The following is a 57671-nucleotide window of genomic DNA, read 5'->3' as shown; positions in this document are numbered from 1 at the left end:
TTTAATAAAGGTAAAAGAAGAAAAGTGAATACACTAAGTTACAAAACCATATCAGCAAACAAAGAGACTGCAAATAAAGAGTGGTTACTTATTGATGCAGATGGACAAAAATTAGGTCGTTTAGCTTCTAAAATAGCTAAAATTTTGCGAGGAAAACATAAAACAAATTTCACCCCACATGCAGACTGTGGAGATAATATTGTTGTTATCAATGCTGGAAAAGTTGTTTTATCAGGGGATAAAACAGAAAAAAAAGAATATGTAAGACATACAGGGTATCCCGGTGGGCAAAAATTTTCAAGTGTTGCCGAAATTAAGGTAAAAGATCCTAGAAGATTGTTAGAGTATGCAGTAAAAGGAATGCTTCCTAAAAATAAATTAGGAAGAAAAGTACTTAAAAATTTATACTTATATGAAGGGGCAGAGCATGAACAAGTAGCTCAACAACCTAAATCATTTGATATTAACGCTTTCATCTAAAAATAATGGCAGTTACACATAAAATAGGAAGAAGAAAAACATCTGTTGCAAGAGTATATCTTTCTGAAGGACAAGGAGAGTTTACTATAAATGGTAAAGATTATAAAGTTTACTTTCCGACAGAAGTATTACAATATAAAATAGCTCAACCTTTTCAATTAACTGAAACTTTAGGTCAATATGATATTAAAGTAAATGTATATGGAGGAGGAGTAACCGGACAGGCTGAAGCCATCAGATTAGCAATTTCAAGAGCTTTAGTATCATTAAATGAAGAAAACAGAGCAGTTTTAAAACCAGAAGGACTTTTAACTAGAGATCCTAGAATGGTAGAAAGAAAGAAATTCGGTCAGAAAAAAGCACGTAAGAGATTCCAATTCTCTAAACGTTAATCCGACTATTGAAGAAACTATCTAAAATATTTATAACCACTATTTTTTTCTAGTGGTTATTTTATATAAAAAAATAACAATTTAATAAATAATTTAAATTTGCCGTTTAGCTTAGCATCCAAACTAAATTTATTTTAAGTTGATTGCAAAAACTGCGGAACGTAAACTAAAAAAATTATGGCAAAAGTAGACGTAAAAGACCTTTTAAATGCAGGAGTGCATTTCGGTCATCTTACCCGAAAATGGAATCCACACATGGCTCCGTATATTTTTATGGAGAAGAATGGAATCCATATTATTGATTTACACAAAACATCTGTAAAATTAGATGAGGCATCAAATGCTTTAGGGAAAATTGCAACATCAGGAAGAAAAATTCTTTTTGTGGCAACAAAAAAACAAGCAAAAGATATTGTAGCAAAACATGCAGAATCTGTTAATATGCCTTATATAACAGAGAGATGGCCAGGAGGAATGCTAACGAACTTTGTTACAATCCGAAAAGCCGTTAAAAAAATGAATTCTATTGATAGAATGAAAAAAGATGGTACTTTTGAAACTCTATCTAAAAAAGAAAAACTACAAGTAGATCGTCAAAGAGCAAAACTAGAAAAAAACTTAGGATCTATCGCTGATATGACTCGTTTACCTTCAGCTCTTTTTGTAGTAGATATTTTAAGAGAACATATTGCAGTAACGGAAGCAAAAAAATTAGGTATACCTGTTTTCGCAATTGTCGATACCAATTCGGATCCTCAATTAGTAGATTTTCCTATTCCGGGTAACGACGATGCTTCAAAATCTATCGACCTAATATTAGAAACAGTTACCAATTCTATTAAAGAGGGATTAAGTGTAAGAAAAGCAGAAAAAGCTAAGGCTAAAGAAGAAGGCGTTGCTGAAGAAGAAGATGTTTTGGTACAAGATACTAATGATACAGAGGCTTCTGATAGTAAAGAAGAAAATAACGCATAATAAAGTTAAACTTAAATAAAAAATAAAGATGTCATATTCACCAAAAGCAGCAGATGTAGCAAAACTAAGAAATGCTACAGGAGCAGGAATGATGGACTCAAAAAAAGCTTTAGTTGAAGCCGAAGGAGATTTCGATAAAGCGGTTGATTTATTAAGAAAAAAAGGACAAAAAGTTGCAGCAAACAGAGCAGATAGAGAAAATCATGAAGGAGCTGTTATTGCAGCAGTAAATGGAGAAAATACTAAAGCAGTAATAATTAAATTAAACTGTGAAACCGATTTCGTAGCGAAAAATGAGGATTTTGTTAAATTAGCTAAGGAATTTGCCAATTTAGCATTAAATTTCAATACAAAAGAAGAGCTATTGGCTGCTGATTTCAATGGTATTTCTGTAAGCGAAAAACTTATTGAGCAAACAGGGGTAATAGGAGAAAAAATAGAAATATCCGGATTTAAAACATTAGATGCGCCATTTGTAGGTTCTTATATACATGCCGGGAATAAAATAGCTTCTGCTGTAGGTTTATCAAAATCTTTCGATAATGCCGCAGAAGTAGCTAAAAATATATCTATGCAAGTTGCAGCAATGAATCCAATTGCATTAGACGAATCTCAGGTAGATTCAAGTGTCGTTGAAAAAGAACTTGAAATAGCTAAAGATCAATTACGTCAAGAGGGTAAACCGGAGGCAATGTTAGAAAATATTGCTAAAGGAAAACTTAACAAGTTTTTTAAAGATAATACCTTGTTAAAGCAGGATTATATTATGGGTGAAAAAATCTCAGTTGAAGATTATGTAAAATCTGTTGATTCTGAAGTTAAAATAACTGGATTTATAAGATTATAATTCACAGAAATCTATAATAAAATAAAAAAGACTGTAATATATACAGTCTTTTTTATTTTTCATAAAACTTATTGAAAGAATAATTTATTTACAATATATATATGTATAAACTAATTAGCTAATTTTTTATCTGTATATAGTAAGATAATTTCTAAAAATAAAAATAAGAAAACAACCACACCTGTATTTAATAAAGCTTGTGTTAACCCAATTTTACTTGCGTCAAGAAAAGGATAAGGATATAAATCTGTAATATAACCTCTTATGAAAATATAGATAACATAAATAAGGGGAGGAATAATAGCAGTAATCATAATTTTCTTGTTTGGTATTTTTCTAGGACCAAATACTAGCCAATTTAGTACTGCTAAAAAAGGAATGATTACATGTAATGCTTCATTTGTAAACATTGCAATTCCCTTAAGATTATGATCATCATCACGCAGCATTACATTATATACTATACAGGTTATAACAATACAAATAATGCTATCTATTCGTAATAAGCGAAACCAATTACTAGAGTAAGTAGGATTAATAAGTAAAATTAAGGAACTTATTCCTACTGCCAAATTTGATTGTACAGTAAAATAGCTATAATAATATATATAACGAGTGATATGGGATTGTTCATTTAAAATAAATGGATGCATATCCACGTAAACAAAATTATAGGTTTCAAAACAAATACTAAATAGCACTAAAATTATAATAAGTAAGTTAAGAAAAGTTCTCATGAAATAATAAATATAAAATAATAGGAATCAAAAATATGTTAAATTATGGAACAAAAAAAGTAATTTTCAAAACGTTTAAAAGAAATAAAAATATTTATATTATTTAGCAAGTAAATATTATTTTATATTAAATTGTTTGTTAAATAAAGACTTAAAAAAAATATCTATAAGAAGTTTTGAAACTACGATAGAAGTGCCTTTTGATTATATAAATATAAGTATCTATTCAACCCGATAAAATAATGAGAATTGCTATTACATTGCCCTGAATTAAATACAGGTTGGTTATTAACTAGGAAAGGATAAATGTTGAAAAATAACAGAAAAGAAGAAGCTATTTTGGTTAATTCTAACATTATAGAAGTTCCTATTATTTTTCAATATGCTTATGTGGGTTATCTTGGCGGTTTTGATGATTCCAAATATATAGATTCTATCAACATAGCCAATATATTGATAGAGAATTAAAAGATCATTATGTTATGTTTAAAGTAAAAGGGAATAGACAGTATGAATAATTATAGCTAAGAAAGATTTTAAGAAGGAGACTTGTTACTAAGTAGAGAAGTCAAAAAAGAATATTAGAAATATAAATTACATATTAATAAATGGAACTATGTAATCGTTCATAAAACAGAAGGTATAATTGTTAAAAAGATTATAAAACATGATGTAGGAAAGGTAAAATTATATCAATTCATTCATTAAACATTATTATGAAGATAAAGAATTATTTCTAGAAGATATTGCTCAATTATTTAATGTAATTCAAATACAAAGAAATTTTAGAATTTGATACACACGCATCAATATTTTAAAAGTAAATACTTAATCATTAACAATCAATATTTTGCTTAATTTTCACTTATTTTGTTTGTAATAGGGATATGAGTTTATGTTTTTATTACAAAACTTATACTTATAAAGTTAACATATAAGTTTAATAAAATTCACATATTTTTTGTTACTCCAAATGTTAGTCCATAACAAAATATATATTTTTGGATTAGTTAAAAGGTTAGATAAAAAATAGATATTTTATTCCAGAGGTAAACTTGTTTTCTTAAATAAAAAGACGTTTGTAAAGCTATTTAATCGTGTTTTGTAGGTTTATAGGAGAAGGATAATCATTTAAAAGGTGTATTTATCAGGTGTAAAATTACCATTAGATACAAGCAAATACTAATTTTGTTTTATATTATAAAAAGCATTTTTTTTCTTACAATCTTTTATATATCATATTTCCAGTCTCTTTTTGCTTTTTTATTTGAGTACTATTAGCATTTAGAGGTAATATTATATCTATATGAATCAAAAAAATGCTAATACATTTTTAAAAATTTAGGAATATAAATGGCTTATATAAATTATATATAGTTAGAAAAAACGTAAAATATCATATAAATAAAGAAAAATTAAATTGTATTTAAACAATAAGAACTAAAATAAAAAAAATACTTTTTTAGAAAGTAAGCTATACAACCAAAATAGGAACATTAGTTTTGTTGCTCAATCTGTTTGTCATAACTCCAAAAGTAAAATCAGCAATTCCTTTATATTCATGTTTAGCCATTAATAAGACATCAATTTTATTTTCGGTAATTAATTGGGGAAGTGAAACTGCAGGATTTCCAAATCCCAATTTTGTCTCAACATTTGTATATCCTTCCTTTATAAGAAAATTTTTATATTCATCAAGCTTATTTTGATCGAATTTTACTTCAAAGTCATCCGCCATTTTTCCATTATAATTAGCTGAAGCACTTTCTGTAACATGAAACAATAAAATCAATGAATTTGTACCAGCAAAAATTGGTAAATAATCAAGAACCCGTTGGTCTCCTGTACTAAAATCTAAAGCTATTCCAATAACTTTGAAAGAATGTATTTGTTTAATACTTTTTTGAGGAGGTAAATGATGAATATTAAAATTTAATTTTTTAGTTTTTTTAATCCATGGATATAAGACAATGCTAATTAAAAATAATAATAAACTTAAGGATACTGTGCCTAAGAGTATTTTTACAGCCAAAGAGACATTTTCATTAGCATATACATTAATTTCTTCATCATAAATTAATTTTATATTTAATATTATTATGATGATACAAATGATCCAAGATATAATTTTAACAGGTAATTTAATGGCAAATGTACCCATCTTTTCTTTATCACTAACAAAATGAATAAGTGGGATTATTGCGAAGCCTAATTGCATACTTAAGAGAACTTGACTAAAAATGAGCATTTCATCAACAGAATTTTCTCCTAATATGCTTATTACAACAACGGCCGGTATTATTGCAAGCATTCGTGTTAATAACCTCCGTAATGCAGGATTCATTCTAAAATGAAGATAACCTTCCATTACAATTTGTCCGGCAAGTGTTCCGGTAACAGTTGAACTTTGTCCTGCGGCAATTAAAGCTACGGCAAAAAGAAATGGAGATAATGGTCCGAGCAAATCTGATAGCATTTTGTAGGCATCATGCAAGCCTGAAACATCATGCAAGCCCGCTTTATAAAAAGTTGATGCTGCTAGGACCAATATAGCGGCATTTACGAAAAATGCCATATTTAAAGCAATAAGGCTATCATAAAAATTATATTTGATAGCTCGTTTAATTGATGCATGATCTCGTTTAATTTTTCTGGTTTGAACTAAAGCAGAATGTAGATATAAGTTATGTGGCATTACCGTTGCTCCAATAATCCCAATAGCTATATATAAAGCTTCAGTATTGGGTAGAGTAGGTTTAAAGCCCTTTGAAACTTCAATTAAATCAGGCTTAGCTAAAAACATTTCCATAAGGAAACAACCTCCTATAATAGCAACTAATGAAATAATAAAGGCTTCCATTTTCCTCATGCCAAATCTTTGTAAAACCAGCAAAATTAACGTGTCTAATGCAGCAAGCCAAACTCCCCAAATAAGATCAAGACCGAATAGAAGCTGTAGTCCGATTGCCATTCCTAAAACCTCAGCCAAATCAGTAGCTGCAATAGCTATTTCTGCGAAGCTATATAAAATATAGTTCATCCATTTAGGATAATATTCCCTATTAGTTTGGGCTAAATCTAAACCTCTTACAATACCTAGTCGAGCACTCAGGGCTTGAAGAAGAAGAGCCATAATATTACTCATTAATAAAACCCATATTAATGCATATCCAAACTTGCTCCCACCCGCTATATCTGTAGCCCAATTTCCAGGATCAAGATAACCTACGGCAACGAGATATGCCGGACCAAAAAAAGAAAGAATTTTTTTCCATTTTTTAGGATTTTCGGTGCTTATAGTAGCATGAACTTCTTGTAGAGACTTCTTACTCAATTGTTAGGCTTTTCTAATATTTGCAAATTTAAATAAAATTTTTACATTGATAAAATAAAATATTAATCATTTTCAGGTATCCATAAATAATCTTTAAGATTAATAATCTTATCATTTTTGATTCGTATCCCTTCATTCTCTAATAATTCTTCCATCAATGTGGGAGTAGGAAAATGAAATTTTCCCGTTAATATACCTTTACGATTTACTACTCTGTGAGCAGGTAAATCAGCTAATGTATGCGATGAATTCATAGCGTATCCAACCATTCTAGATGAACTTTTTATACCTAAATGTGCTGCAATATGGCCATAGGTAGTTACCTTACCATAAGGAATCTTTCTCACAATTTGATATACTTTTTCATAAAAATTCAAATTTTTCATATATAAATAAAGTAAATAAAATTAATATTATTTATAAGAAAAGTATAAAGTTAAAAAATTTAATTAATGTTAACATCTTTAACAATAGATTAAAAAAATGTTTAGGTAAATCTGATATTATTAATATATAATGAGTTACAGGTTCTTTTTGCAATAAAAAATCAAATTATTTTTTTTAAATTATTTTATAAATAAGATATATTTTATTACATTAGCAAAAGAGGAAGTTTAGGCTTCAAACACATCATAAAAAATGAGAAATATTAATTTTTACTTTCTAGAAATAGTTTTTGTTTTTTATTAATTCGGAAGTAAAATAAAGAAATGATTCTAATTTATTAGAATCATTTCTTTTTGAGTTTTATGCTTAATTTAAAATTCAAAAAAGATATTATTCAATATATTTTTAAACATTTATCCTTAATTGAGTATAATTAAAATATCAAATAGTTAAATTTTAATCTATGGAATAGTCGACATGTTAATTATCATGTCGATCTTATTATTATCATTTATCATTTTTTTAATAGAAAGATATCTACATTATTTAGAATTTGATTACTAGGAATGCTTTGTAATTAATGAAGGTTAAGAAGCAGCATAATTAACAATTAAAAAATGTGAAAATATTAAATTTTCATTAGTTTTTTCAAGGTCTTTTTATGGCTTTCAAAAGCAATTTCATCAAAATCAATTTCTGATAATTTTTTCCAAACAACTCCCTTTAATTCATCAGGATCAAAATCTATAATAGATAAATTATCATCTTTATAGAAAAAGAATAAATCAATAGTATTATATAAAATGTCTTTATATAAATAGGTATTAGGATATGAATCAATATATTCAAGTTTAGACTTATCAATGGATATATTTAATTCTTCCTGCAATTCTCTAAAACTACCATACTCTGCAGTCTCATTAGCATCTATAAAACCACCTGGAAGATCCAAGTAGCCTTTTTGGGGTTCTTTATTCCTAATAGTAAATAAAATTTCATCTTTTTTTTGAATAATAACGGCTGTGGCTCCGGCTGTATTATGATAATATTCAAATTTACAATCTGGGCATACAATTTTAGATCCATGTGGATATTCAAGATGATCACCTTTACAATTTGGGCAGAATTTAAAAATTGGTTGCATTTTACACAAGTTTTATTATCCAAATTTAATCAAGTATTTTAAAAAAATAGCTACTTAATACATATTTTATATGAAATGCTATTTCAGCATATTTAAACAATAAATATAATCCTATATAGAAATAATTGATTAAATAATTATATAAATTAATATTTAAAAATAATCTGATAAATATTATTTCATACTTTAGTCTTATAAAAAATATACATAAAAGTAAATAAGATTAATACAATGGCGACAATTACATTAAGAGGTAATGAAGTGCATACTTTGGGAAATCTTCCTGAAGTAGGAAATAAAGCACCGGACTTTATATTAGTAGATTCGGATTTATCAGAAAAAAAATTATCAGACTATAAAGGAAAAAGAGTTATTTTAAATATATTTCCAAGCGTAGATACAGATACATGTGCTATGTCCGTAAGGGAATTTAATGAAAAAGTTTCAGAAATGAATAACACAGTAGTATTATGTATATCAAAAGATCTTCCATTTGCGCAAAAACGCTTTTGCGCAGCAGAAGGATTGGATAATGTGATTCCTTTATCAGCATTTCGATCAGATTTTGGGAAAGACTATAGATTAGAATTTGTAGATGGTCCTTTAAAAGGATTATTTAGTAGATCTGTTATAGTACTAAATGAATCAGGTGAAGTTATATATGATGAACAAGTTGCAGAAACTACTCATGAACCCAATTATGAAAATGTTACCGCAATTTTAAAATAAAAAATCTTCAGATTAAAAAATGCCTTATATTTTATATAAGGCATTTATTTTTTTATTAATCGCTTACATGTAGAAATCTTAAAATGCATTAAATTAAGCTAAGTTTATAGTTCCCAATCTTTCTATTTTAGAATAGGATAAGAATATTTTGTATAAAACTCAAAAATTAGTTATCAAAAGATACATTATCTCAAGTAATTTAGATTGCAAAAAAAATAGTATGATAATTGATTTAATTAACAAATGTTATTTAATATTATGTAAAGCTAATATTAAGAATAATTACAAAATCTAGAAGAGAAAGAGAATTGTTTGACAAATAAAATAATATATATAACTGTTAAATCTTAAATGGCTAATTAAAATTTAAAATAATGAGATAACTAAAGTCATAACTTTTTGTTAAAAAAAATAAAAACATGAGAAATTTCAATATAAAATAACGCTATGCGATATAAATTGTTTTTACATTTACAATTAAAAAGTATAACAAAAAAAATATAATATCATGAGTAGAAAATTTCCAGCAGGTGTGGCAACCGGATCTTTAGTTAAAGAGATATTCGATTATGCTAAAGAGAAACAGTTTGCATTACCGGCATGTAATGTTATAGGTTCAAGCAATATCAATGCGGCTTTAGAAACAGCGGTCAAAGTAAATGCACCTATAATTATTCAATTTTCAAACGGAGGATCACAATTCAATGCAGGTAAAGGATTTAAAAACCAATCTCTTAGAGCAGATGTTTTAGGGGCTATAGCTGGAGCAAAGCATGTCCATACATTAGCTGAAGCTTATGGTGCTACAGTTATTTTACACACAGACCATTGTGCTAAGAAACTATTGCCATGGGTTGATGGCTTATTGGATGCATGCGAGGAATTTCATAAAAAGGAAGGAAAAACTCTTTATTCTTCACATATGTTAGACCTATCAGAAGAACCGCTAGATGAAAATTTATCAATTTCTTCAAAATACTTTGAAAGAATGGCAAAATTAGGAATGACATTAGAAGTTGAAATTGGAATTACAGGAGGAGAAGAAGACGGAGTAGATAATTCAGACATAGAAAGTTCAAAACTATATACTCAACCGGAAGATGTTTATAAAACATATAAAGCACTAAGTGCAATAAGTCCAAATTTTACTATTGCTGCAGCATTTGGTAATGTACACGGAGTTTACAAACCAGGTAATGTGAAATTAGAACCGAAAATTTTACATAATTCTCAAGAATATGTTCAAAAACAAGTAGGAGGACCATCAAAACCTATTAATTTTGTTTTCCATGGAGGATCAGGATCTTCATTATTAGATATTAGAGAAGCAATAAGTTATGGGGTTGTTAAAATGAATATAGATACAGATTTACAATTTGCTTATACTGAAGGGGCTAGAGATTATATAGAAAAAAATATTGATTACTTAAGAACTCAAGTTGGAAATCCTACTGGAGATGAAGCTCCTAATAAGAAATTTTACGATCCAAGAGTATGGGTGAGAAAATGTGAAGAAGAATTTTCTAAAAGATTAGAAAAAGCTTTTGAGGATTTAAATAATATTAATACATTATAGTAAAAAATATAAATTTTAATATATAAAAGAGCACCTTATCTTGAGGTGCTTTTTTTGTATATTTGAAAAAAAATATTATGAAGAATTATATTGTCATTTCATCGCTAATTGCGTCCGTATCAATTGTTGTAGCTGCTTTTTTTATAGGAAGTTCATATAAAAAGAAATATCAATCTAACACCATATCTGTTAAGGGTTTAGGAACCAAAGATTTTGTTTCGGATTTTATAGTGTGGAAAGCTGACTTTTCAAAAAAGAGCTTAGATTTAAAACAAGCCTATGCAGAATTAGAATCAGATAGGCAAACGATAACAGAGTATCTTATCTCCAAAGGGTTTACTGAAAAAGAAATGGTTTTTTCAGCTGTTGATATTTCCAAACAATATGATTATAAATATACAGCAAATGAATCTCAAAAATTTTTTACCGGATACGAATTAAATCAAACCATTACCATTGAATCTAAAGATGTTCTAAAAGTTGAAGATCTCTCACGTCAGATTACAGAATTAATTAATAATGGAGTTGAGCTATATTCTAGATCCCCATTATATTACTATACAAAATTATCTGATTTAAAAATAAAAATGATATCAGATGCAACCAAGGATGCAAAAAGAAGAGCAGAAGAAATAGCTTTAAGTACCGGATGTAAATTGAAGAATGTGAAAAGTGCCAATCAGGGAGTCTTTCAAATTACTGCACAAAATTCTTCTGAAGATGATTATTCATGGGGAGGAGCTTTTAACGTAACCTCTAAGTACAAAACAGCAAATATTACCGTTCGCTTAGTATACGAAGTAGAATAAACCATGAAAATATATAAATTATTTGAGCCATTTAACTATAAAAATTTGTTCTTGAAAAATAGGATAGTGATGGCACCAATGACAAGGTCTTTTGCTTATAATGGAATTCCCACTAAAGAAATAGCGGAGTATTATGAAAGAAGAGCCCAATCGGAAGTCGGTCTCATTATAACAGAAGGGACAGTCGTTGATAGATCTTCCTCTTCTAATGATCTGAATATTCCGAAATTTTATGGCGATGAAGCTTTAGAAGGATGGAAAAGAGTAGTTGATGCAGTTCATGCTAAGGATGGAAAAATAGCCCCACAAATTTGGCATATGGGAATTATCCCGCCCAAAAGAAATTGGAGACCTCACAAGCCTTTTGAAGGTCCTTCCGGTCTGCTAAATCCAGATACCGAAGGAGGAAAACAAATGAGTGAAGATGACATAAAAGAAACGATAGATGCGTTTGCAGAAGCTGCCTATCAAGCAAAAAAAATAGGATTTGATTCACTCGAATTGCATGGGGCACATGGATATCTTATTGATCAATTCTTTTGGGATAAACTTAATAGGCGCAAAGATAAATGGGGAGGTTCAACGATTTCCCAACGAAGCCGTTTTGCTATTGAAATCGTCAAAGCCGTACGAAGTGCAGTAGGAGCAGAGTTTCCTATAATATTACGATTATCTCAATGGAAACAACAGGATTATTCAGCAAAGATTGCTAAGTCTCCGGAAGAAATGAAAGAATGGTTACTGCCATTATCAGAGGCAGGAGTAGATATTTTTCATTGTTCTCAAAGAAGGTTTTGGGAGCCTGAGTTTGAAAATTCAAATTTAAATTTTGCAGGATGGGCAAAAAAAATTACTGGTAAGCCATCAATAAGTGTGGGTTCAGTTGCACTAAACGGAGATTTTTTAGGAGCATTCAGAGGAGAGAGCTTTGATGTAAATAGTAGTTTTCTGGATGAACTAGACCGAAGAATGGATCAAGATGAGTTTAATTTAATAGCTGTGGGACGTGCATTATTAGAAGACCCTGAATGGGTGTTAAAAATTAAAAAAGGTAACTTATCAGAGCTTAAAGGTTTTTCCAAAGATCGATTAAAAAAATTGTTTTAAATAAAACATAAATTAGTTATAATTTAGAAATTGAATATAGGTTTAAAATTTTATTTATATAAATAAAGAAATAAAAGAAAAGGTTTTTATCTTTGTATAAATAAGTTCTTTACTTAATTTCTTTATCAACAAGGAATAAGGTGCTGTGTAATAACAGCTTAATAGGGAATCATGTGTAAATCGTGAGCTGACGCGCAACTGTAAATAACGTAAAATAGTTTTATCAAAATAAGCCATTGCCATGTAAAAGGTGAGAAGGCAGATAAAATGTTATAAGCCAGGAGACCTGCCTATTCTTAATTGACAATGCTTTCGCGAATAAGAGCAAGATCACAGAGTATAAAGAATGATAATAAAATTCTCCTTTCGTTATTTTTAGAGAAGAGGGCTTTTTAATATCATATTTTATTTTGTATTTCCAATTCATAACAAAAAGGCATTGTGAAGTTTAGCAATAAGAGCTTTTTATAATATAATCGTTTAAAAAGTTATACAAATGCAGACACACAATCTAGGCTATCCGCGTATTGGTAGTGACAGAGAACTTAAAAAAGCCTGTGAAAAATATTGGGCAGGTAAAGCATCAGTAGAAGAGCTGATGATAACAGGAAAAAATATTCGGCATCAAAACTGGATGACACAAAAAGAAATAGGAATAGACTTGATTCCGTCCAATGATTTCTCCTATTACGATCAGGTACTAGATATGTCCCTGATGGTAGGAGCAATTCCCAAAAGATATAATAAGGTAATACTGGATAAATCAAATACAGAATTGGATTTATACTTTGCTATGGCAAGGGGCTTTCAAAAAGAAGGTATTGATATAAAAGCTATGGAAATGACCAAATGGTTCGATACTAATTATCATTATATCGTACCGGAATTTGAAAGTAATCAGAAATTTTCATTATTTTCTACAAAAATCATAGATGAATATTTAGAGGCTAAAAAAGCAGGAATCAAAACAAAACCTGTAATTATAGGTCCGGTATCTTATTTATTGTTAGGAAAGGAGAAAGAAGAGAATTTCAATAAGTTGGACTTAATAAAAAATATACTTCCCGTATATGTGGAAATTTTAACAAGATTAAAAGAAGAAGGGGTTGAATGGGTACAGTTTGATGAACCTTTCTTAGCCTTGGATTTAGATACAAAGACAAAAGAAACATTCGAATACGCATATATAGAAATTCATAAGCAATTTCCTTATATAAACAAGTTGCTTACTACTTATTTTGACGGCATAAAAGATAATTTACAGCTAGCCTATAAACTTCCGATACAAGCTTTACATATTGATTTGGTTCGTTGTCCCCAGCAACTAGAAGAAATATTAGGCAATATTCCTGGAAATATTATTTTATCCCTAGGAATCGTTGACGGAAGAAATATCTGGAAAAACGATTTTGAAAATTCTTTGGAAATGATTCATAAAGCAGTTTCCAAAATAGGTGCAGACCGTGTCATGATAGCGCCTTCATGTTCACTACTTCACAGTCCCGTAGATTTAGATTTGGAAACAGATACAAAATCACTTTCTTTAGAAACTAAAAAATGGTTAGCATTTGCCAAGCAAAAAATCGATGAGGTAGTTACATTGAAACGTCTTGCAGAGAAAGAAAATGATTCGGAATTACAAAAAAAATTACAAGAAAATAAAAAAATTGTCGAAAGTAGAAGAACTTCTACCTTAATACATAATGAGAAGGTTAAAGAAAAAATAAAAAATATAGAAAGTGTAGTAGATAAAAGAGAATCTATTTTTTCAGAACGTAAGAAAAAACAAAAAGAAGCATTGCAATTACCTTCATTTGCTACAACAACAATAGGCTCTTTTCCTCAGACCTCAGAAGTTCGTAGTTGGAGATCAAAATTGAAAAAAGGATTAATAACATCTTTAGAATATGAAGAGTTGGTAAAAAAAGAAATTGAAAAAACAATTCGTTTCCAAGAAAAAATAGGCATTGATGTATTAGTTCATGGCGAATTTGAACGTAATGATATGGTTGAATATTTCGGAGAACAGTTAGACGGAGTCGCCTTTTCTAAAAACGGATGGGTACAAAGCTACGGAAGTCGTTGTGTAAAGCCACCTATCATATATGGAGATATTTTTAGACCACATCCTATGACAGTGAAATGGTCTTCTTATGCTCAGTCGTTAACAAATAAAAATGTAAAAGGAATGTTGACCGGTCCCGTTACTATATTGCAATGGAGTTTTGTAAGAGACGATCAACCAAGAAAAGATACATGTTTCCAGATTGCATTAGCAATAAGAGAAGAAGTGTTGGACCTTGAAAAAGCAGGTATAAAAATTATTCAAATCGATGAACCCGCAATCAGAGAAGGACTTCCCTTACGTAAAAATGAATGGAAAAACTATTTGGATTGGGCAATAAAAGCATTTAGAATTGCCTCCTGCGGAGTTGAGGATAGAACTCAAATTCATACTCATATGTGTTATTCTGAATTCAACGATATAATACAAAATATAGCTGATATGGACGCAGATGTAATTACTATTGAATGCTCTAAATCAGATATGAAGCTTTTAAGTATTTTTTCAGAATTTAAGTATCCAAATGATATAGGTCCTGGTGTTTATGATATACATTCTCCAAGAGTACCTTCTAAGCAGGAAATGATTTCCTTGCTACAAAAAGCAATAAAAAGCATACCGGTTGATCAGTTATGGATAAATCCTGATTGTGGACTTAAAACACGAGGGTGGGAGGAAACAGAAAAATCACTCATTGAAATGGTAGGAGCAGCTACGGAAATGCGTAAACAATACTAGATTTATGACCTTGAAAATAAATTGTGATTTTAGAAATAGCAGTAATTAATATTTAACAAAAGTTAATTACTAAATAAAGCGTTTAATGTTTTGAAATATTGTATGATATAAATTTAGAGAAAGCTAATTATATAATTTTTTTCAAATAAGATAACTGTGAATAAAAAAATCAAAAATCAGATTTAAAATTATTTAGATTCATATATTTTTATGTGTTATGATAGGCTGAAAGTATATACTTTCAGCTTTTTGATTTTTTTCTTTTTAGTATAATTTTATATTAATATATTTCTTTATACTTGAAACAAAAAAGAAGTAAATAAATATAAGTCAATATATTGAATTAATTTATACTTTTGTATATAACACTAAATTACAAAAAATACAATGGATTTAAAAAATGCATTTTTCGGAAGTTTTAATTTATATGATAATATCTTTATTTCAATAAAATTAGTTGTAGCATTTTTCGCAGTACTGGTTTATATAAAATTAGTGGGTAGGACTATTTTAAATCAGGTGTCAGGAATTGATTTAATACAAAATATAGTTTTAGGAGGACTAGTAGGTGGAATAATCTATAATCCGAATATTTCTATCATGGAATTTGCTCTCGTATTATTTATCTGGACATTTATTGTGTATTTAATAGCTTTTCTAACTAAGAAATACAGTCGCTTACGAGGTTTGATCGAAGGACCAATTATTCCTTTGGTATTAAAAGGGAAATTCAATATTGAAGGATTTAGAAAAGCAAAGATAGATATAATGACTTATGCCAGTGTATTAAAAAATAACGGCATATATGATATATCTAAAGTATATTTTGCACAAATGGAACAAGATGGTTCCATAACTGCATTTACAGATGATTACGATAAATATGCAGTATTATTAGTTATTGAGGGAAAAATTAATCACGTTTACTTAGACGGCATTAATAAAACAGAAGAATGGCTTAAAGATGAACTTAGAAAACAAGGATATGATGATGTATCTGAAATTTTTCTTGCTCAATGGTCTCCTAAAAAGTTTTTTATTGTTCCCAAAGATCAGGATTATAAATTAAAAGTTAACGAATAAAAGCTTATTTAATTCGTACTTCAAAAAACCTTTCATTTTCAATAAAACCTTCTAATAAATCATTTTCATTAAGTTTTGAAACTCCGGATGGGGTTCCCGTAAATATAATATCACCCATTTTTAAAGTAAAAAATTGCGAAATATAAGAGATAAGAAAATCGAATGAAAAAATCATTTCGGAAGTATTTCCCTTTTGTTGAATTTGATTATTCTTAACTAAAGAAAAATTTAAATTATCTAAATTAAATTTTTCTTTGCTAACAAAATTTCCAATTAATGCCGAGCGATCAAAAGCTTTTGATTTTTCCCAAGGAAGACCTTTCTCTTTCAATTCATCTTGAAGATCTCTGGCCGTAAAGTCAATACCAAGGCCTATTTCAGAATAATAATTACAGGCAAATTCAGGTTGGATGTACTTTCCAACTTTAGAAATTTTTATAAGAATTTCAACTTCATGCTGAAGGTTGTCGGTAAATTCAGGAATATAAAGATCATCACCGGATCTTATTATAGAGGTATCAGGTTTAATAAATAAAACCGGTTCTTTAGGAATTTCATTATTTAGCTCTTTCGCGTGATTTTTAAAATTTCTCCCTACACAAATAATTTTCATAAAACACTTTTTAATTTAGCTCTAGTAAAAATTTTTTTTGAATATAAAGGAAAATCTGCATTCATTAACCAAGAGTAGTACCCTAAATCACTTAAAAAAACATTTTTAAGCTTTTTTCCTTTATATTTTCCAAAGTTAAAAATTTCATCATCATCTTTATCTATACCTACAAATCCGGCTAAATCAGCATTTTTATTTTGAGTTGTAAATTCATGAAGGAATTTGACATCATTTTGAATTTCCTCATATTTTTCAAGTTGAGCTTTTAATATCTCGTAGGTAGCGAAGGTATCCGCAGATGCCGAGTGGGCATTTTCCAAATTTTTATCACAATAAAATTTATAAGCGGCGGATAGATTTCGCGGTTCCATTTTATGGAAAATTACCTGAATATCAATAGGTCTGTGCTTCTTTATGTCAAATTCTAACCCATTACGTAAAAGTTCTTCAGCAAGTAGCGGTATATCAAATCTATTGGAGTTATATCCAGAAAGATCAGAATCCTTTATCATTTCCAAAATTTGAGGAGCAATTTTCTTAAAAGTTGGAGCATCGGCAATATCTTCGTCATAAATTCCATGAATTAAAGATGATTCTTTAGGGATAGGAATTTCCGGATTAACTCTCCAAGTTTTACTCTCCTTAGATTGATCAGGATTTACTTTTAAAATGCTAATTTCAACTATACGATCTTTGCTTATGTTTATTCCGGTAGTTTCTAAATCAAAAAAGCAGATTGATTTATGTAGTTTTAGTTCCATCAGAAATAATTTTTTTTCTAAATATAATTGATAAAAGTATATAAATCAAAATTAGTATGGGAATAGCAGAAATTTTAAGAAAGATTAACAGAATTAAACAGATTATGAGAAAAGAAAAAATAAGTGAATTATCTTTCCATTTTAAATTTTTAAATTTTAAAGCTAGTAAAGGAATATTTGATACTAATAGATAACAGGACAATGCTGTAATAAATAGTAAAAACCAGATATTATTTAATAAAGAGAAAGAATGATTTTGGTGAATATAATATAATGAAAAAATAAATAATGTATTAGCAGGAGTTGGCAACCCTTTAAAATAGTAACTTTGATCTTCATCAAGATTAAATTTGGCTAATCTAATAGCCGAAAATAATGTTATTAACAAACCAAAAAAAGGAAACAGTCCAATAATATACCCATTATAGACAAATCCGGACGTTAAATTGTTCAAACGTGTATAAAAATCATCTCCACCTAACATAGTAAACATTAATAAGCCGGGAAGTACGCCAAAAGTAACCACATCGGCTAAACTATCAAGCTCTTTACCAAAAGGACCTGAAACTTTTGTAAGTCGTGCAGCAAAACCATCAAAAAAATCAAAAATAAGTGAACATAAAAGGAGAATTAAAATGTAATTTATAGGGGCTTTAATAATTGTTAAAATACACGCAACGCTTCCACATAATAAATTGGCAAGTGTAAGTGTATTAGGTATATGTTTCATTTTTTGTGATATAAATAATAATAAAAATACAAATCTAAGAATTTTGTATTATTCTTAGTTCCATTTTCGAATTTATTACTTACTATAATACATTTTTACAGAATTAATATCCTAATAAATAATAGAAATATCTTGGTTTAACCAAAATTTAAAATCATCACTCAATTTTTCAGATCCATATTTTTTAGGTATTGTTATTTTCTTGAAAAATAAGATGTTTCGATTACTTCTTAATTTTTCTGTTTTAATAATTGATGCATACTCATTAATTTCTGGATTAAGAATTTTCAATTTTTAACGTCTTTATGGTAATTGTTTGAGAGTGGAATAGATAGCATAAGTAAAAAGCCCTAGAAATATATTTAATTTTATTAATAATATTTGCATATAATATTCCTAGTACCGACAATTATCAATGTTAAGATTCCAAAAGTCGCTCTTGATGAAAAGGTTAGAGAAACAGCCATACATAACCAAGCTATTTGCCTCAATAAAAAGAATAATAAAGAGCCATTAATTTTCTTACGATTAATACTCCTAATTATATTTTTTATTTTACGAAAGAAGTAAAATATATATAAAAGGTAAGAAGGGAATTTTAATAATGTATTGTTTTTGAACGGTGTACAACTGGGGGCTTATCTAAAAATGTGTAGTTATATAACTTATTTAGATACTCCTGTCTTTCAATATTTCCGGTAGCTAATATCATAATCCCCCCAATTAGCAATCCAAAAAAAATAAAAACCATTTAAGTATTAGTCTATGTTCCTTTTAAACTATAACTAATATAAAAAGACATTGAGCAAAAAACATATTTTCGTTCATCCATCCTAAAATAATTCCGCTTGAGAGAAATAATAAACTTTTTATAATATTATCATCCGATTCTTTTATATTGTAATACTTGTAATATTGATATATAAATATCAAAATAATTAAAGTCTTCCATTAGTAGTTACTACTCACAGTTAACCATAATGTGCAGATTATAAAAGGGCTAATAAATAAATTATAAATAATAAAAACAGTAATTAAAGAAGATTGTTTTTTATTTAAGTTTGATATTTTATATATCATAATCTATACTATTTAAAATATTACTCATTTAGCTCCTATAAATAACAAAAATTGAACAATTAGATGAACAACAGTACGACTACCCCAACCGAAATAATGGTTGTATTGAGAAAAAAAATCTTTTATATTTTTAACATATGAGTGATTCGTTCCGTAAATAAAGCTGTATGGCGAATCATCAGTAAAGAGGGGGAAATAAAAGATATAAATTATAAATAAGAAAAAAATGATAAAAATTGTTATGCAGTAAGTTAGTTTTTAAATTTCATAGTTGGTTTACAAAAATTTATCAATGTAAAATTAAACTATCTATAATTATATTTTACTATAGAGTAATAAACTTATATTTTTATCGTTCACAATATTACTTATTTTTATTAAAGAAATATTATTTGAAAAAAAAATATCAACAAAATTATAAATTAGTCATAATAATATGGACTCTTCATTCCATAACCTTGCTTCATGCACAAGCTTTTAGAAAATATTCTAATGAATTTTTAAATATTGGTGCAGACGCTAGAGCCTTTGGAATGGGGAATACTGTGGTAGCTAATATATCAGATGTGAACGCCGGGTATTGGAATCCTGCAGGTTTAACGGAAGTCAAAGACGCATGGCAAGGAGCTTTAATGCATGCGGAATATTTTCAATCTATTGCAAAATACGAATATGCAGCTGCGGCTATACCTATTAATAGCTTTGATAACGGGACAGAAGGGACTATTGGATTTTCACTCTATCGATTTGCCGTAGATGATATTATGAATACAACTCAATTGATAGATAATCAGGGGAATATAGATTATAATAAAATAAGCCGTTTCTCTACAGCGGATTATGCATTTATGGCTTCTTATGCAGGTAATTTGTTTAATAATCCGGATCTTTCTATAGGTACGAGCGCAAAAATAGTATACAGACATGTAGGTGATTTTGCAAATGCATTTGGCTTTGGCTTGGATGCGGGATTACAGTACCGTACACAAGATAAATTTTATTTCGGATTGATGGCTAGAGATATCACTACAACCTTTAACGTATGGTCAGTTAATCAAAAAAAATTAAATAAATTAGAATTAGACGGTGAAACCTTAAATGAAGCTCCTAAAGATAAAATAGAGCTTACGATGCCTAAACTTAAAATAGGTGCCGCTAAAAAATTTGATTTTGATGGAAAAGTAGGTTTATTAGCTGAACTCGATTTAAATTTTGAATTCGATAGAAATAATGATTGGATTTCATCCGATGCAGTAAGTATGTCTCCCTCCTTAGGGGTAGAGTTTGATTATGATAATGTTGTATATGTACGTGCAGGATTAAATAATATGCAATATGAAACTAAATTTGATGATTCAAGAAAATTAACGATACAGCCTAATGCGGGTATAGGTTTTCGTTATAAAGGAGTAACAATAGACTATGCACTTACCAATATTGGAAACTCTTCGGTTGCTTTATATTCAAATATATTTTCAGTAAAAATCGATATGGCTAAATTTTCAAAATAACCTATTTAAAGTATAAACCATTAATTATCTTACAGATAGGCAGTATAATTTTATTATTTAGAAAATAAATGTTACCTTTGTAAGGTTTTTGGGATTTAAAAGATTATTAAAAGCCTATTTACGAGGGCTTTTTTTTGTACTTTATTCTTAGAAACTAGTTTTGTAGATAATTATAACTTAGTTATTTATTAGAAAATGTTGTTATGGCATTAGAAGAGAAAGTTAATTTATTATTAGAAGAATTTCTTAATACTAGAACAGACTTGTTTTTAATATCTTGTAAAGTTTCTCAAACTAACAAAATAGAGATTATAATAGATGGAGATGACGGAGTTTCAATACAAGATTGTTTGGATTGCAGCAGAGCTGTTGAAAATAATTTAGATAGAGAAGAAGAGGATTTTGAATTGTCAGTATACTCTTATGGTATATCTAATCCTTTATTAAATTCAAGGCAATATTTAAAAAATAGGGGAAGAGAATTAAATATCATTACTGCAGAAAATAGAGAGATAAACGGAACTATAGTGGGAGCCGATGAAGAAAAAGTAGTTCTTACATGGAAGGAAAGAAGACCAAAAGAAAAAGGCAAAGGTAAAGAAACTGTTGAAGTAAAAGAAGAACTATTATACAGTAATATAAAAAGAGCAACAATTAATATAAAATTTTAATTTAAATTAGAACGAACCGATGGACAGTATAGAGTTAATAGAATCATTTGCAGATTTTAAAGACGAAAAAAATATAGATAGAATTACTTTAATGGCAATCGTTGAAGAATCAATGAAAACCGTTTTAAGAAAGAGATATGGTTCAGATGATCATTTTGATGTAATTGTAAATCCCGATAAAGGTGATTTAGAAATATATTTGAATAGAAAAATTGTGGAAGATGAAATGTCGGAAGATGATTTATTAGAAATAGAAATCAGTGAAGTTAGGAAAATCGATCCAAGCTTTGAAATAGGAGAAGAATATACTCAAAAGATAGAATTAAACGAATTAGGAAGAAGAAATATTCTAGCGTTCAAACAAGTGTTGAATACAAAAATTGCAGAATATGACAATTCTAATTTATATGAAAAATTTAAATCTATAGAAGGAGAAATTGTTAGCGGAGAAGTACATTACATCCGTCACAAACAGGTTATCTTAATGGATGAAGATCAAAATGATATGATACTTCCCAAAGAAAACCAAATCCCTTCAGATTTTTTCCGAAAAGGAGAAACAGTAAAAGCTGTAGTAGAAGAAGTTGGATTTAAAGGAGGAAAACCATTAATAATTCTTTCCCGAACCTCACCAAAATTTTTAGAAAAATTGTTTGAATTTGAAATTCCGGAAATTTATGATGGCTTAATAACCATAAAAAAAACAGTTCGTATACCGGGAGAAAAGGCTAAAGTAGCAGTGGAATCGTATGATGATAGAATCGACCCTGTAGGAGCATGTGTAGGAATGAAAGGATCTAGAATTCACTCTATCGTAAGGGAATTAAGAAACGAAAATATAGATGTAATCAGTTATACCAATAATCAACAATTATTTATCCAAAGAGCTCTTAGTCCGGCTAAAGTGTCTACTATGGAAGTAGACGAAGAAAATAAGCATGCAGTTGTTTTCTTACGACCAGAAGAAGTATCTAAAGCTATAGGAAAAGGAGGCCAAAATATTAAGCTCGCAAGTTGGTTAACAGGATATGAGATCGATGTAAGAAGAGATGAACCGGAAGAAGAAGATATTGAATTGACAGAATTTTCCGATGAGATAGAAAGCTGGGTTATTGAAGAGTTGAAAAAAGTAGGATTGGATACAGCAAGATCTGTATTAGAAAAAGATGTGAATGATTTATTAGAACTTACGGATTTAGAGGAAGAAACCATTATTGATGTTATCCGTATTTTAAAAGAAGAATTTGAAGAATAATGTAAATTTCATTCAATAAATATTATCATATTTGTAAAAAAATAGAATAACAACAAAATATAGTATGTCGGGTATTCGATTAAGTAAAGTATTAAAAGACCTTAATATCTCTCTTGACAGAGCAGTAGAGTATTTACATTCTCAGAATGTCGGGATTGAGAAAAACCCTAACGTAAAGTTAGATCAAAAAGCGTATCAGCTCTTAATTACTGAATTTTCAGAAGATAAAATGAAAAAAGATGCGTCTTTAGATGTGGTCATTAACAAAATTCCGGAGAGAAGAAAGGAAGAGAAGGTAGAGCAACCGGAAATATTTAAGGTTAAAGCTGATGAAATAGCTGCACCTAAAACAATAGGAAAAATAGACCTTGATGCTCACAAAAAGACTAGAAAAGATTCTCGAAAAGAAAAAGACAAAGAAGAAGAAAAAATCATTCCTTCCCAGTCAAAGGAGCAAAAAGAAGAAAAATCCATAACAGAGGAAAAGAAATCAGGCATTAAAATAGTTGGAAAAATTTCTCCTGAAGAACTTCAGCGAGCTAAAGAACCTACATATCCTGTTAAAAAGACAAAAGATAAGAATGTTGTAGAAGAACCTAAGCAGGAAATAAAAAAAGAAGAAAAAAAACAAGAAGAGCCCAAAGCTGTTTCCTTACCTAAGGTAAGAGAAACTGAAAAAAAACCTCAGGATGATGAGCCGGAAAAATTAGAAACCCAATATCAAAAATTAGACGGGCCAAAAATTACAGGTCAAAAGATTGACTTAACACAGTTTCAAAAGCCAAAGAAAACCAATAAAGAAAATTCTAATTCCGAGAAAAAGAAAAGAAAAAGAATTGTAAAAGATTCTAAAGTAGATGTCAATGCAGTTGCCAAGTCCATTAATAATACCGGACATAAAAAAGAAGGTTTTGGACAAGGTCAAAATAAAAACTTAAAAAAAGGAGGAGGCAATAGGAGGCCTAATTCCGGTGGAAATAACAGGAACGTTCGTCCGACAGAATTGACGGATGAGCAAGTAAAAAATCAGATTAAAGAAACTTTGGAAAAATTAACGTCCAAAGGAGGGAAATCTAAAAGTTCCAAGTTCAGAAGAGATAAGAGAATTCAAAGAAGAGAGCAAGAGGCAGAGTTACATGAACAAGAAAGAAAAGACAATACCATAAAGGTTACTGAATTCATTACAGTAAATGAATTAGCAAGTTTAATGAACGTTTCAGCTACAGAAATTATTTCTGCTTGCTTTTCATTAGGCGTTATGGTAACCATGAATCAGAGATTAGATGCAGACACCATGGTATTGGTAGCCGATGAATTTGGTTATAAAATTGAATTTACAGATTCTGAAGTAGATGATTCTGCCATAGAAGAAGAGCAGGACAAAGAAGAAGATTTAGTCACCAGAGCTCCTATTGTAACTGTGATGGGACATGTGGATCATGGAAAAACATCTTTACTCGACTACATTAGAAATACTAACGTGATTGCCGGAGAATCCGGAGGGATTACACAGCACATAGGAGCTTACAATGTTGTGCTTTCAAATGGACAAAAAATAACCTTTTTAGATACTCCCGGTCACGAAGCCTTTACTGCGATGAGAGCGCGGGGTGCACAAGTTACGGATTTAGCTATTATCGTAGTTGCAGCGGATGATAATGTAATGCCTCAGACGAAAGAAGCAATTAGTCATGCTCAAGCAGCCGGAGTACCTATGATATTTGCAATCAATAAAATAGATAAACCCAACTCCAATCCAGATAAGATTAAGGAGGAACTGTCTCAAATGAACTTATTAGTGGAAGATTGGGGAGGTAATATTCAGTCCCAAGAAATTTCTGCTAAATTTGGAACAAATGTGGATATTTTATTAGAAAAAGTTTTATTGGAAGCTGAAATATTAGATTTAAAGGCAAATCCAAACAGGCTATCCAATGGAGTAGTGATTGAAGCAGCTCTTGATAAGGGTAGAGGATATGTTTCTACTATATTAATTCAAAATGGTACTTTACGTGTAGGAGATTATATTTTGGCAGGAAAAAATCATGGAAAAGTACGCGCCATGATGGATGAGAGAGGCAACCATATGAAAGAAGCCGGACCTTCAGTACCGGTTACGGTTTTAGGACTAGATGGGGCACCTACCGCTGGAGATAAATTTAGAGTTTTTGAAGATGAAAAAGAGGCGAAGCAAATTGCTAATAAGCGAGAGCAATTAATTAGAGAGCAATCTATAAGAACTCAGAAACATATAACCTTAGATGAAATTGGAAGAAGAATTGCATTAGGTGATTTTAAAGAATTAAATATTATCTTGAAAGGAGATGTAGACGGTTCAGTAGAAGCCTTAACAGATTCCTTACAAAAACTATCTAATGATCAGATCCAAATTAATATCATACACAAAGGAGTAGGACAAATTACGGAATCTGATATATTATTGGCAGCAGCTTCAGATGCTATTTTAATAGGATTTAATATCCGTCCTAATCTAAGTGCAAGAGATTTAGCAGAAAGAGAAGAAATTGAAATTAGAACATACTCCATTATATATGACGTAATAAACGATGTCAAAGAAGCTATGGAAGGCATGCTTTCTCCTGAGATAAAAGAACAAATTATCGGGAATGTAGAAATTCGCGAAACTTTTAAAATTTCCAAAGTAGGAACTATTGCCGGTTGTATGGTTTTAGATGGAACGATTCATAGAAATTCTAAAATTCGTATTATAAGAGAAGGAATAGTAGTTTATACAGGAGAACTTGAAAGTTTAAAGAGATTTAAAGATGATGTGAAAGAGGTTAGTAAAGGATATGAATGCGGATTAAATATTAAAAATTATAACGATATACAGATAGGAGATTTATTAGAGGTTTATGAAGAAGTAGAAGTTAAAAAGAAATTAAAAATTTAATTAAAAATTTATAAAAATAAAAAAGGCTGTATGAATTTCATGCAGCCTTTTTTATTTTACACAACCTTAACTTATAGTGTTTTTTCAATCAATTAGTAAATTTCTCAATAAAATTCGTCATATAATTAAAATAATTAGTTTTTGTATAGCAAAAAATTAATAATTCAAGATCATTTAATATTATTTTTGGATATATTAAAAAAATGTTAGAATTTTGCCGCTTAACTAAGTATTATATTATTGTATGAGGAAAGAACTTAAAATTTTAAGCGTGCTAGGTTTGTGCTTATCCGGGCAATTTGCATTTAGTCAAATTAAAGGGAGTGTGCAAGAGGTTGATGGTGAGCCTTCTATAGGTGCGAAGGTCGAAATTAAAGGGACGAATACTTTTACAAGAACCGATGATGAGGGTAATTTTGAATTATCTACAGGAAAAGTTGGGGATGTTTTAGTAATAACTAATTTAGAAGAGGAATCAGAAGAAGTAGTAGCAAAAGAAGAATTAGCTTTTAAATTTTCAAAAAAAGTTAAAAATAAGAAAGAGAAAGAACTTGATGAAGTAGTGGTACTAGGTTTTGGTAGGATAAGAGATGCTAAAGATGTCGTAGGATCGGCTTCTGTTGTTAAAGGATCAGATATATCTAATGCGCCCGTTGCCTCATTTGATAAAGCATTAGCAGGGAGAGTTTCCGGTTTAGCTGTAAGTTCTTCTACGGGGCAGCCCGGTGGATTAGCCCAAATAAGGTTGAGAGGTATAACTTCTGTAAATGGAAATAATAACCCCATTTATATAATTGATGGGGTAAGAATTTCTTCAGGAAATTTATCCACTGATCGTAATGAGTCAACCTCAGATCCGTCAACTAACGTTTTAGCAACTATAAATCCTAATGACATTGAATCTTATACTGTATTGAAAGATGCAGCAGCAACTTCATTATATGGAGCAGATGCAGGCGCAGGTGTTATAGTGATAACTACCAAAAAAGGAAAAAAAGGGAAGCCAAAATTCACAGTCGATTTAGAAAGAGGATTTGGTAGAAGAGCAGTTAAAGATCCTCAACCCATAACACCCGGGACATGGAATAAAGTATTTATAGAATCTGTTAAAAATAAGAGAAACGTAACCGAGCAAGAGGCAATCGATTATATTAACGGTTTAGCTAGTAATGGGACGACTTTAGCGCTATGGGACGGAAAAACTCCAGTAACCGATTGGACTAAGCTAGTGGAGAGAGATTATACTTCCCAAAATAGCCTTAATATTGGAGTAACAGGAGGTTCTGACAAAATAAGATATGCCTCTTCTCTTAATTATTTTTCACAAGAAGGTATCGTAAGAACTACAGATTTCGATAGAGTAGGTGGTAGGTTGGCTACAGATTATACGGCAACGGATAGATTGACAATACGGACTGATATCAATGCTTCCTATACCAAACAAAACAGTGTGTTAAACGGGGGATATTTTTCCAATCCGCTTTTAACCAAATATTTTATCCTACCTACTGATAATGCTAAAAATCCGGATGGAAGCTATAATTTAGGGAATGGAAGGATGTTTAATGGTATGTTTAATTCCGCTTACTTGTTGGAAAATAATTATAATACTACTAAAACAGCAAGAGTTTTTGCCAATATACAAGGTGAGTACAAAATTTTTAATAATCTAAAATATATTATAAATTTTGCTCCGGAATATATTAATATAGAGAGAGATAGGTATGATAATCCGATTCACGGAGACGGAGCCAATGTAAACGGAAGGATGATTAATCAAAGAATGCGATATTTTAATTGGAATGTACAAAATATCTTAAATTACTTTTTCAAAGTTGGAGAAAATCATCATTTCGATGCTAGAATTATACAAGAGGCCTATAAGAAAGATTATAAATATTTATATACTTCTAATACGACTGTAGGAAGATTAGGCTTATACTCCACAGATAATTTTGTAAAAAATGAAGGTACGAGCGGTAACGGATATGTTGCAACCAGAAATGCATATGCGGCAAACCTAAGCTATGATTACGGTAAAAAATACTTTGTTGACGGAACTATCAGAAGAGAAGCATTAAATAACTTTAACTCAGATAACAAATGGGGTACATTCTGGTCTGTAGGAGCAGCCTATGATATTTCTAACGAAAATTTTTTAGCAGGAACATTTGTTGATTTACTGAAAATTAAAGCTTCCTATGGAGAATTAGGAAATCAATTACTATATGACGATATAAATTCCTTTTCTCTGTATGCGTATGATATAAACTATAACGATTCAGCTGGGGGCTATATCTATCAGTTGGGCTACAATGATTTTACTTGGGAAAAAATTAGACAATTCGATGTAGGTTTTGAAACAGTATTCTTTAATAATAGAATGAATTTTGCAGCCTCTTATTTTCATAAAAAAACAAAAGACTTAGTATTTCCTAAAGCAATATCATTAACAACCGGTTTCGCGAGTGTTACAGCGAATGCCGGAGATATGGTAAACCAAGGAGTTGAATTAGACTTAGGAGGAACGATAATTAAATCGGATACACCGGATGGTTTCAACTGGTATTTATCAGGTAATTTTACCTATGTAAAAAATGAGGTAACAGATTTACCTTTAGGAGAATCAGTAAAAACAGTAAATATTACTCAAAAAGGCAAAGCGGTTAGTAGCTGGTATATGAGAAAATGGGCAGGTGTTAATCCAGCTACAGGTGAAGCCCAATGGTATATAAATGGCAAAGATGGAGAAGTGACAACCGAATACAATAAAGCGCAAAGAGCTATTCAAGGAGTTCCTTATCCAAAATACATGGCAGGGCTTTCTACAGATTTGTCATACAAAGGTATATCTTTATCTGCAACATTTAGTGGTAGCTTTGGACATAAAATCTATGACGGATGGAGAAATTATACTACCAGTGACGGACAATATATACATGTCTATGGAGGATATGAAGAGCAAGGTGATTTCTGGACGCCGGATAATCCTAATGCATCTAATCCGAAACCGGTATTTACAAATAGCTCACAATCTAATAATGATTCAACTAGATTTTTATACGATGGCGATTTCGTTAGATTAAGAGATTTAACCTTAGGATATACTTTTTCAAAATCGGTTTTAGACGATATTGGTTTAACCAATCTTAAAATATATTTAAGAGCTACTAATATATGGACCTATTGTTTTGATAGTCAAACAAGACATTTAAAAATAGAACCGGAACAAAATATGAATGGAGGAGGAAGTAATTTCGATCAACCAATATTAAAAACTTTTACGGTTGGAGTTAATGTCGGATTTTAAATAATAAGAAAAAAAGTATGAAAAAAATTATAATATTAGTAACTGTTTTATCATCATTAATTACAACCGTATCATGTTCAGATGATTTTACGGATCCACAATTACAACAAAATGAAATAATAGAAGATACGCCGATAACAACTTTAGAGCAGTTGCAAACATTTATGAATGGAACTTATGCTTTAATGAGGAATCAATATTATTACGGTTGTAGTTATATAGTTTATGGAGAAGTAAGAGGAAGTGATGAAATGTTTTCAAACGGTAAATCGGGAAGATATTTGAGTGTTTCTCAATTTACTATGAATGCTGATGATGGCCAAGCTACTCAAACTTGGAGAAGAATATATCGCGTTATAGCCAATGCAAATATTGTTATAAATGCAACGATTACTGATGGAAGTTCAGAAAAATCGATCAATGAAATTAAATCACAAGCGTATGCCGTAAGAGCTTGGGCTTATTTCGATCTAATTAAATTATATGGACAAAAATATACTCAGGATAAAAACTTAGGGGTTCCGATTATTTTAGATTATATAAAAGATCCAGTTTCATTTTCCATAGCTAGATCAACCTTAGATGAATGCTATGCCCAAATTGAATCCGATTTTCAACAAGCTTACGATAAATCGGAATATAGCTTAGGTACGAAACAGACCTTAACTAAAGGAGCTATAGCAGCTTTGATGTCAAGATATTATTTATATAAAGAAGATTATAAAAATGTATATAAATATGCAAGTGAAGTTACCAACCAATACGCTCCAATAGACAAAGGATTATATGTTACAAGTTGGAGAATTGAAGGGCTTAATTCTATATTCGAATTAGCATATGGAGTTTCCGGTTCATTAGGAACTGCCGGGATAGCCTATATTTTTTCTATGGACGGCTATGCCAATACAAGAGTGCTTCCTAGTTTAGTCAACGCATATGATCCGGAAGATATTAGAGCAACTATAAAAAAAGATGAAAAAGATAAGACCGGTATGTTACGTCAAAATTCTTCAAAAAGTTCTACTTATCTAGAAGGAAAATATCCAGTATTAACGGGCGAAGCCAACCAAAAATTAATAAGATATGAAGAAGTTGCTTTAAATCAGGTAGAAGCTATATTGATGGGAGGCGGAGGTTCTAATGACGAAGCACTAAATCTAATTAATGGTATTAGAGAACAAAGAGGTATCGCACCTTTAACTTCCGTAACTATGGATGATTTAAAAGAAGAAAGGAGAAAAGAATTAGTGGGGGAAGGATTCAGAGTATGGGACTTACTAAGATGGAACAAGTCATTAACTCGTTTGGGCTTAACGGGAGAAAAAGAAGATGTTTTATCCGAGGGTGATTATAGGTTAGCTTTTCCTATACCTCGATCTGAAGTTGATAATAATCCAGGATTATCTAAACAACAAAATAAAGGTTATTAATATATTGTAAACATAAAAAAAACCACCTTATTAAGGTGGTTTTTTTATATTATATTTGAATGAATAAATTCTAAATAAATTTTTCACTAATGCAAAATATTTTTAATGGAACTTTCATGAAATCTTATTCGATCATTTGAAAGGTTGATTATAATTTTTCCGTTTAAGGTACAAATAAGATAAGTTTAAAAGAAGAAATCTTAAAATTTTTATGCAAAAAGGTTTGTATTCGGCATCATTTTAACAATTATTATGAATAATATAACATATAGATTAAACAGGTGATTTTTTTGCCTTTTTTTTATTTTTATATTTGCATATTGTTTTATTACATGAGTAGAATTAGATTACTTTTAGTCTGTTTTTTTTTAAGCATAGTTTCAATATTTTCTTTTGCTCAGGTAACAGAAGAAAAAGCAGATCATGTGCCTATATCCAATACTACTAATAATATTAAGACAGTAAGTACTGACTCCATAAAATATTACAACCCTACCATACAGTCGTATAAATATTGGACAGAAGATAATACCAAACAAATTTTTGATACGGTTTTAACTATAGATAAATACTATAGAAATAAAATGTATAATCATAAAGATAGTTTTGGAGTCATGCCATTTTCCAATATAGGGCATACATTTAATCCCTTACTATATACAACCAAAATCAATTCTGCTATTGATTTAATTCCTATAGGGAAATCTTTCAATCTTATTGAAGCAGATGAGGTGAGATATTTTGATGTGCAAACACCCATGACAGAATTTCAATACAATAATGGGTATAAGCAAGGACATTCCCTATCAAGCTTATTTACGCATAATATAAATTCAAGACTCAATTATTCAGTACAGTATAGGGGATTAAGATCAGAAGGGAAATATCTTGAACAACTAGCTTCAAACAATACACTTTTATTTACTGTTAACTATCATACAAAAAATCAAAAATATAATTTGTGGAGCCATTACATTACAGCAAATGTTGATGATGAAGAAAATGGAGGAATACAATTTCCCAAAAATTTTGAAGATGGAGACAGTAAGTTTAAAGACAGAGACCGAATGGAGGTAAATTTAACAGGAGCTCAATCAAAATATGGAAGGCGAAGATTCTATGTAGGACAGCAATTGGGGATTATTAATTCAGGTCAATACAGATATCCCTTATCTATAAAAAATATATTTACAGCAGAATCTTCACATTATTCCTATGAAGAATTTAAAGCTCTTAATACATTTTTTGCAGATAGAGAAGGAATTTTTGAGGTAGATAATTTAAAAGGACATTATAATATCAAAAAACTGAGAAAAATTACCAACTTATCAACAGTTGTTTATGATTGGACCGATAGATTGCATGTAGAAGCAGGATTAAAGTATGAGCACTTAGAATTTAATTTTGACAGAATTGTTGATTCAAGTATAGCCTTCCCCAAAAATTTAAAGGACAACCGACTAGGTGTAGCAGGTAAACTTACTTTTAATTGGAAAAAAGAGATAGTCTTAAAATCTCAAGGAGAAGTTATGTCCGGAGATCAATTTAAAAATTCTTATTATATAGATAATCATTTAATAGTTAGTCCGATAAAAAATTATTATATAGAAGCGAATTTGGGGATAAAATCACAGATGCCTTCGCTTAACTTATTGTATAACCAAAGCTTCTACAAATCCATGAATTACTTTGTAGAAAATCCGGAAAATGAAAGAACCGTCCAAGCAGGAGGAGAATTACACTTAAAACCCTATAACACAAGAATTTTCACCCAATTTTACAATATAAAGAATTACACCTATTTAGATAGCGATAATTTACCTAAACAATCTTCCTCATCTGTAGATTTGGTGCAAGTAGGAATAAAGAATACCTTTCAATATAAAAAGTTTCATTTAGAAACCCATCTAGCCTATCAAAATGTTACCAGTAATAAACAGCTATTACCCCTTCCTGATTTTATAGGTAGAGCAACGGTATATTATCAATCAAAAGCATTTAAAAACAATGCCGAATTCCAACTTGGATTAAATGCATACTATTTTACTAAATTCCAATCTCGAATTTTTCTTCCTGTAACTAACGAATTTAGATTGCAATCAAAATCGGAAAATTATAATATAGGGGAATATCCTGTTTTAGATTTATTTCTCCATTTTAAAGTTAAAAGAATGTTGATTATCTTGGAAGGACAACATTTCAACTCCAGTTTTAGCGGCTATAAATTCTATAGTTCTCCTCTAAATCCTTATACCGATTTTCGCTTGAATGTAGGAATACTCTGGTATATATTTACTTAGATTTTATAAATATGAAATTAGCAATTTTTCTTTTTAAGAATTTAAATTTTTGTAAATTGTAATTTGCTATTATGAATAAAAAGTTAAATTATGAATACACCTCTTTTTGAAGTCGATTTGAAAGTACGCGATTATGAATGTGATGCTCAAGGGATCGTAAATAATGCAAATTACCAGCATTATTATGAAATAGGTCGTCATGAATTCTTAGAACATCACGGATTAGATTTTTACGACTTACATACCAAAGGAATTGATTTAGTATTAGTGAGCATATATGTACGCTATATGAAATCATTGAAAGGAGGGCAAAAATTTCTATGCACTATTGATTCCTTAGAAAAAAAAGGAATTAGGTATTTATTTAATCAAAAAATCATACGTAAATCTGATAATAAAATTTGTTCAGAAGCAAATGCGGAAGTAGTAAGTATCGTTAATGGTCGGGTAAGTAAACTGCCTATATTGGACGAAGCATTTGCTAAATACTTTCAAAAATAGATTACATAAATTGAAATAGATTTAGGAAAAGAAGCTTATAAAATATATTATTGCAATTCGAAAACCTATAGATCTAATGAGAATATAAAAATAAAATCTTTTTATTACGAAGTCCTGACTATATAAAAGGTAAATTATTTTGGCTTGCTAAGTTGCGAACTAATATAAAAAGAATATAATTTTTTAAATTCCTTGAACATTAAAATAAACAAACTCGCATAATTTGAGTATTTTTCAAAAATTTAAAAGTAACGGTAAATTACTGTTAACAGGAGAATATACAGTGCTTGATGGCGCATTAAGCTTGGCAATCCCTACACGATTAGGGCAATCTTTGCTTGTAAAAGAAGCTGATAAGCTCCATCATAAAATAGTATGGAAAGCCCATAAAAATGATGGAAAATTATGGTTTAAAACTATTTTGGATATACGTAGTAACAAAATAGAAGAAACCGATAATATTAATTTTTCAAAAAGATTACTTCATATATTTCAAGAAGCAAATAAATTAGGAAGTAAAAAATTCAAAAATAATTTTGGATATGAATGTACGACACAACTTGATTTCCCTGAAAATTGGGGATTTGGAACCAGTTCTACATTAATAAACAATATTGCCCATTGGGCAAAAGTAAATCCTTATAAGCTTCTTGAAAATACATTTGGAGGAAGTGGTTATGATATAGCTTGTGCGAATGCAATTACTCCTATAACTTACCAATTAAAAGAGAATAGCTCTTCAAGAGTGGAAAAGGTAATGTTATCCAAAGAAATAACAGATCATCTTTTATTTGTTTATTTAAACCAGAAGCAAGATTCAAGAGAAGGAATACAGCAGTATAAGCAAAGAACAAAATCGGAATTTTTATTAGATGCTATCTCAAAAATAACAAGAGAAATAAGTAATCCTAAAATTACTTTTACTCACTTTAGTAATCTTATTTTAGAACACGAACAAATGATTTCTCAATTTATAAATATACAACCTGTAAAAGAAAGATTATTTAGTGATTATCCCGGATTTATTAAGAGCTTGGGCGCTTGGGGAGGCGATTTTATCATGGTTGAAAAATTAGAAATTTCTGATGATTATTTCAAGAAAAAAGGTTATAATGTTATAAAAAGATATAACGAAATTATCTATTGAAAGGTTATTTTTTTCTTAATAAAATTTATTAATCGTAATAAAAAAACAATAATATATATTTGATTGGTTTTTAGTAATTTATTTAGGTTGATCGGATAATGGATTGTATTCGCTTTTTAAAAAATTGATACTTAGATATATTATGAATACCTTTACATAAAGAAAACTTTAAACCAAAAGTTTATGTTAAAGATAGGCGATAAAATTCCTGATTTTCAAGGGAAAGATCAAGATGGAAAAATTATTAAATATTCTGATTATAAAGGTAAAAAGCTTATCATATATTTTTATCCTAAAGCCAATACACCCGGCTGTACCGCTGAAGGGTGTAACCTCAGAAACAATTATCAAATACTTCAAAAAGAAGGATACGAAATTATAGGAATAAGTAAAGATACAATAGATAAGCAAAAAGCATTTCATGAAAAATATTCATTTCCATTTCCACTAATAGCTGATGTGGATAAGAAGATAATAGAATCATTTGGTGCTTGGGGAATGAAAAAATTTATGGGGAAAGAATTTGAAGGTATTTTAAGATATACATTCATAGTAGATGAAAATGGAATAATTACAAATATTATTACGAAAGTAAAGACCAAGAGTCATGCAGAGCAGATACTTGAAAAAAATGACCATTGAAAATAAAGGGAATATGATAGGAAATATAAAGAACGTATAGAAGAATCTAAAATCCATAAATTAACAGAAAAATTAAACATTTATATAAAAATTAAATAATGGCAGAAAAAGAAAGCAAAGACGCAAACAATTTGGAAGCAAAGAAGAAGGCGTTGAATCTAATTTTAGATAAATTAGATAAAACTTATGGAAAAGGATCAGTCATGCGAATGGGGGATAAACCTGTAGAAGAGGTGGATACAATTCCAACCGGTTCTTTCGGTTTAGATTTGGCATTGGGAGTAGGAGGCTATCCAAGAGGAAGAATTATTGAGATATTCGGTCCTGAATCATCTGGTAAGACTACACTTACATTACATGCGATAGCTGAAGCACAAAAAAAAGGTGGAATTGCAGCATTTATTGATGCTGAGCATGCCTTTGATCCTACTTATGCACAAAGACTAGGGATAAATTTGGATGATTTGATTATATCGCAACCTGATGACGGAGAACAAGCATTAGAAATAGCAGACAATTTGATTCGTTCAGGAGCTATAGATATTGTTGTCATTGATTCCGTAGCTGCACTAACACCTAGAGCTGAAATAGAAGGAGAGATGGGAGATTCCAAAATGGGACTACATGCAAGGTTGATGTCACAAGCCTTAAGAAAGCTTACCGCAACCATAAGTAAAACTAAATGTACGGTAATATTTATAAATCAGCTTAGAGAAAAAATAGGAGTAATGTTTGGAAACCCGGAAACAACAACCGGAGGAAATGCATTAAAATTCTATGCTTCTGTAAGAATTGATATACGTAAATCAGGCTCACCTATAAAAGATGGAGACAATGCGATAGGAAGTCGTGTAAAAGTTAAGGTAGTTAAGAATAAAGTAGCTCCTCCATTTCGTCAGACAGAATTCGATATTATGTATGGAGAAGGAATATCCAAAGTAGGAGAAGTATTGGATTTAGGCGTTGAAATGGGTATTGTCGGAAAATCAGGATCTTGGTTTAGTTATCAAGACACCAAGCTCGGACAAGGAAGAGATTCAGTGAAACAGTTATTGAAAGACAATCCTGAATTGTTGGAGGAAATTGAAACCCGTATCAAAGAAAAATTAGTGGAGCAATAAAGATTTAATCCTTTTATTATCAAAAAAAATGATGCATTTTATTTAAACAAAATGCATCATTTTTTTAACTCAATATATATTATTTATACTACTATGATGTAAATAATACATCATTAATTTATAGTTATTTTACTGAAATGGGCATAAAAAAATTTAGTCAGTTGTTTATTAAAATAAGAAATTATAATTTCTTTAATTTTAGATCCATTCATTTATATGCTCTCCGGTACCCATTTTAATGCTTTTAGCTGAAATAGTAAAAGTTTCTGTAAGAGGAGTTTTACCGTAAGAATCAAAATTTTCTTTATATTTTACCACATATCCATCAAAAAAATATAATTCTTTTAAAGTAGAATTACTATCTCTTTTAATAAAAACTATTTTACCATCTTTTCTTTCAAAGCTATTAGTCATCCACTCAAAGATATCAGTTTCACCGGTGGATTCAATAGACACTTCAATTCTTCCTCCTCTGGTTTGAGAAGAAGGGCGTCCTGTAGGATCAGTTTCCTGAGCTAAAGAGTAATTAATATTCAATACATTATATGTTTTTCCTTCTACTTCTAATTTTGCTCTAAATGACATAATAATTATTTTGCGATTATCTTAATAAAATTGTGTTAATTGAAATTATAATACAAATATAACACATGATAATTGTCTTTTTTTTAAATGTATGTTAAAATAATTGTAAAATATAAAAAAATATATACCGTATTTTTATCTAAGTACTCATTAAAATTTTTTAGGAATTGAAAATCATATTACAATCCCAAAGCGATATGCGTGTTTTAAGATATAAAATAATAATTAATTTATGTTTATAATCTATTAATTGTAAATATTATTGTGTTTAATGCAATAATTTATAATTATAATTATTACTTTTATAACTTAAAAATTTCTGAGTTAAAATTATGTGGAAAAGTGAATACTGTAAAAAAGGATTGTATGACCCAAACTATGAGCACGATGCGTGCGGTGTAGGAATGATAGTCCATACAAAGGGTGTTAGATCCCATTCAATTGTCGAGAACGGTCTCCAGGTTTTAGAAAATATGACCCATAGAGGGGCAGAAAGTGCAGACAATAAAACCGGGGATGGAGCGGGCATTATGGTTCAAATACCTCATGAATTTGTTCTTCTGCAAGGAATAGCAGTTCCGGAAAGAGGTAGGTATGGAAGTGGATTATTATTTTTTCCTAAAGAAAAAGATGAAGAAGAAAAAGCATTTAATTTATTATCCGAATTAATAAAGAAAGAAGGCTTAAATTTTTTAGCCTTACGAGATGTTCCTGTTAATAGTGACATATTAGGAGAAATATCTATGGCAAATGAGCCGGTTATAAAGCAGATATTCATAAAAGGAGAAGAGTATTCTCAGGAAGTTTTAGAATTAAAATTATATTTATTAAGAAAGAAATTTGAAAAAGCAATATTAAAATCAGATATAAAGAACAAACGCGGATGTTATCTGGTAAGTTTGTCAACCAAAACCATTGTATATAAAGGGATGTTGACATCGCTACAATTAAGACATTATTTCCCGGATTTATTACATCCAAACTTTACCAGTGCCATAGCTTTGGTACATTCACGTTTCAGTACCAATACTTTTCCTACTTGGGATTTGGCGCAGCCTTTCCGTTTAGTAGGACATAATGGAGAAATTAATACTATAAAAGGAAACAGATTGTGGATGGAAGCACGTGAAAGCGTACTAAAATCTGAAAAAATCGGAAACATAGAAGATATATGGCCGATTGTACAGAATGGAATGAGTGACAGCTCCTCCTTTGACAATGTGTTGGAATTTTTAGTAATGTCGGGCAAGTCCCTACCTCATGCGTTGGCAATGATGGTTCCGGAATCATGGAATGATAAAAATCCTATTTCATCCGAATTAAAAGCTTTTTATGAATATCATAGCATACTTATGGAGCCGTGGGACGGTCCGGCAACCATCTTATTTAGTGACGGTAGATATGCAGGAGGATTGTTGGACAGAAACGGCTTACGGCCTGCTCGTTATCTCATTACTCATAATGATATGATGGTGGTAGCTTCAGAAACCGGAGTAGTTACCTTTGATCCGTCGGAAATCAGAGAAAAAGGTAGGTTAAAACCCGGAAAAATGTTAATGATTGATACAGCTACCGGTATTATACAATATGACCAAGAATTAAAAGAAGAGTTAGCAAAAGCCTATCCATATAAGCAATGGTTGGATAAAAATAGAATATCTTTAGATAACATCACTTCGGGAAGAAGCGTAACATACGAAGTAGAGAATATGGAAATTATACTCTCCGCTTACGGCTATTACCGGGAAGATATAGAAAAACTATTAATCCCCATGGCTAAAGATGGAAAAGAACCGGTAGGGTCTATGGGCAATGATTCTCCATTAGCTATACTATCAAAAGAACCCAATCGTTTGTTTTCTTATTTTAGACAGCATTTTGCTCAGGTAACTAATCCTCCTATCGATCCCATAAGGGAAGAATTAGTCATGTCATTGGCAGGATATATCGGATCTCTTCATAAAAATATTTTAGAGCCCATGCCGGAACATTGTAAGATGGTGGGGCTGGCATATCCAATTATTACCAATAAGGAGTTAGATATACTCGAAAATCTGCATTATAAAGGATTTAAGTCAACTGTTATACCCATGACTTTTTCCCATAATCCTGACGAATATGCCTATGGATTGGAAGCAGGAATTAATAAGCTTTGTGAAGCAGCCGAATTAGCTGTAGATCAAGGAAGTAATTATATTATTTTAAGTGATAGGAAAGCAAACCTAGAGCAAATAGCAATACCTTCTCTCTTAGCAGTTTCCGCAGTTCATCATTATCTGATAAAAAAAAGGAAACGTATGCAAATAGATTTAGTAATTGAGTCAGCGGAACCGAGAGAAGTGATGCATTTTGCCTTATTATTCGGATATGGTGCTAATGCAGTAAATCCCTACCTATCATTTGCAATATTAAATGATTTAGTTAAAAAAGGTGAAATACAAATGGTATTCTCTACAGCCGAAAGGAATTATATGAAATCCATACATAAAGGATTATTGAAAGTGCTTTCCAAAATGGGAATATCTACCCTTAAAAGTTATATAGGAGCTCAGGTATTTGAAGCAATAGGAATTAGCTCTAAAGTATTATCTAATTATTTTGGTCATACCATTTCTAAAATTGAAGGAATAGAATTGGAAGATATAGCCTACGATACTATAACATCATTCAAAGAGGCTTTTGAAGGAATACATGACTCAACTATATATGATAATTTAGGAATATACGCATGGAGAAAAGGAAGAGAGGCTCATGCTTGGAATCCTGAAACTATTGCAAAGCTTCAAATAGCTACACGAACCGGAGATTACGATAAATTCAAAGAGTTTACACAAGAAGTTGATAATAAAAAAGATAAAATATTCATACGAGATTTTATCGATTATAATACAAATCCCATTAGTATAGATCAGGTAGAACCTGCATCCGAAATAATGAAGCGATTTGTTACCGGAGCCATGTCTTTTGGCTCAATCAGTAAAGAAGCCCATGAGGCCATAGCAGTAGCTATGAATACCATAGGAGGAAAGAGTAATACAGGGGAAGGAGGAGAACTTAAGGAACGTTTTTCTACAAAAGCGCGCTCGGCTATAAAGCAAGTAGCCTCAGGAAGATTTGGCGTTACAACGGAATATTTAGTAAATGCAGATGAAATACAAATTAAAGTAGCTCAAGGTGCAAAACCGGGAGAAGGAGGACAATTGCCGGGCTTTAAAGTAGATAATATCATAGCTAAAACCAGACACTCCATACCGGGAATTTCTTTAATATCTCCACCTCCACATCATGATATTTATTCAATTGAAGATTTGGCACAATTAATCTACGATTTGAAGAATGTAAATCCCGAAGCAATAATTAGTGTTAAATTGGTATCAGAAAGTGGGGTAGGAACAATTGCTGCCGGGGTAGCAAAAGCAAAAGCAGATTTAATTTTAATAAGCGGCTGTGACGGAGGAACCGGAGCCAGTCCGTTAAGCTCAATCAAGCATGCCGGATTGCCCCTAGAGATTGGATTGGCTGAAACACAACAGACATTGGTGCTTAATAATCTGAGAGGTAACATTCGCCTTCAAACAGATGGACAACTAAAAACCGGCAAGGATATAGTAATTGCTGCTATGTTAGGAGCAGAAGAATACGGTTTTGCAACGAGTGCTTTGATTATTTTAGGTTGTGTTATGATGAGGAAATGTCATTTAAATACTTGCCCGGTAGGAGTGGCAACTCAAAATGAGCAATTAAGAAAAAAATTTAGAGGCAAAAGCGATTATCTTATTAATTTCTTTACGTTTTTAGCAGAAGAAGTACGAGAGCACCTTGCTTTACTAGGTTATACAAAATTAGAGGATATTGTAGGAAGAACAGATCTATTAAAATCCAAAACATCTTTAGAGAATCCAAGACATGAAAAGTTAGATTTAAGTAGAATCTTGTTTTATCCGGAAAAAAATGAAAATTCCCTTAAACATAACAAGATCCAAGATCATAAAATTGATAAAGTATTGGATAGAGAATTGATTAATACTTGCCGAAATGCTATTGATAAGGCTATGCCAGTATCATTAAAACGGATACTTCAGAATACAGATAGGGCCGTAGGAGCTATGTTATCCGGTGAAGTAGCAAAAAAATATGGAAATGATGGATTGCCTGACAATACCATTCATTGTGAATTTAAAGGATCGGCAGGCCAAAGTTTCGCAGCTTTTTTATCTAAAGGAATAACCTTTACATTAAAGGGTGATGCCAATGACTATCTAGGAAAAGGTTTATCGGGAGGCAAAATAATTTTATTACCTCCAGATACCTCTAATTTTAAACCCGAGGATAATATTATTGCAGGAAATACACTTTTATATGGAGCAACAACTGGAGAAGTATATATTAACGGTCAGGTAGGTGAACGTTTTTGCGTAAGAAACAGTGGGGCTCTTGCTGTAGTAGAAGGAGCCGGTGATCATTGTTGCGAATATATGACCGGAGGACGAACCGTAGTATTAGGCAAAACGGGAAGAAATTTTGCCGCCGGAATGAGTGGGGGAATTGCCTACGTATATAACCCTGACGGAGATTTCGATTACTATTGCAATATGGAAATGGTAGAACTTTCCTTAATTGAAGATATTAGCGATATACGGGAAGTGCATGATATTATAAGCAATCACTATAAACATACTTCAAGTCCTTTGGCTAAAAGACTTTTAGATAATTGGATGAACGAAATTAATTCTTTTATTAAGATCACACCAATTGAGTACAAAAGAGTATTGCAAGAAGAAAAGATTCGTGCAATTAATGAGAAAATTTCAAAATTAGAATACGATTATTAAGATATTATAAGTATAAAATGGGAAATCCTAAAGCATTTTTAACAATAAATAGAAAAGAAGCAGGGTACCGCCCTAGACATGAAAGAATTTCGGACTATGGAGAAGTAGAACAGACATTAAATACAGAGGATAGACTTTTACAAGCATCTCGATGTATGGACTGTGGAGTTCCATTTTGCCAATATGGATGCCCTTTGGGAAATAAAATGCCCGAATGGCAAGATCTTATCTATAAAGGAAATTGGAAAGGAGCCGCTCATAGTTTACAATCAACCAATGATTTTCCTGAATTTACAGGGCGCGTATGTCCGGCTCCTTGTGAAAAAACCTGTGTTTTAGCAATAGATGATTCGCCGGTAACAATTAGAGAAAATGAGGCTGCCGTAATGGAACATGCCTATTCGGAAGGATATATGAAGCCTGAGTTACCAAACACACGTACAGGAAAAAAAGTTGCTGTTATCGGATCAGGTCCGGCAGGAATGGCTGTAGCGAATCAACTAAATAAAAAAGGACATTTAGTAACAGTGTATGAAAAAGATACCAGCATAGGCGGATTGCTTCGTTATGGTATTCCTGATTTTAAATTAAATAAAAATGTTGTTCAGCGAAGAGTTGACTTGATGAAAGAGGAGGGAATAGAATTTGTAGTAAATACCGAAATTGGAAAGGATATCAAAGGAAAGGACATAGTAAAAAACTATGACGCCGTTTGCATAGCCATAGGCTCTCAGGTGCCTAGAAATTTAGATATTGAAGGAAGAGAGCTGGAAGGAGTTCACTATGCAATGGAATATCTAAAAATGCAAAATAAAATAGTAGCTAAAGAATCAATTACCGATGACGAATTTATTAACGCAAAAGGTAAAAATGTCCTTGTCATTGGAGGAGGGGATACAGGATCCGATTGTATTGGAACTGCAAATCGGCAAGGTGCTGCAAATATTATGCAGATTGAAATTTTAACCAAGCCTAAAGAACTTAAAGATGTTGAAAATAGATGGCCGGTTCCTTTTCCTGTTTACTTAAAAACTTCATCGTCACATTTAGAAGGATGTGAACGAAAATGGTCTTTACACACAAAAAGATTTATCGGTGAAAACGGTAAGTTAACAGGGGTTGAAGTGGTAGAAATAGAATGGCAAAAAGATTCTTCTGGAAAATTTATTATGAATGAGGTGGGAGAGCCTAAAATTTTAAAAATTGATTTGGTTTTTTTAGCCTTGGGATTTGTAAATCCTATTCAAGAGGGATTTTTGGAAGAGATGGAAATCATTATGAATGAAAGGAAAAATATACATACTGATAATACCAGAAAAACAAACATTGATAAAATTTTTGCTGCAGGAGACTGTGTCAGCGGACAATCACTCGTTGTAACCAGTATAGCATCCGGAAGGGAAACCGCTCATCATATAGATGAGTTTTTAAGAAAATAGCGTTTTTCTATAAGAATAAAAGTTAAACTGATAGCTTAAAGAAGCTATCAGTTTTTCATACAAATACTGTAAAATGTAATCTAATAATTACTAATAAAAACACAGTAACATTATAAAAAGATTAAATATGACTACACCGCAAAAAAGTATTAAGAAAAAAATATGAGTTTTAAGATTGGTCTAACAATTAGGAAATGATTTAAAAGCCTGTAAGATTATAGGCTATAGCCAGGATAGTTTCTATTGTTTTATAGAACTATTATGAACAAGGTGGAAGGCTAACCTTATAGGAAAATCTCGGCGTAAATCTATTCTTAAAAATCGTATTGATACAGCTATCGAAGACCAGGCGATTACATTCCTTGATGAGCATGAATTAAGGTTACTTCATGTATTATTTGATAGAGAAACCGAGTACTGTGGACTAAGAGAGCAACATGAATATCAGTTATATCTTGTCAATGAAGATATTGATTTAAGAAAAGTCCACAAATAAAAGGAATCTGATAAAGATTCCACAGAACAATACAGAAAGGGCTTTGTACCGTAGCTTTTAGAAAGAAAATATGCAGGAGTGCAGATAGATACAAAAATTGATAGTAAGGAGGACATTGCTAAATAAAAACTTTTGGAAAAAATAATGAAGCAACAAAATATTCTTACCTCTTGATGCCAAAATACTCTTGATAAGAACCATAAATCATAGTAAACTCACAACTGTAAGATGGTCTTTGTTATTATAACTAACGAAAATTTCAGTCATAAGATAGATTCAAAATATCATATGTTAGCCTTATTTACAGTAATTATATGGGGAACGACTTTTATTTCAACTGAGATATTAATAAATAACGGACTTACTCCGACCGAGATTTTTTTATATCGATTTTTGTTGGCTTATGTATGTATTTGTTTTTTTTCTTCTAAGGTTATTTTTGCAAAAAATTATAAAGATGAATTATTATTCTTACTTTTGGGATTATTCAGCGCTTTATTTTATTTTATTACAGAAAATACAGCATTAAAGCTTACATTGGTATCAAATGTATCATTAATACTTTCTACTACACCTATAGTAACCGTTTTGATATATAAAAATGAAAAACTTACTGCAAACCTGGTAAAGGGATTGTTATTGGTGCTTTTGGGAGTATTTTTGGTAGTATATAATGGTAGATTTATACTTAAAATAAATTTCTTAGGGGATTTTTTAACCTTTATGGCCGTACTTTCTTGGTCCTTTTATAGTTTAATTTTAAATACGCTTAAAAAAAATACCCCATACTTTATATAACACGTAAAGTTTTCTTTTATGGAATTATTACTTTGATTCCCTTTATTTTTATAAATCCTTTTAAATTTCAGAAAGATATACTAATCACCTCAATTATTATGACAAATTTGGTATTTTTAGGGATTGTTGCGTTCATGATATGTTTTTTACTTGGAATATGTCAATTAAGAAGCTGGGAATTATAAGGACAACTAATTATATATATGTTGTCCCACTAGTTACAATACTCACTTCCTTAATTATTTTAAAAGAGAATATTACTATCATATCAATTATTGGAGCTATATTTATATTATTTGGAGTTTATGTCTCGGAGAATGACATAAAAATAAAGAGAAATAGAAATTAAATTAAAACAATTGACGAAATAAAATGGTTTCAGCTAAAATCGAAAAAATTTTTAGAGTTATCTGGTATTTAGTTGCTTTTATGTTAACTATATATTTGGGATATACTATGTGGAAGGGAAACGAAGAATTACCTTATAATATTATAATTTTTATAATTACAGCTTTATTAGGATATACTTGCGTAAATATATTAGTTTATCGTTCACCCGTAGTGTCCAATCTATTAGGAATGTCGGCAAATATAGGGGAAATATATACCCATTTATTATATGGTAATGTAGGTTTGGCTTGTAGTAATCTATATTATTTTATTACTCATGTAATAGGACTTTTCTTATGGACAAAGAAAGAAAATCAAGATGAGAAAGGTAAAATTAAAGTATCAAAAACAAATTATATGGCTCTTGCATTCACCATTTTGTTTTGTATACTTGGAATCATTTTGATGTTTTATTTCGGAGATTATATCTTTAAAGAAGGAGCAACCACTTCTCTGCTTTTACTAAATTGCATAGCTTTTACGATAGGGGTATCTGCTCAATTTACAATGATTATGAGACAACCCTTTTCTTGGATTTTATGGAGTATAAGTAATTTAGTATGGCTTTCTTTAAATATTATTTCGCACAATTATATTTTTGCCGTCCAATCTGTTTTATATGAGATAAATGCAGTAATTGGTATCTATAAATGGTATTCTGATTCTAAAAAATAAATTTGCTTATGGATTTTGTAGAATTCTATCGAATAAAGTGATTTTTATTAATTATGATCTAAATCTATAATTATATAAAAATTATATTTTAATGTTTATTGGCGAGTTGACCACAGGCAGCATCAATATCGTCTCCTCTACTTTTTCTAATTTTTACAATAATATTCTCTTTTTCTAAGGTAGATACATAATTTTGAATTATCTCCGAGCTTGCTTGAGAATATTTGCCACTATCAATAGAGTTGTATTGTATTAAATTAACCTTGGAGGGTATTGTTTTACAGAATTTTACTAGAGCATTTATATCTTCCTTGCTGTCATTGATTCCTTTCCAAACAATATATTCCAAAGTAATTCTGCTTTTGGTCTTCTGATACCAATAATTTAGAGATTCCTTAATGTTGGTAAGAGGAAATTTTACACTGAAAGGCATCAATTGATTCCGTTTTTCTTCTATAGCTGAATGTAAAGATAACGCTAATTTAACCTTTACATTTTCATCGGCTAATTTCTCAATTAATTTGGGAATACCGGATGTAGAAACGGTAATTCGCCTTGGAGACATACCTAAACCTTTATCTTCGGTAATCTTCCGAATCGCATCAAGTACTGAAGAATAGTTTAGAAGCGGCTCTCCCATTCCCATAAAAACAATATTGGAAAGAGGTTTCTGATGGTATTCTCTACTCTGTTTATCTATAAGTGTTACCTGATCTACAATTTCAGCAGTGGTTAAATTTCTCATTCGAATAAGTTGAGAAGTTGCGCAAAATGTGCAATCCAAACTGCATCCCACTTGAGATGATACACAGGCTGTGGTTCTTTTTGCAGTAGGTATTAGAACAGATTCCACAACATTTCCGTCGTGAAGTCTCACCGCATTTTTTATAGTTCCGTCTTTAGACCTTTGCATTACATGAATTTCTGCCGGTCTAATTATAAAATGATTTTCCAGTTTTTCACGAAGAGGTTTGGATAGATTCGTCATACCTGCAAGGGAATGCGCATTTTTATTCCAGAGCCAATCATATACCTGTCTTGCACGAAAAGCTTTTTCTCCTATTGAGGAAAAATAAGCCTCAAGTTCTTGTAAACTTAAGGCTCTTATATCTTTTTTATTTTGATTCAAACTAGTTATAAAGCTAAATTAAATGATTAACATTGCATCTCCGTAAGAGTAGAATTTATAATTTTCTTTAATTGCTTCTTTATAGGCTTTCATGATTAAATCATATCCTGCAAAAGCAGAAACCATCATCATTAATGTTGATTTTGGTGTATGGAAATTAGTAATCATGGAATCGGCGATACCAAAATCATAAGATGGGAAAATAAATTTATTGGTCCATCCTTCATAAGGATTTAGTCGTTTATTTGCAGAAACTGAGGTTTCAATAGCTCTCATTGAAGTAGTACCCACTGCACAAACGCGATGTTTAGTCTCAATAGCATGATTTACAATTTTACAAGTTTTCTCTGAGATAGAGATTTGCTCACTTTCCATTTTATGTTTAGAAAGATCTTCAACTTCTACGGAAGCAAATGTTCCTAAACCAACATGCAAAGTAATTTCTGCAAATTCAATTCCTTTAATTTCCAAACGTTTTAATAGATGTTTAGAAAAATGCAATCCTGCAGTTGGTGCGGCAACAGCTCCCTCTTCTTTGGCATAAATTGTTTGATACCTTTCTGCATCATCCGCATCTGGTTTTCTTTTAATATATTTAGGTAGAGGAGTTTCTCCTAACTCCTTTAATTTTCTTCTAAATTCTTCATAAGAGCCGTCAAATAAAAAACGTAAGGTTCTACCTCGGGATGTAGTATTATCAACTACTTCGGCAACTAAACTATCGTCCTCTGTAAAAAATAATTTATTTCCGATTCTTATTTTTCTTGCAGGATCAACCAATACATCCCATATTCTAGATTCAGCATCCAGCTCTCTTAATAAAAAAACTTCTATTTGAGCTCCGGTTTTTTCTTTATTACCATATAAACGGGCCGGAAATACTTTAGTATTATTTAAAATAAAGACATCCCCTTCATCAAAATAATCAATGACATCTTTAAATAATTTATGTTCTATTTCTCCTGTGTTTTTATGTACCACCATTAACCTTGCCTCATCTCTGTTTTTGGAAGGTCTATCTGCAAGAAGTTCAGGGGGTAACTTAAAATCAAAATCTGAAGTTTTCATTATTAAATTTATGTTTATAATACAAATATACAATAAGCGTACCCCTAAAGTCAAGTATTTATTTTTAAGACACCTTTATCGCAAAGAATTTTTGGCAAGTTTTTTGAAATTTCACTAGTAAGAAGTTATTGTTGTTATATTTAAAATATAATTTTTAAGCCATGGGGAAATGATTTAAAATTTCTGAAAAATTATTTATAACACATAATTTAAAAGTAAATTAAATTTTTTTAAAGTAAAATTTCTTTCAAATAAATTTATACTTAGTTAGAGCAATAAGGGTAGAAAATTTTTCTATCCTTATTGTTTTTTATAGGGTTAGCTTTTTTAAATCTTCAATGCTTCCATTAAAAACATTGATATCTACATAATTTTCTGTAATACCTTTTACTATTCCTTTTTCAGTAAACTGCCAAAAGGACCATTTTTGATGTAAAGGACTTTCAATAGGATTGTAATTTGCCGTCCATATCATATAATCGGTTAAATCCATATCAGATATGTGATGAATGAAATAGGCATCGTTGGAATAAATAATTGGTTTAACCTTATAATTTTTTTCAATGATAGTTAACCAGTTTATAAGTCCGGTTTTTAATAATTCCAATGATTGATCTTTCGGTAATTCTTCTACATCAAGCACAGGTGGTAAATCACCTTTTTCTAAGGTAACAGTCTTAATAAAATTTTCAGCTTGTATGGTAGAATTTCTGTTAACATCATAATAATGATAAGCGCCTTTTATAATATTTTTTTTAGCGAGATTTCTCCAATTTTTTTTAAATGAAGCATCTTGAGTAAAAGCGCCCCGTGTTGCTCTTACAAATACAAAAGATATTGGAATTTCTTTATCGATAAATTGAATACTATCCCATATAATTTTACCCTGATGCTGACTAATATCAAGCCCAAAAACATTATTTTTATATTTAGTGAAAACAGCTTGGATCTTTTGAATTTCAGATATTTTAATATTTTTTTCTAAATTTTCATTTTCAAAGTTCGCTCCGGCCCACTTATTTTTAATAAGGTAATAATACGTGATCAGCGAAGTACGAAAAAAAAAGAGTAAGGATAGGATTACAATGACACCTGTTAGCCAATAGTAAAGTACTCTATAAGTATTTTTTTTGTTAGTTTTTCTTTTCATAAGTAAATGAAAAATATTCGTTGAATATGGTTCTGAATTTTCGATGACATCTTTAAATAAGATTGATTCAAAGATAATAAACTATTGGATAAGAAAAATAGTAATTATGTGTTTTATCCTAATAAAATTCCACCATAAATATGATATGTATTTATTAAAAAGATTGATAATGTTATGCAAAGAAATGGTAGGCAACCTTAAAATATTGTGTTAAATTTTTGAACTAAAAAAGAATTCTAAATATAATTTGATAATATTTTTATTATTCCAAAAATGCCTTTGCATTTATAATAGTAGTTAAGATTGCTATAACGTATAATAATTTATCTATTTGAAATGCTATAATTTGAGAATAGTGATTGATAAAGATTACAAAGGCGCAGAATAGATTTTCGATGAGAGAAAATATAATTAGCTTATTTATTTATTTCTAGAAAATTTTTTACCAATGTTTTGGCTTTATTTTGAGCTTTTTCCAAATTATCATTAATTATTACTACATCAAAATCTTTAGCAAATGAAATTTCTTCATCAGCTTTTTGAATTCTGGCAAGTAGTGAATCCGAATTTTCAGTATTTCTATTTTTTAATCTTTCCTCAAGGTCTTTTAAAGAGGGGGGAGCAATAAAAATAGCCAAAGCTCTCTCTTTAAATTGTTTTTTAAGATTTAGTCCTCCTTTTACATCAATATCAAAAATTACATGTTTCCCTTGATTCCAAAGTCTTTCTATTTCAGAATGAAGTGTTCCATAAAATCGACCTTCGTATACTTCTTCATATTCTATAAATTCGTTGTTTTTGATTTTTTCTTTAAATTCTTTTTCTGTTAGAAAATAATAATCTTTTCCGTTAACTTCAAATTCTCTTTTAGGGCGTGTAGTACAAGAAATTGAAAATGCAATTTCTGGAAATATGGTTAAAAGATATTTCACAATAGTCGTTTTTCCAGCACCTGAGGGTGCTGAAAAAATGATTAATTTACCTTCTAAATTTTTTCCCGGAAGCAATTCTTTAAGTTGAAAAGTATCATTTCCCGGCTTCTGATATATTAATCCCATAAATTATAAAACGTTATTAGTTTGTTCTTTTATTTTTTCAAGTTCATCTTTCATTAATACAACTAATTTCTGAATTTCAGAATGATTGGCTTTGGATCCTATTGTATTTATTTCTCTACCCATTTCTTGAGCTATAAAGCCTAATTTTTTTCCGGCTTGTTCATCGTTATCAATTACTTTAAAGAAATATTCACCATGTTGTTTTAATCGCACTTTTTCTTCATTTATATCTAATTTTTCTATATAGTAAACCAATTCTTGATGAAAGCGCTGTTCATCAAATTGGATTTTTAATTCGGATAATTGTTTTTCCAATTTTTGTCTTACGGAAATTATTCTTTCCTGCTCATATCTTTCTATCTCATCTAATGAAGTAAGTATATTTTTTGCGTATTTCTTTAATGCAGCTTCTAATGCTCTCCCTTCTTCAGATCTAAAATCGTTCACTTTTTCAAGGGAAGAATTAAGGCATTCTAAAACGAGTTTCCACTCCTCTTCACTAATTTCTACTTCTTGATTAGTAAATACCTCAGGCATTCTTATTGCCATCTTAAGAAAATCCAATTGAGTACCTTCTATTTGCAATTCTTCAAGATCTGATATATAATTTTTAACTGCATTTGCATTAATACGAGAATTATTCTCAGCTCCTAAATTTTCAATAATTATGGAGAAATCTATTTTTCCTCTGACTAATTGACTTCCTATAATTTTTCTTAGTTCCAATTCTTTATTTCTATACCTGGGTGATATTCTTACAAATAAATCTAATGATTTACTGTTAAGAGTTTTGATCTCAATTGAAATTTTTAAATTTTCTGTATTGACTTCTGACTTCCCATAGCCAGTCATTGATTGTAACATATGTATAAAATATTGTTATAACTAAGCGTAAGCTTAAGCTAATTTAAATGTAGTTTGTAAATAAAGGAATTACAAAATTAACCTTTTTTTAATTCAATTATAGTTATTTCGGGCCAAATACCTACTCTTCCGGAAAATCCTAAAAAGCCGAATCCACGGTTTACATAAAGGTATTTATCATTTTCTTGATATAAATCCGCCCATTTAGGATACCTGTATTTGATGGGAGACCATTTAATAACTCCGGGAATTTCAATTCCAAATTGCATTCCGTGAGTATGTCCTGATAAGGTTAGATGCATTTTCTTCGTAAAGTTTTTTACAATTGCATCAAAGTGAGAGGGATCATGCGATAATAAAATATTAAATTCTCCATCGTTAATATTTTTTGTAGCCAGATCTAAATCTCCATCTTTAGGAAAATGTCCAATACCCCAATTTTTAACTCCGATAATATTAATAAATTGATTCCCTTTATGTAGTCTTATTGATTCATTTCTTAATAAATTCCAATGGATTGATTCATGATATTGATTTAGCTTATCAATATTTTTTTGTTGAGCTATTTTATCTTCTCCAAAAACGTAAACTCCATAATCATGATTCCCTAAAATAGAATATTTGCCATCTTTAGCTTTTATTGTTTTCAAAAGAGAAAGCCAAGGTTTCATCTCTTCGGAAAGATTATTTACAGAATCACCAGTAAAAACAAATAAGTCGGGGTTTTGATTATTAAGCATTGTAATGCCTCTGGCTACCTTATCATAATCTTTACTATCAAAGCTTCCCAAATGCATGTCAGAAAGTTGGGCTATTTTATAACCGTCAAATTCATTGGGTAAATCGGGAAATTTAATTGAAACTTTTCTAACCCGAAAATCAAATTTGCCCCAAACAATCCCTTCTATTATAGATAAAAATGGAATGCTAGCAAGTCCTAATCCCATCGCACTAATAGCTTTTCTCCGTTCAGGTAAATACGTCTGATTTTGAACGGGTTTAGAAGAAATTTTCCTAAATAAAAAATTGAAAACTCTTATAAAATCTTCAATAATTAGGATTAAAGCTAAGACTAGTTTAGGTATAAAAACAATCATGAAAAAACCCATTAAAAAATGGACTTGCCCTTTATTGTTTCTATCAATTAATATAGACCAGATAAGAATAATGGATAGAGCACTGATAGATACTCCAAGCCACCAATGTCTTATTAATTTATTGTTTGTCAATACTTTAATAGCTTGATAACAATAATATTCAATAATAAGTGAAATAACAAATAATATAGCTATTAATGAGGTCAATGCGCTTTTGATTATCAGTAATTATAGTTATGGCATTCTATATAAAATAGCATTTATATTCATTCCGGCACCTACAGAAGCAAACACTACCAAATCATTGGAGTTTAATGTTTGATTTAGAAAATTTCCTTTTACCATCATATCATACATGGTTGGAATGGTTGCTACCGAAGAGTTTCCAAATTTTTGGATAGTCATGGGAGCAATTCCTTCAGGAATATCATTTAAATTATAAAGTTTGAAAACTCTCTCTAATATAGCATGGTCCATTTTTGCATTAGCTTGATGAATTAGAACTTTATTAATATCTGAGATTGTATATCCAGCATCATCAATAACTTTTTTAACTGCTTGTGGAACATAAGTTAATGCATATTCATATACTTTTCTTCCTTTCATTCTGATATTGGCCTTTGAGCCGACATAATTCGGATTTAAAGACGAATCCGTAGCTATATAATATACCTCTTCTCCGTTATCACTTCTTGTATAATGGTTAAGGATACCTATTTTATGATCAGTTTCTCTGGATTCAAGAACCACACCGGCTGCTCCGTCAGAAAAAATCATACAATTCCTATCGAAAGGGTCAACCGTTCTGGAAAGAGTTTCAGAACCAATTACTAAGATTTTTTTAGCAATTCTTGCTTTTAATAATTGATCGGCTAAAATTATGCCTTCATTCCAGCCTGGACATCCGAAATTCATATCATAGGGTTTACACAAAATATTTTTAATACCTATTTTTTTCTTTGTAAGAGCAGATATGGATGGCATTATTCGAACCTGTCTCTCATTAGCATCTATATCACCAAAATTGTGAGCTACGATAACATAATCTAACTCTTCTTTATCAATTCCGGCATTTTCAATTGCTAATCTACCTACTTCTGCGGCCAGATCGGAATTCATGATATTGTTATCATCAACATAACGTCTTTCAGTTATTTCTGTGATATCTGCAAATTTTTTAATAATTTCCGGAGTAGGTTTGGTTATAGGTTCTCTGTTTTCGTCATAAAAAGTAATTCCTTCAAAATTGCTATTTGGAACCACTTTCTTAGGTAAGTACGATCCAGATCCAGTTATAATACTTTGCAACATATTAAAATTGTAATATTATTCGTGATAATAATTTGACAAATTTATGTAATAATTACTAATAAAGCTATTATATTATTATCTTTGTGTATAAAAGTAAGGTTATATGTTGAGTAAAAGCCCCTTACAAGGTTTATTAGTAGCAATATTTATAGTTTTAGTTTCAATTTTGATATATAATTTATATATAAAAAAAAATGATGAATTTTTATTGGACAATTCCAGTGATAAGCAAATAAAGGTTGTTTTAAATGGAAAGGATTATTTTCTTGCAGCGGGTCAATCCCTTACAGTTCCTATTTTAGCAGGCAAAAATACTATATCAAGTCAGGATATAAATGGAAACAGTATCTTAAAAGATACATTCTTTGTTATTAATGGGAATAAAAGAGGATTAATTAATCCCTCGTTTGCCACTTATATTACTTTTAGAAGATACTACGGGCATATAAAAAATATAGATTCTTTATATAAAATTTATCGAAAAAGAATTGATGGAAAAGAATTTATAGGTGAAGTAAATGAATATAATCAATTATTAATACAAGATTTTTATTATAATATTAATCAAAATTTTCCTAAGATTATAACTAAGGTAGATTCGATTGAGTCAAGAATTAAATTATTTAGAAAAAGCCAATTTTTAGAATTTTATCGCTCAACATTTGAGTAAAAACATTTAATTTTGTAAGGTAAGAACAGCAAATAATTATTATGCCGGATATTGTAAAGCCCTATAATGAAACAGAGAGTAAGAAAAAACAAGTTGAACAGATGTTTGATAATATCTCTGAAAATTATGATTTCTTAAATAGATTGTTATCATTTAATATTGATATTTATTGGAGAAATCAACTAGAAAAAAGAGTGGTGGCGCATAATCCAGAAAAGATATTAGATGTGGCTACAGGGACAGCTGATTTAGCCATTGAGCATGCAAAGAAAACCAAGGCGGCAATTACCGGTTTAGATTTGTCTCAAAAAATGCTAGATTATGGGCAGGTTAAAATAGATAGGAAAGGACTGAAAGATAGAATAAAACTAATCAAAGGTGATGCTGAAAATTTACCTTTTCCGGATGAAGGATTTGATATTGTTACCGTTTCATTTGGGGTGAGAAATTTTGAGAATTTAGAAAAAGGTATATCTGAAATGGGAAGGGTTTTAAAAAAAGGAGGGAAGCTGCTAATTTTAGAATTTTCAAAACCCAGTGGCTTTTTTGCTCCATTCTTTATGTTTTATTTTAAGAAGATTCTTCCGAATATTGGAAAATTAATTTCCGGCGATTCTAGTGCATATACTTATTTGCCAAATTCAGTAGAGGTAATGCCTTATGGAGATAATATGAAAAATCTAATACTCAAAAACGGTTTTAAAGAAGCAAGCTTTAGAAAGTTGACTTTCGGGGTTGCTACCGTCTATGAGGGAATAAAATAAATAAATAAATAAATCGTTTTCTCTACTATGAAGAGATTAATCATAGTTTTAATATTATTTATACATTGTGGAGTAAATGCGCAATTCCGAACAAGAGAAGTGATGGAAAGATATGATGATTTTGATGATCAGAAGTTTTCTTGGGGGTATTATCTTGGCATGAATTATTTTGACTTAAAGATTCATCCCAATGATGAAGGATTAGAACATTCAGGCAGATACTTAGTGGATGTTGATTCTAAAGGAGGATTTACCGTAGGATTAATAGGAAAAATGAAAGTTCATGATTATATTGATTTAAGGTTAGAACCGGCTATGCATTTTACTCAACGAGATTTGATTTTTAACAATGTTCAAAAAATTATTGATGAAGAAATAGCAAATGGTCTTGAAACCACTTATACCGAACAAGATGTAAAGCGAAATGTCAAATCTACGTATTTAGATTTCCCACTCTTTTTAAAATTTCACGGAGAAAGATGGTATAATTCTAGGCCTTATTTACAAGCCGGGTTAAGTTGGCTGATCAATTTACAAAGTAATGAGAAAAAGGAAAAGGATAATAGTAATCAGACTTTTCGGATGAAAACAAATAATTTTTCCTATCAATTAGAAGCAGGTGTTGAACTTTATTTTAAGAGATTCAAAATGACCCCATCGGTTAGAGGAATTTTCTTTTTTAATAATGAATTAGTTGCAGATAATCCCGGAACACCGCCATATTGGGCAGGGGCATTAAAATCTATACATACAAGGGCTGTAGTTTTTTCATTAAAATTTGAGTAATCATTATTTTCTTTATTCTTATTATACCTATGGCATTTTAATCTTTTAATAAACTACTGCTGATAATTTATCTTAGTTATAAGTATAAATATTTCCTTTTTTGTATAAACTCATTTACTAAAATGTTACTCAAGCATTTTTTAATAATTTACGGTTATTCTTTTTTGAACTGTAAATTTGTTTTTTATAAAATTATATAGTTTTTTTAATATCTATTTAATTTCGGAAAAAAATTAAGAGAATTTACCTGTTGATTTATTAAATATTATGATAACGTCTAATGGTAAACGTCCATCTGGACCAATAAATCTAATCGGATTCTGGTAGGTATACTGATACGGAGTCATCGTTTTTTCAAAGAGTGGCTCTACGGATATAAAGATCGATTCCCTTGGGTTGTAATACCTAGCACCGTAATAATATAGTCACGCCTCTGCATAAATTCTTCCTCGCCCGAGATTTTCCTTTTACTCTCTACTGTTTTAAATATAAAAACACCCTTATGTCAATTAACTTTATCTAATTGCAAAGATATACTTTTTATTTCAATTGAAATAAAAAATAGGTTTTGTTATTTATTCTATTTTTCAACTGTAAATAATGATAGAAATTAGTAAAAACCCTATCACAAAGACATCGATGTTTTTGACACGCTTGAGTTAATTAAACTCCTTATCCCGCATAATGAACTGTAAATGCTAGATATGCTGCATTTGGTATGAATACCCCCCTCACTTTCAAGTGAGGGGGGTATTTAAATTGTTTTCTAACTACTTACCATATTACTAACCAATAAATTATAATTTCTTCTTTTTCGTTAAACGCTATTCCTTTAGAATAACCATGTTTTACGACAGAAGGCATATATGATTTATATGGATTAATTTTTGAGGAATATACTGTTTCTCCATGCTTTAAATCTATAATAATATATTTAAAATCTTGATTTAATTTACTCTGTCCCTTACTTAATGTATTACTCCAAAAATTAGGTATTACAATTGGGGATTCTTTACAATTAGGTGATAGTTTACTTTTGTGTATTCCATTATTTAAATCCATTAATAAACTACTTTTATTTATAAAGTCATTAACTATTACTATACAATTATCCTCAATAGCATAAATCTTCTTATGTTTATATTTTAATTTTTCTTCCTTTATTAATTTTTTTGTTCCAATTAAAGTTAAACTAAAATCTTCAGTATTAGAATAAGCTACTGTATCTATACTATATGAATACTTATCAAAATCATCAGTATTTAAAGGAAAATGAGAAGTTAAGCTATCTCCAAAGTAAGATAAATAATTAGTATAATCTTTGTCTTTACTTAGATCTACGCATGAATGTAAAATCATTAAAATAGAAATACAGATTATTAATAGTATATTAGTCTTAATAAACAGAATCTTATTATACATGAAATTTAACATTTAAATTATCTTTTCTTTATTAATGATTGTAGAAATTCTACTAATTTTTCTGCTCCAAATTTAATCATATCATTTTTAGCATCATTAGTTGTAGGGGTAGTAGAATTATTAAAAGATGATCCATAATCTCTTGTTTCTATGTAAGTTTTTGTTTTTACAGTTATCCCAGAAATAATATCCGATTTACTACGAGGCTCTATTTGTGAATTACGTAATATCTTAACATTCTTTTCTCCTTTCTCTCTTGCAAACACTTCAGAACGTATTTGATTTCTAGAGCTATATTCTAAGGTTATAGTTCTTCCTACATCTTCACGAGATACATCTGTATAATTACGTTCCTCAACAATATCTTTTATAGCTAATTCCCCTTCTTTACCATCTTGTAGTATCATGGAATAATCTCCTACTGGTTTTTTTGACTCATCTACTGAATACATTCCTTCATAATATGAATAACCATCTTGTCCTGAACTGTAATGTTCATAAGCATCTTGATTCTTGTTCCAAAAATATTCTCCGGTATTATCTCTAAAATAACGTATTTCTTTTATAGGTGGTTCTTTCACTTCTTCCCCTTCCATCCCCGTAGGATCGGTAAATCTAATCGGATTCTGGTAGGTATATTGATACGGTGTTCCTGTTTTTTCAAAGAGTGGGTCTACGGATATAAAGATCGATTCCCTAGGGTTGTAATACCTAGCACCGTAATAATATAGTCACGCTTCTGCATAAA

The 57671-nt window shown here is 30.1% G+C and carries 48 protein-coding genes, 2 pseudogenes and 1 riboswitch; of the genes and pseudogenes, 30 read left to right on the top strand and 20 right to left on the bottom strand.

Annotated elements, in window-relative coordinates; all coding sequences use genetic code 11:
• The first annotated feature begins 24 nt into the window (after window positions 1-24).
• The 4 genes from rplM (at window position 25) to tsf (ending at window position 2694) form a co-directional block, all read left to right on the top strand.
• Window positions 25-480: a 50S ribosomal protein L13 gene (gene rplM, locus Q0T35_RS05815; RefSeq protein ID WP_295809432.1), complete on the top strand. Its 456-nt coding sequence runs from the start codon at window positions 25-27 to the stop codon at window positions 478-480.
• Window positions 481-485: 5 nt separating this feature from the next.
• Complete coding sequence (gene rpsI / locus Q0T35_RS05810; RefSeq protein ID WP_293916372.1) at window positions 486-872, top strand: 30S ribosomal protein S9; 387 nt, start codon at window positions 486-488, stop codon at window positions 870-872.
• A 177-nt stretch (window positions 873-1049) separates the two neighbouring features.
• Window positions 1050-1847, top strand: a complete 798-nt coding sequence (gene rpsB / locus Q0T35_RS05805) for a 30S ribosomal protein S2 (protein WP_295809435.1) — start codon at window positions 1050-1052, stop codon at window positions 1845-1847.
• 28 nt (window positions 1848-1875) lie between these two features.
• Window positions 1876-2694: a translation elongation factor Ts gene (gene tsf / locus Q0T35_RS05800; RefSeq protein ID WP_295841317.1), complete on the top strand. Its 819-nt coding sequence runs from the start codon at window positions 1876-1878 to the stop codon at window positions 2692-2694.
• 110 nt (window positions 2695-2804) lie between these two features.
• Here the strand turns inward: tsf and Q0T35_RS05795 are convergent, their stop codons facing one another.
• Window positions 2805-3347 carry a Pr6Pr family membrane protein gene (locus tag Q0T35_RS05795; RefSeq protein ID WP_295841316.1) on the bottom strand — a complete coding sequence of 181 codons (543 nt, stop codon included), beginning with the start codon at window positions 3345-3347 and terminating at the stop codon, window positions 2805-2807.
• A 390-nt stretch (window positions 3348-3737) separates the two neighbouring features.
• On the opposite strand from Q0T35_RS05795, the gene Q0T35_RS05790 reads away from it, so the two are divergent.
• Window positions 3738-3899: a hypothetical protein gene (locus Q0T35_RS05790; RefSeq protein ID WP_293916378.1), complete on the top strand. Its 162-nt coding sequence runs from the start codon at window positions 3738-3740 to the stop codon at window positions 3897-3899.
• Window positions 3900-4905: 1006 nt separating this feature from the next.
• Here the strand turns inward: Q0T35_RS05790 and Q0T35_RS05785 are convergent.
• The 3 genes from Q0T35_RS05785 to Q0T35_RS05775 form a co-directional block, all read right to left on the bottom strand.
• On the bottom strand, window positions 4906-6765 hold the full coding sequence (locus tag Q0T35_RS05785) for an Nramp family divalent metal transporter (RefSeq protein ID WP_293916380.1): 1860 nt from the start codon (window positions 6763-6765) through the stop codon (window positions 4906-4908).
• Between the two features lie 62 nt (window positions 6766-6827).
• Window positions 6828-7151: an MGMT family protein gene (locus tag Q0T35_RS05780; protein ID WP_293916382.1), complete on the bottom strand. Its 324-nt coding sequence runs from the start codon at window positions 7149-7151 to the stop codon at window positions 6828-6830.
• Between the two features lie 629 nt (window positions 7152-7780).
• Window positions 7781-8296: an NUDIX domain-containing protein gene (locus Q0T35_RS05775; RefSeq protein ID WP_295841315.1), complete on the bottom strand. Its 516-nt coding sequence runs from the start codon at window positions 8294-8296 to the stop codon at window positions 7781-7783.
• Between the two features lie 231 nt (window positions 8297-8527).
• Between Q0T35_RS05775 and tpx the strand changes: the two genes are divergently transcribed.
• The 6 genes from tpx (at window position 8528) to Q0T35_RS05745 (ending at window position 16403) form a co-directional block, all read left to right on the top strand.
• Window positions 8528-9025: a thiol peroxidase gene (gene tpx, locus Q0T35_RS05770; protein ID WP_295841313.1), complete on the top strand. Its 498-nt coding sequence runs from the start codon at window positions 8528-8530 to the stop codon at window positions 9023-9025.
• Between the two features lie 508 nt (window positions 9026-9533).
• Window positions 9534-10601, top strand: coding sequence for a class II fructose-bisphosphate aldolase (gene fbaA, locus Q0T35_RS05765; protein WP_295841311.1), 1068 nt, complete (start codon window positions 9534-9536; stop codon window positions 10599-10601).
• Window positions 10602-10678: 77 nt separating this feature from the next.
• Complete coding sequence (locus Q0T35_RS05760) at window positions 10679-11410, top strand: SIMPL domain-containing protein (RefSeq protein WP_295841310.1); 732 nt, start codon at window positions 10679-10681, stop codon at window positions 11408-11410.
• 3 nt (window positions 11411-11413) lie between these two features.
• Window positions 11414-12517: an NADH:flavin oxidoreductase gene (locus tag Q0T35_RS05755; RefSeq protein WP_295809454.1), complete on the top strand. Its 1104-nt coding sequence runs from the start codon at window positions 11414-11416 to the stop codon at window positions 12515-12517.
• 121 nt (window positions 12518-12638) lie between these two features.
• Window positions 12639-12826: riboswitch (cobalamin riboswitch) on the top strand.
• Between the two features lie 187 nt (window positions 12827-13013).
• On the top strand, window positions 13014-15320 hold the full coding sequence (gene metE / locus Q0T35_RS05750) for a 5-methyltetrahydropteroyltriglutamate--homocysteine S-methyltransferase (protein ID WP_295841309.1): 2307 nt from the start codon (window positions 13014-13016) through the stop codon (window positions 15318-15320).
• Window positions 15321-15707: 387 nt separating this feature from the next.
• Window positions 15708-16403 carry a DUF421 domain-containing protein gene (locus Q0T35_RS05745; protein ID WP_293916396.1) on the top strand — a complete coding sequence of 232 codons (696 nt, stop codon included), beginning with the start codon at window positions 15708-15710 and terminating at the stop codon, window positions 16401-16403.
• 4 nt (window positions 16404-16407) lie between these two features.
• Here Q0T35_RS05745 and Q0T35_RS05740 read toward each other — a convergent pair whose 3' ends face one another.
• The 5 genes from Q0T35_RS05740 to Q0T35_RS11125 form a co-directional block, all read right to left on the bottom strand.
• Complete coding sequence (locus Q0T35_RS05740; protein WP_293916398.1) at window positions 16408-17016, bottom strand: fumarylacetoacetate hydrolase family protein; 609 nt, start codon at window positions 17014-17016, stop codon at window positions 16408-16410.
• Window positions 17013-17777 (bottom strand): 3'-5' exonuclease, encoded by a 765-nt coding sequence (locus Q0T35_RS05735; protein ID WP_295841306.1) that lies wholly within the window; start codon window positions 17775-17777, stop codon window positions 17013-17015. The genes Q0T35_RS05740 and Q0T35_RS05735 overlap by 4 nt, the downstream gene beginning before the upstream one ends.
• Entirely contained in the window at window positions 17758-18507 is a 750-nt protein-coding gene (locus Q0T35_RS05730) for a CDP-alcohol phosphatidyltransferase family protein (protein WP_293916402.1), read from the bottom strand. The genes Q0T35_RS05735 and Q0T35_RS05730 overlap by 20 nt, the downstream gene beginning before the upstream one ends.
• 774 nt (window positions 18508-19281) lie before the next feature.
• Entirely contained in the window at window positions 19282-19446 is a 165-nt protein-coding gene (locus Q0T35_RS11130; RefSeq protein WP_366937728.1) for a DUF6056 family protein, read from the bottom strand.
• A 165-nt stretch (window positions 19447-19611) separates the two neighbouring features.
• Complete coding sequence (locus Q0T35_RS11125) at window positions 19612-19830, bottom strand: DUF6056 family protein (protein WP_366937727.1); 219 nt, start codon at window positions 19828-19830, stop codon at window positions 19612-19614.
• Between the two features lie 149 nt (window positions 19831-19979).
• On the opposite strand from Q0T35_RS11125, the gene Q0T35_RS05725 reads away from it, so the two are divergent.
• From Q0T35_RS05725 to recA, 11 genes are all read left to right on the top strand, one after another.
• Window positions 19980-21098, top strand: a complete 1119-nt coding sequence (locus Q0T35_RS05725; protein WP_293916404.1) for a PorV/PorQ family protein — start codon at window positions 19980-19982, stop codon at window positions 21096-21098.
• Window positions 21099-21301: 203 nt separating this feature from the next.
• Window positions 21302-21769 (top strand): ribosome assembly cofactor RimP, encoded by a 468-nt coding sequence (gene rimP, locus Q0T35_RS05720; RefSeq protein WP_293916406.1) that lies wholly within the window; start codon window positions 21302-21304, stop codon window positions 21767-21769.
• 19 nt (window positions 21770-21788) lie between these two features.
• Complete coding sequence (nusA, locus tag Q0T35_RS05715; RefSeq protein ID WP_293916408.1) at window positions 21789-23024, top strand: transcription termination factor NusA; 1236 nt, start codon at window positions 21789-21791, stop codon at window positions 23022-23024.
• A gap of 64 nt (window positions 23025-23088) precedes the next feature.
• Window positions 23089-25938: a translation initiation factor IF-2 gene (infB, locus tag Q0T35_RS05710; protein WP_295841304.1), complete on the top strand. Its 2850-nt coding sequence runs from the start codon at window positions 23089-23091 to the stop codon at window positions 25936-25938.
• A gap of 244 nt (window positions 25939-26182) precedes the next feature.
• Window positions 26183-29248 (top strand): SusC/RagA family TonB-linked outer membrane protein, encoded by a 3066-nt coding sequence (locus Q0T35_RS05705; protein ID WP_295841303.1) that lies wholly within the window; start codon window positions 26183-26185, stop codon window positions 29246-29248.
• Between the two features lie 17 nt (window positions 29249-29265).
• Entirely contained in the window at window positions 29266-30678 is a 1413-nt protein-coding gene (locus Q0T35_RS05700) for a RagB/SusD family nutrient uptake outer membrane protein (RefSeq protein ID WP_295809472.1), read from the top strand.
• A 332-nt stretch (window positions 30679-31010) separates the two neighbouring features.
• Window positions 31011-32978 carry a putative porin gene (locus Q0T35_RS05695; protein WP_295841302.1) on the top strand — a complete coding sequence of 656 codons (1968 nt, stop codon included), beginning with the start codon at window positions 31011-31013 and terminating at the stop codon, window positions 32976-32978.
• A gap of 90 nt (window positions 32979-33068) precedes the next feature.
• On the top strand, window positions 33069-33479 hold the full coding sequence (locus Q0T35_RS05690) for a thioesterase family protein (RefSeq protein WP_293916416.1): 411 nt from the start codon (window positions 33069-33071) through the stop codon (window positions 33477-33479).
• A 223-nt stretch (window positions 33480-33702) separates the two neighbouring features.
• Complete coding sequence (locus tag Q0T35_RS05685; RefSeq protein ID WP_295841301.1) at window positions 33703-34626, top strand: GYDIA family GHMP kinase; 924 nt, start codon at window positions 33703-33705, stop codon at window positions 34624-34626.
• Window positions 34627-34809: 183 nt separating this feature from the next.
• Complete coding sequence (gene bcp, locus Q0T35_RS05680; RefSeq protein WP_293916419.1) at window positions 34810-35268, top strand: thioredoxin-dependent thiol peroxidase; 459 nt, start codon at window positions 34810-34812, stop codon at window positions 35266-35268.
• Between the two features lie 98 nt (window positions 35269-35366).
• The gene (recA, locus tag Q0T35_RS05675; protein WP_293916420.1) at window positions 35367-36389 is read left to right on the top strand and encodes a recombinase RecA; all 1023 of its coding nucleotides are present in this window, start codon (window positions 35367-35369) and stop codon (window positions 36387-36389) included.
• Between the two features lie 198 nt (window positions 36390-36587).
• On the opposite strand, the gene tssD is transcribed toward recA, so the two are convergent.
• A complete protein-coding gene (gene tssD / locus Q0T35_RS05670) occupies window positions 36588-36974 on the bottom strand; it encodes a type VI secretion system tube protein TssD (protein ID WP_293916422.1) in 387 nt (128 codons plus the stop codon).
• A 332-nt stretch (window positions 36975-37306) separates the two neighbouring features.
• Here tssD and gltB point away from each other — a divergent pair, with 332 nt between their 5' ends.
• The 5 genes from gltB (at window position 37307) to pnuC (ending at window position 45604) form a co-directional block, all read left to right on the top strand.
• A complete protein-coding gene (gltB, locus tag Q0T35_RS05665) occupies window positions 37307-41806 on the top strand; it encodes a glutamate synthase large subunit (RefSeq protein ID WP_295841300.1) in 4500 nt (1499 codons plus the stop codon).
• A gap of 17 nt (window positions 41807-41823) precedes the next feature.
• Entirely contained in the window at window positions 41824-43245 is a 1422-nt protein-coding gene (locus Q0T35_RS05660; protein WP_295841298.1) for a glutamate synthase subunit beta, read from the top strand.
• Between the two features lie 724 nt (window positions 43246-43969).
• Window positions 43970-44539: a DMT family transporter gene (locus Q0T35_RS05655; protein WP_295841297.1), complete on the top strand. Its 570-nt coding sequence runs from the start codon at window positions 43970-43972 to the stop codon at window positions 44537-44539.
• Between the two features lie 139 nt (window positions 44540-44678).
• A complete protein-coding gene (locus Q0T35_RS11120) occupies window positions 44679-44888 on the top strand; it encodes an EamA family transporter (RefSeq protein ID WP_366937726.1) in 210 nt (69 codons plus the stop codon).
• Between the two features lie 23 nt (window positions 44889-44911).
• Entirely contained in the window at window positions 44912-45604 is a 693-nt protein-coding gene (gene pnuC / locus Q0T35_RS05650) for a nicotinamide riboside transporter PnuC (RefSeq protein ID WP_293916429.1), read from the top strand.
• A gap of 88 nt (window positions 45605-45692) precedes the next feature.
• Here the strand turns inward: pnuC and rlmN are convergent, their stop codons facing one another.
• The 7 genes from rlmN to Q0T35_RS05615 form a co-directional block, all read right to left on the bottom strand.
• Window positions 45693-46733: a 23S rRNA (adenine(2503)-C(2))-methyltransferase RlmN gene (gene rlmN / locus Q0T35_RS05645; RefSeq protein ID WP_293916431.1), complete on the bottom strand. Its 1041-nt coding sequence runs from the start codon at window positions 46731-46733 to the stop codon at window positions 45693-45695.
• 18 nt (window positions 46734-46751) lie between these two features.
• The gene (gene queA / locus Q0T35_RS05640; RefSeq protein WP_293916433.1) at window positions 46752-47801 is read right to left on the bottom strand and encodes a tRNA preQ1(34) S-adenosylmethionine ribosyltransferase-isomerase QueA; all 1050 of its coding nucleotides are present in this window, start codon (window positions 47799-47801) and stop codon (window positions 46752-46754) included.
• 310 nt (window positions 47802-48111) lie between these two features.
• Window positions 48112-48951, bottom strand: a complete 840-nt coding sequence (locus Q0T35_RS05635; RefSeq protein ID WP_295841296.1) for a GH25 family lysozyme — start codon at window positions 48949-48951, stop codon at window positions 48112-48114.
• Between the two features lie 416 nt (window positions 48952-49367).
• Complete coding sequence (gmk, locus tag Q0T35_RS05630) at window positions 49368-50009, bottom strand: guanylate kinase (RefSeq protein ID WP_295841295.1); 642 nt, start codon at window positions 50007-50009, stop codon at window positions 49368-49370.
• 3 nt (window positions 50010-50012) lie between these two features.
• Window positions 50013-50873, bottom strand: coding sequence for a DUF1732 domain-containing protein (locus tag Q0T35_RS05625; RefSeq protein ID WP_295841294.1), 861 nt, complete (start codon window positions 50871-50873; stop codon window positions 50013-50015).
• A gap of 77 nt (window positions 50874-50950) precedes the next feature.
• On the bottom strand, window positions 50951-52177 hold the full coding sequence (locus tag Q0T35_RS05620; RefSeq protein WP_295809503.1) for a metallophosphoesterase: 1227 nt from the start codon (window positions 52175-52177) through the stop codon (window positions 50951-50953).
• A 27-nt stretch (window positions 52178-52204) separates the two neighbouring features.
• The gene (locus Q0T35_RS05615; protein ID WP_293916443.1) at window positions 52205-53281 is read right to left on the bottom strand and encodes a 3-oxoacyl-ACP synthase III family protein; all 1077 of its coding nucleotides are present in this window, start codon (window positions 53279-53281) and stop codon (window positions 52205-52207) included.
• Between the two features lie 103 nt (window positions 53282-53384).
• On the opposite strand from Q0T35_RS05615, the gene Q0T35_RS05610 reads away from it, so the two are divergent.
• Genes Q0T35_RS05610 through Q0T35_RS05600 form a run of 3 tightly spaced genes read left to right on the top strand, consistent with a single transcriptional unit; the run spans window position 53385 to window position 55501 of the window.
• Window positions 53385-53951 carry a hypothetical protein gene (locus tag Q0T35_RS05610; RefSeq protein ID WP_295841293.1) on the top strand — a complete coding sequence of 189 codons (567 nt, stop codon included), beginning with the start codon at window positions 53385-53387 and terminating at the stop codon, window positions 53949-53951.
• Window positions 53952-53992: 41 nt separating this feature from the next.
• Entirely contained in the window at window positions 53993-54715 is a 723-nt protein-coding gene (gene ubiE / locus Q0T35_RS05605; RefSeq protein ID WP_293916447.1) for a bifunctional demethylmenaquinone methyltransferase/2-methoxy-6-polyprenyl-1,4-benzoquinol methylase UbiE, read from the top strand.
• Window positions 54716-54742: 27 nt separating this feature from the next.
• A complete protein-coding gene (locus Q0T35_RS05600) occupies window positions 54743-55501 on the top strand; it encodes a porin family protein (RefSeq protein ID WP_295809509.1) in 759 nt (252 codons plus the stop codon).
• A gap of 233 nt (window positions 55502-55734) precedes the next feature.
• On the opposite strand, the pseudogene Q0T35_RS05595 reads toward Q0T35_RS05600, so the two are convergent.
• From Q0T35_RS05595 to Q0T35_RS05585, 3 genes and pseudogenes are all read right to left on the bottom strand, one after another.
• Window positions 55735-55914 (bottom strand): annotated as a pseudogene (locus Q0T35_RS05595) (hypothetical protein); the annotation flags it as partial.
• A gap of 361 nt (window positions 55915-56275) precedes the next feature.
• The gene (locus Q0T35_RS05590; RefSeq protein ID WP_295809522.1) at window positions 56276-56860 is read right to left on the bottom strand and encodes a hypothetical protein; all 585 of its coding nucleotides are present in this window, start codon (window positions 56858-56860) and stop codon (window positions 56276-56278) included.
• 80 nt (window positions 56861-56940) lie between these two features.
• A pseudogene (locus tag Q0T35_RS05585) lies at window positions 56941-57642 on the bottom strand (RHS repeat-associated core domain-containing protein); the annotation flags it as partial.
• Window positions 57643-57671: the final 29 nt, after the last annotated feature.

It is taken from the genome of uncultured Apibacter sp. (assembly GCF_946479295.1).
GTDB lineage: Bacteria > Bacteroidota > Bacteroidia > Flavobacteriales > Weeksellaceae > Apibacter.
This window is presented reverse-complemented; position numbering and strand designations above follow the sequence as displayed.

What these genes read in the sequence shown, in the direction of transcription:
- Q0T35_RS05780 (WP_293916382.1), bottom strand. Translation starts at nt 7,151, where the DNA reads ATGAAAAATTTGAATTTTTATGAAAAAGTATATCAAATTGTGAGAAAG.
- tpx (WP_295841313.1), top strand. Translation starts at nt 8,528, where the DNA reads ATGGCGACAATTACATTAAGAGGTAATGAAGTGCATACTTTGGGAAAT.
- Q0T35_RS05790 (WP_293916378.1), top strand. Translation starts at nt 3,738, where the DNA reads ATGTTGAAAAATAACAGAAAAGAAGAAGCTATTTTGGTTAATTCTAAC.
- infB (WP_295841304.1), top strand. Translation starts at nt 23,089, where the DNA reads ATGTCGGGTATTCGATTAAGTAAAGTATTAAAAGACCTTAATATCTCT.
- tsf (WP_295841317.1), top strand. Translation starts at nt 1,876, where the DNA reads ATGTCATATTCACCAAAAGCAGCAGATGTAGCAAAACTAAGAAATGCT.
- Q0T35_RS11120 (WP_366937726.1), top strand. Translation starts at nt 44,679, where the DNA reads ATGTTTTTTACTTGGAATATGTCAATTAAGAAGCTGGGAATTATAAGG.
- recA (WP_293916420.1), top strand. Translation starts at nt 35,367, where the DNA reads ATGGCAGAAAAAGAAAGCAAAGACGCAAACAATTTGGAAGCAAAGAAG.
- Q0T35_RS05705 (WP_295841303.1), top strand. Translation starts at nt 26,183, where the DNA reads ATGAGGAAAGAACTTAAAATTTTAAGCGTGCTAGGTTTGTGCTTATCC.
- Q0T35_RS05695 (WP_295841302.1), top strand. Translation starts at nt 31,011, where the DNA reads ATGAGTAGAATTAGATTACTTTTAGTCTGTTTTTTTTTAAGCATAGTT.
- metE (WP_295841309.1), top strand. Translation starts at nt 13,014, where the DNA reads ATGCAGACACACAATCTAGGCTATCCGCGTATTGGTAGTGACAGAGAA.
- rpsI (WP_293916372.1), top strand. Translation starts at nt 486, where the DNA reads ATGGCAGTTACACATAAAATAGGAAGAAGAAAAACATCTGTTGCAAGA.
- Q0T35_RS05690 (WP_293916416.1), top strand. Translation starts at nt 33,069, where the DNA reads ATGAATACACCTCTTTTTGAAGTCGATTTGAAAGTACGCGATTATGAA.
- gltB (WP_295841300.1), top strand. Translation starts at nt 37,307, where the DNA reads ATGTGGAAAAGTGAATACTGTAAAAAAGGATTGTATGACCCAAACTAT.
- Q0T35_RS05635 (WP_295841296.1), bottom strand. Translation starts at nt 48,951, where the DNA reads ATGAAAAGAAAAACTAACAAAAAAAATACTTATAGAGTACTTTACTAT.
- Q0T35_RS05760 (WP_295841310.1), top strand. Translation starts at nt 10,679, where the DNA reads ATGAAGAATTATATTGTCATTTCATCGCTAATTGCGTCCGTATCAATT.
- Q0T35_RS05745 (WP_293916396.1), top strand. Translation starts at nt 15,708, where the DNA reads ATGGATTTAAAAAATGCATTTTTCGGAAGTTTTAATTTATATGATAAT.
- bcp (WP_293916419.1), top strand. Translation starts at nt 34,810, where the DNA reads ATGTTAAAGATAGGCGATAAAATTCCTGATTTTCAAGGGAAAGATCAA.
- Q0T35_RS05700 (WP_295809472.1), top strand. Translation starts at nt 29,266, where the DNA reads ATGAAAAAAATTATAATATTAGTAACTGTTTTATCATCATTAATTACA.
- gmk (WP_295841295.1), bottom strand. Translation starts at nt 50,009, where the DNA reads ATGGGATTAATATATCAGAAGCCGGGAAATGATACTTTTCAACTTAAA.
- Q0T35_RS05625 (WP_295841294.1), bottom strand. Translation starts at nt 50,873, where the DNA reads ATGTTACAATCAATGACTGGCTATGGGAAGTCAGAAGTCAATACAGAA.
- queA (WP_293916433.1), bottom strand. Translation starts at nt 47,801, where the DNA reads ATGAAAACTTCAGATTTTGATTTTAAGTTACCCCCTGAACTTCTTGCA.
- fbaA (WP_295841311.1), top strand. Translation starts at nt 9,534, where the DNA reads ATGAGTAGAAAATTTCCAGCAGGTGTGGCAACCGGATCTTTAGTTAAA.
- Q0T35_RS05735 (WP_295841306.1), bottom strand. Translation starts at nt 17,777, where the DNA reads ATGGAACTAAAACTACATAAATCAATCTGCTTTTTTGATTTAGAAACT.
- Q0T35_RS05610 (WP_295841293.1), top strand. Translation starts at nt 53,385, where the DNA reads ATGTTGAGTAAAAGCCCCTTACAAGGTTTATTAGTAGCAATATTTATA.
- Q0T35_RS05660 (WP_295841298.1), top strand. Translation starts at nt 41,824, where the DNA reads ATGGGAAATCCTAAAGCATTTTTAACAATAAATAGAAAAGAAGCAGGG.
- Q0T35_RS05590 (WP_295809522.1), bottom strand. Translation starts at nt 56,860, where the DNA reads ATGATTTTACATTCATGCGTAGATCTAAGTAAAGACAAAGATTATACT.
- rimP (WP_293916406.1), top strand. Translation starts at nt 21,302, where the DNA reads ATGGCATTAGAAGAGAAAGTTAATTTATTATTAGAAGAATTTCTTAAT.
- rpsB (WP_295809435.1), top strand. Translation starts at nt 1,050, where the DNA reads ATGGCAAAAGTAGACGTAAAAGACCTTTTAAATGCAGGAGTGCATTTC.
- Q0T35_RS05615 (WP_293916443.1), bottom strand. Translation starts at nt 53,281, where the DNA reads ATGTTGCAAAGTATTATAACTGGATCTGGATCGTACTTACCTAAGAAA.
- Q0T35_RS05755 (WP_295809454.1), top strand. Translation starts at nt 11,414, where the DNA reads ATGAAAATATATAAATTATTTGAGCCATTTAACTATAAAAATTTGTTC.
- Q0T35_RS05600 (WP_295809509.1), top strand. Translation starts at nt 54,743, where the DNA reads ATGAAGAGATTAATCATAGTTTTAATATTATTTATACATTGTGGAGTA.
- pnuC (WP_293916429.1), top strand. Translation starts at nt 44,912, where the DNA reads ATGGTTTCAGCTAAAATCGAAAAAATTTTTAGAGTTATCTGGTATTTA.
- Q0T35_RS05740 (WP_293916398.1), bottom strand. Translation starts at nt 17,016, where the DNA reads ATGAAAATTATTTGTGTAGGGAGAAATTTTAAAAATCACGCGAAAGAG.
- tssD (WP_293916422.1), bottom strand. Translation starts at nt 36,974, where the DNA reads ATGTCATTTAGAGCAAAATTAGAAGTAGAAGGAAAAACATATAATGTA.
- Q0T35_RS05655 (WP_295841297.1), top strand. Translation starts at nt 43,970, where the DNA reads ATGGTCTTTGTTATTATAACTAACGAAAATTTCAGTCATAAGATAGAT.
- Q0T35_RS05730 (WP_293916402.1), bottom strand. Translation starts at nt 18,507, where the DNA reads ATGAAACATATACCTAATACACTTACACTTGCCAATTTATTATGTGGA.
- nusA (WP_293916408.1), top strand. Translation starts at nt 21,789, where the DNA reads ATGGACAGTATAGAGTTAATAGAATCATTTGCAGATTTTAAAGACGAA.
- ubiE (WP_293916447.1), top strand. Translation starts at nt 53,993, where the DNA reads ATGCCGGATATTGTAAAGCCCTATAATGAAACAGAGAGTAAGAAAAAA.
- Q0T35_RS05795 (WP_295841316.1), bottom strand. Translation starts at nt 3,347, where the DNA reads ATGCATCCATTTATTTTAAATGAACAATCCCATATCACTCGTTATATA.
- Q0T35_RS05775 (WP_295841315.1), bottom strand. Translation starts at nt 8,296, where the DNA reads ATGCAACCAATTTTTAAATTCTGCCCAAATTGTAAAGGTGATCATCTT.